Annotated in this window: 46 protein-coding genes (1 of these 46 running past the window's edge); 21 read left to right on the top strand and 25 right to left on the bottom strand. The window is 52.2% G+C overall.

Features of this window, described 5'->3' with window-relative positions:
* The first annotated feature begins 183 nt into the window (after nt 1-183).
* Nucleotides 184-789 carry a bifunctional transcriptional activator/DNA repair enzyme AdaA gene (locus NWF35_RS01530; RefSeq protein WP_301237334.1) on the top strand — a complete coding sequence of 202 codons (606 nt, stop codon included), beginning with the start codon at nt 184-186 and terminating at the stop codon, nt 787-789.
* A gap of 149 nt (nt 790-938) precedes the next feature.
* On the opposite strand, the gene NWF35_RS01525 is transcribed toward NWF35_RS01530, so the two are convergent.
* A complete protein-coding gene (locus NWF35_RS01525) occupies nt 939-1,460 on the bottom strand; it encodes a GNAT family N-acetyltransferase (RefSeq protein ID WP_301237333.1) in 522 nt (173 codons plus the stop codon).
* A gap of 225 nt (nt 1,461-1,685) precedes the next feature.
* Between NWF35_RS01525 and NWF35_RS01520 the strand changes: the two genes are divergently transcribed.
* The 5 genes from NWF35_RS01520 (at nt 1,686) to NWF35_RS01500 (ending at nt 4,813) form a co-directional block, all read left to right on the top strand.
* Complete coding sequence (locus NWF35_RS01520) at nt 1,686-1,859, top strand: hypothetical protein (RefSeq protein WP_301237332.1); 174 nt, start codon at nt 1,686-1,688, stop codon at nt 1,857-1,859.
* A gap of 153 nt (nt 1,860-2,012) precedes the next feature.
* Nucleotides 2,013-2,771, top strand: coding sequence for a class I SAM-dependent methyltransferase (locus tag NWF35_RS01515; RefSeq protein WP_301237331.1), 759 nt, complete (start codon nt 2,013-2,015; stop codon nt 2,769-2,771).
* Nucleotides 2,772-3,283: 512 nt separating this feature from the next.
* On the top strand, nt 3,284-3,547 hold the full coding sequence (locus NWF35_RS01510) for a hypothetical protein (RefSeq protein WP_301237330.1): 264 nt from the start codon (nt 3,284-3,286) through the stop codon (nt 3,545-3,547).
* 205 nt (nt 3,548-3,752) lie between these two features.
* A complete protein-coding gene (locus NWF35_RS01505; protein WP_301237329.1) occupies nt 3,753-4,133 on the top strand; it encodes a CidA/LrgA family protein in 381 nt (126 codons plus the stop codon).
* Complete coding sequence (locus NWF35_RS01500) at nt 4,130-4,813, top strand: LrgB family protein (RefSeq protein WP_301237328.1); 684 nt, start codon at nt 4,130-4,132, stop codon at nt 4,811-4,813. Before NWF35_RS01505 ends, NWF35_RS01500 begins: the two co-directional genes overlap by 4 nt.
* Nucleotides 4,814-4,876: 63 nt before the next feature.
* Here the strand turns inward: NWF35_RS01500 and NWF35_RS01495 are convergent, their stop codons facing one another.
* Both NWF35_RS01495 and NWF35_RS01490 read right to left on the bottom strand, forming a co-directional pair.
* A complete protein-coding gene (locus tag NWF35_RS01495) occupies nt 4,877-6,208 on the bottom strand; it encodes a (Fe-S)-binding protein (RefSeq protein WP_301237327.1) in 1,332 nt (443 codons plus the stop codon).
* Nucleotides 6,205-7,614, bottom strand: coding sequence for an FAD-linked oxidase C-terminal domain-containing protein (locus NWF35_RS01490; protein ID WP_301237326.1), 1,410 nt, complete (start codon nt 7,612-7,614; stop codon nt 6,205-6,207). Before NWF35_RS01490 ends, NWF35_RS01495 begins: the two co-directional genes overlap by 4 nt.
* A 212-nt stretch (nt 7,615-7,826) precedes the next feature.
* Between NWF35_RS01490 and NWF35_RS01485 the strand changes: the two genes are divergently transcribed.
* Both NWF35_RS01485 and NWF35_RS01480 read left to right on the top strand, forming a co-directional pair.
* Nucleotides 7,827-8,756: a DUF6612 family protein gene (locus NWF35_RS01485; RefSeq protein ID WP_301237325.1), complete on the top strand. Its 930-nt coding sequence runs from the start codon at nt 7,827-7,829 to the stop codon at nt 8,754-8,756.
* A 117-nt stretch (nt 8,757-8,873) separates the two neighbouring features.
* Nucleotides 8,874-9,260 carry a VOC family protein gene (locus NWF35_RS01480; protein WP_301237324.1) on the top strand — a complete coding sequence of 129 codons (387 nt, stop codon included), beginning with the start codon at nt 8,874-8,876 and terminating at the stop codon, nt 9,258-9,260.
* Nucleotides 9,261-9,318: 58 nt separating this feature from the next.
* On the opposite strand, the gene NWF35_RS01475 is transcribed toward NWF35_RS01480, so the two are convergent.
* The gene (locus NWF35_RS01475) at nt 9,319-10,950 is read right to left on the bottom strand and encodes a peptide ABC transporter substrate-binding protein (protein ID WP_301237323.1); all 1,632 of its coding nucleotides are present in this window, start codon (nt 10,948-10,950) and stop codon (nt 9,319-9,321) included.
* Between the two features lie 450 nt (nt 10,951-11,400).
* Between NWF35_RS01475 and NWF35_RS01470 the strand changes: the two genes are divergently transcribed.
* Nucleotides 11,401-11,718: a hypothetical protein gene (locus NWF35_RS01470; RefSeq protein WP_301237322.1), complete on the top strand. Its 318-nt coding sequence runs from the start codon at nt 11,401-11,403 to the stop codon at nt 11,716-11,718.
* 163 nt (nt 11,719-11,881) lie between these two features.
* On the opposite strand, the gene argS is transcribed toward NWF35_RS01470, so the two are convergent.
* The 4 genes from argS to speE form a co-directional block, all read right to left on the bottom strand.
* Nucleotides 11,882-13,549 carry an arginine--tRNA ligase gene (gene argS, locus NWF35_RS01465; protein WP_301237321.1) on the bottom strand — a complete coding sequence of 556 codons (1,668 nt, stop codon included), beginning with the start codon at nt 13,547-13,549 and terminating at the stop codon, nt 11,882-11,884.
* Entirely contained in the window at nt 13,546-13,974 is a 429-nt protein-coding gene (locus tag NWF35_RS01460) for a YwiB family protein (RefSeq protein WP_301237320.1), read from the bottom strand. Before NWF35_RS01460 ends, argS begins: the two co-directional genes overlap by 4 nt.
* Nucleotides 13,975-14,101: 127 nt before the next feature.
* The gene (speB, locus tag NWF35_RS01455; RefSeq protein WP_301237319.1) at nt 14,102-14,974 is read right to left on the bottom strand and encodes an agmatinase; all 873 of its coding nucleotides are present in this window, start codon (nt 14,972-14,974) and stop codon (nt 14,102-14,104) included.
* Nucleotides 14,975-14,986: 12 nt separating this feature from the next.
* Nucleotides 14,987-15,832 carry a polyamine aminopropyltransferase gene (speE, locus tag NWF35_RS01450; RefSeq protein WP_301237318.1) on the bottom strand — a complete coding sequence of 282 codons (846 nt, stop codon included), beginning with the start codon at nt 15,830-15,832 and terminating at the stop codon, nt 14,987-14,989.
* 327 nt (nt 15,833-16,159) lie between these two features.
* On the opposite strand from speE, the gene NWF35_RS01445 reads away from it, so the two are divergent.
* A complete protein-coding gene (locus NWF35_RS01445; RefSeq protein WP_301237317.1) occupies nt 16,160-18,133 on the top strand; it encodes a transglycosylase domain-containing protein in 1,974 nt (657 codons plus the stop codon).
* Between the two features lie 339 nt (nt 18,134-18,472).
* Here the strand turns inward: NWF35_RS01445 and NWF35_RS01440 are convergent, their stop codons facing one another.
* The 3 genes from NWF35_RS01440 to NWF35_RS01430 form a co-directional block, all read right to left on the bottom strand.
* On the bottom strand, nt 18,473-18,703 hold the full coding sequence (locus NWF35_RS01440) for a hypothetical protein (protein ID WP_301237316.1): 231 nt from the start codon (nt 18,701-18,703) through the stop codon (nt 18,473-18,475).
* A gap of 218 nt (nt 18,704-18,921) precedes the next feature.
* Nucleotides 18,922-19,422 carry a YwhD family protein gene (locus tag NWF35_RS01435; RefSeq protein ID WP_301237315.1) on the bottom strand — a complete coding sequence of 167 codons (501 nt, stop codon included), beginning with the start codon at nt 19,420-19,422 and terminating at the stop codon, nt 18,922-18,924.
* 27 nt (nt 19,423-19,449) lie between these two features.
* Nucleotides 19,450-21,246 (bottom strand): sensor histidine kinase, encoded by a 1,797-nt coding sequence (locus tag NWF35_RS01430; RefSeq protein ID WP_301237314.1) that lies wholly within the window; start codon nt 21,244-21,246, stop codon nt 19,450-19,452.
* A gap of 338 nt (nt 21,247-21,584) precedes the next feature.
* Here NWF35_RS01430 and NWF35_RS01425 point away from each other — a divergent pair, with 338 nt between their 5' ends.
* Entirely contained in the window at nt 21,585-22,976 is a 1,392-nt protein-coding gene (locus NWF35_RS01425) for a PTS transporter subunit EIIC (RefSeq protein WP_301237313.1), read from the top strand.
* A gap of 120 nt (nt 22,977-23,096) precedes the next feature.
* Nucleotides 23,097-24,023: an N-acetylmuramic acid 6-phosphate etherase gene (murQ, locus tag NWF35_RS01420; RefSeq protein WP_435873798.1), complete on the top strand. Its 927-nt coding sequence runs from the start codon at nt 23,097-23,099 to the stop codon at nt 24,021-24,023.
* 186 nt (nt 24,024-24,209) lie between these two features.
* Here the strand turns inward: murQ and NWF35_RS01415 are convergent, their stop codons facing one another.
* Both NWF35_RS01415 and NWF35_RS01410 read right to left on the bottom strand, forming a co-directional pair.
* Nucleotides 24,210-24,926: a hypothetical protein gene (locus NWF35_RS01415; protein ID WP_301237311.1), complete on the bottom strand. Its 717-nt coding sequence runs from the start codon at nt 24,924-24,926 to the stop codon at nt 24,210-24,212.
* A 275-nt stretch (nt 24,927-25,201) separates the two neighbouring features.
* Entirely contained in the window at nt 25,202-25,966 is a 765-nt protein-coding gene (locus tag NWF35_RS01410) for a YheC/YheD family protein (protein WP_301237310.1), read from the bottom strand.
* A 181-nt stretch (nt 25,967-26,147) separates the two neighbouring features.
* Here NWF35_RS01410 and NWF35_RS01405 point away from each other — a divergent pair, with 181 nt between their 5' ends.
* The 6 genes from NWF35_RS01405 (at nt 26,148) to NWF35_RS01380 (ending at nt 32,674) form a co-directional block, all read left to right on the top strand.
* Nucleotides 26,148-27,005: a peptidase MA family metallohydrolase gene (locus tag NWF35_RS01405; protein ID WP_301237309.1), complete on the top strand. Its 858-nt coding sequence runs from the start codon at nt 26,148-26,150 to the stop codon at nt 27,003-27,005.
* 22 nt (nt 27,006-27,027) lie between these two features.
* A complete protein-coding gene (yycF, locus tag NWF35_RS01400) occupies nt 27,028-27,741 on the top strand; it encodes a response regulator YycF (protein WP_301237308.1) in 714 nt (237 codons plus the stop codon).
* Nucleotides 27,742-27,745: 4 nt separating this feature from the next.
* Nucleotides 27,746-29,560 carry an ATP-binding protein gene (locus NWF35_RS01395; protein WP_301237307.1) on the top strand — a complete coding sequence of 605 codons (1,815 nt, stop codon included), beginning with the start codon at nt 27,746-27,748 and terminating at the stop codon, nt 29,558-29,560.
* Complete coding sequence (locus tag NWF35_RS01390) at nt 29,557-30,921, top strand: YycH family regulatory protein (protein ID WP_301237306.1); 1,365 nt, start codon at nt 29,557-29,559, stop codon at nt 30,919-30,921. Before NWF35_RS01395 ends, NWF35_RS01390 begins: the two co-directional genes overlap by 4 nt.
* 6 nt (nt 30,922-30,927) lie before the next feature.
* Nucleotides 30,928-31,665: a two-component system regulatory protein YycI gene (gene yycI / locus NWF35_RS01385; protein ID WP_301237305.1), complete on the top strand. Its 738-nt coding sequence runs from the start codon at nt 30,928-30,930 to the stop codon at nt 31,663-31,665.
* A 205-nt stretch (nt 31,666-31,870) separates the two neighbouring features.
* Nucleotides 31,871-32,674 carry an MBL fold metallo-hydrolase gene (locus tag NWF35_RS01380; RefSeq protein ID WP_301237304.1) on the top strand — a complete coding sequence of 268 codons (804 nt, stop codon included), beginning with the start codon at nt 31,871-31,873 and terminating at the stop codon, nt 32,672-32,674.
* Between the two features lie 10 nt (nt 32,675-32,684).
* Here NWF35_RS01380 and NWF35_RS01375 read toward each other — a convergent pair whose 3' ends face one another.
* The gene (locus tag NWF35_RS01375) at nt 32,685-32,921 is read right to left on the bottom strand and encodes a hypothetical protein (protein WP_301237303.1); all 237 of its coding nucleotides are present in this window, start codon (nt 32,919-32,921) and stop codon (nt 32,685-32,687) included.
* Between the two features lie 317 nt (nt 32,922-33,238).
* Between NWF35_RS01375 and NWF35_RS01370 the strand changes: the two genes are divergently transcribed.
* The 3 genes from NWF35_RS01370 (at nt 33,239) to rlmH (ending at nt 35,429) form a co-directional block, all read left to right on the top strand.
* The gene (locus NWF35_RS01370) at nt 33,239-34,582 is read left to right on the top strand and encodes a S1C family serine protease (protein ID WP_301237302.1); all 1,344 of its coding nucleotides are present in this window, start codon (nt 33,239-33,241) and stop codon (nt 34,580-34,582) included.
* 119 nt (nt 34,583-34,701) lie between these two features.
* Nucleotides 34,702-34,911, top strand: coding sequence for a CxxH/CxxC protein (locus NWF35_RS01365; RefSeq protein ID WP_301237301.1), 210 nt, complete (start codon nt 34,702-34,704; stop codon nt 34,909-34,911).
* A gap of 38 nt (nt 34,912-34,949) precedes the next feature.
* Nucleotides 34,950-35,429 (top strand): 23S rRNA (pseudouridine(1915)-N(3))-methyltransferase RlmH, encoded by a 480-nt coding sequence (gene rlmH, locus NWF35_RS01360; protein ID WP_301237300.1) that lies wholly within the window; start codon nt 34,950-34,952, stop codon nt 35,427-35,429.
* 21 nt (nt 35,430-35,450) lie between these two features.
* Here rlmH and NWF35_RS01355 read toward each other — a convergent pair whose 3' ends face one another.
* The 11 genes from NWF35_RS01355 to NWF35_RS01305 form a co-directional block, all read right to left on the bottom strand.
* Complete coding sequence (locus NWF35_RS01355) at nt 35,451-36,737, bottom strand: adenylosuccinate synthase (protein WP_301237299.1); 1,287 nt, start codon at nt 36,735-36,737, stop codon at nt 35,451-35,453.
* 216 nt (nt 36,738-36,953) lie between these two features.
* Nucleotides 36,954-38,300, bottom strand: coding sequence for a replicative DNA helicase (gene dnaB, locus NWF35_RS01350; RefSeq protein WP_301237298.1), 1,347 nt, complete (start codon nt 38,298-38,300; stop codon nt 36,954-36,956).
* Between the two features lie 70 nt (nt 38,301-38,370).
* Nucleotides 38,371-38,817, bottom strand: coding sequence for a 50S ribosomal protein L9 (rplI, locus tag NWF35_RS01345; RefSeq protein WP_301237296.1), 447 nt, complete (start codon nt 38,815-38,817; stop codon nt 38,371-38,373).
* Nucleotides 38,814-40,787 (bottom strand): DHH family phosphoesterase, encoded by a 1,974-nt coding sequence (locus NWF35_RS01340; protein WP_301237295.1) that lies wholly within the window; start codon nt 40,785-40,787, stop codon nt 38,814-38,816. The genes rplI and NWF35_RS01340 overlap by 4 nt, the downstream gene beginning before the upstream one ends.
* 329 nt (nt 40,788-41,116) lie before the next feature.
* A complete protein-coding gene (locus tag NWF35_RS01335) occupies nt 41,117-42,016 on the bottom strand; it encodes a DUF2232 domain-containing protein (protein ID WP_301237294.1) in 900 nt (299 codons plus the stop codon).
* 7 nt (nt 42,017-42,023) lie between these two features.
* Nucleotides 42,024-42,404, bottom strand: a complete 381-nt coding sequence (locus NWF35_RS01330; protein ID WP_301237293.1) for a MazG-like family protein — start codon at nt 42,402-42,404, stop codon at nt 42,024-42,026.
* A 52-nt stretch (nt 42,405-42,456) separates the two neighbouring features.
* Nucleotides 42,457-42,684, bottom strand: a complete 228-nt coding sequence (gene rpsR, locus NWF35_RS01325; RefSeq protein ID WP_205492314.1) for a 30S ribosomal protein S18 — start codon at nt 42,682-42,684, stop codon at nt 42,457-42,459.
* 36 nt (nt 42,685-42,720) lie between these two features.
* Nucleotides 42,721-43,173, bottom strand: coding sequence for a single-stranded DNA-binding protein (ssb, locus tag NWF35_RS01320; RefSeq protein WP_205492315.1), 453 nt, complete (start codon nt 43,171-43,173; stop codon nt 42,721-42,723).
* A gap of 48 nt (nt 43,174-43,221) precedes the next feature.
* Nucleotides 43,222-43,512: a 30S ribosomal protein S6 gene (gene rpsF / locus NWF35_RS01315; protein ID WP_205492316.1), complete on the bottom strand. Its 291-nt coding sequence runs from the start codon at nt 43,510-43,512 to the stop codon at nt 43,222-43,224.
* A gap of 131 nt (nt 43,513-43,643) precedes the next feature.
* A complete protein-coding gene (gene ychF, locus NWF35_RS01310; protein WP_301237292.1) occupies nt 43,644-44,747 on the bottom strand; it encodes a redox-regulated ATPase YchF in 1,104 nt (367 codons plus the stop codon).
* 80 nt (nt 44,748-44,827) lie between these two features.
* Nucleotides 44,828-44,839, bottom strand: partial view of a DUF951 domain-containing protein gene (locus NWF35_RS01305; protein ID WP_301237338.1) — the final stretch only. The gene runs 201 nt beyond the window's last position; 12 of the gene's 213 nt are visible here — the last part of the coding sequence; its start codon lies off the right edge, out of view — the gene reads right to left on this strand; its stop codon occupies nt 44,828-44,830.

Raw genomic sequence — 44,839 nt, 5'->3', positions numbered from 1 at the left:
GACCAGGCCGTACACAGGAACAAACCCACTACCAGTGGGATGAGCACCGCTCGTACGTTCGATTATAAAGCAAATTGGTTGCCCTTACCATCCCCAAAAGGAGATGCCGAGCAACGCCGCCTTTCATCCCACGATTGAAACCGTGGGCTTTCAGGCTGCTTTTTCTGTAAAAGGGGTAAAACGATGCATGATGAGCAGTGGAAAGCCATTGTGAATTGTGATCCCTCTTATGACGGTGAGTTCTATTATGGAGTCTCAACAACCGGGATCTTTTGCCGACCATCATGTAAATCAAAAACGCCAAAACGAGAAAACGTTCGTATTTTCCCTAGCATTGATGAAGCAGTCAAGGCGAAGTTCCGCCCTTGCAAACGTTGTCGTCCTGATCAGGAGCGCCGGCCTGATGAAGACTTAGCACATCAAACGGCCCGCTCCATCGAACAGCACTATACTGTGGCGCTCACACTAGAGACAATTGCAAAAGGAGTCCATGTAAGCCCATACCACTTACATCACGTTTTCAAACGTATTATGAACATGACACCGGTAGATTACTTGCTTGCAAAGCGCCTTGAAGAGGCCAAACGGTGGCTTTCAGAATCGAACAGGAGTGTAACTGAAATTGCGGTATCGGTCGGGTTTACAAATATAGGACATTTTTCTACCATGTTTCATAAAAAAACAGGTATGAGCCCTACGATGTATCGTTCAAGTCATTTCAAACAGATTTCCAATGATGAGGCTATGATGGATGGTAGAAACGATGTATTGGGGAGTATGTCAATATAATACCTGGGCATTGTAACTGACAACTAGCGACTGTACTATGTAAGATGACAATTCCTTGCGGTCGACCCAAACAGCAAATTGACAAACTGAGGCCCGTAGTCTAACCGAATAGGGCTGTTACCAAGGGCGAAGTATATGGTAAAAGAATCTCAACGATTTTGTTGCCACGTATCACGGGATATGGCATATACATCAATGGATTTATTCCATTTGATTATGCTTTCGGATAGCTTCATTCCCAGTCTTTGAGCAACTCGTACTGAAGGTGTATTGGAAGGATCAATGAGTGAGATAAATCGTGGTGAATCTAAATGTTTGAAGCCCCAGTCGCGACATCCTATCGCCGCTTCAGTAGCAAATCCTTGCCCCCAATAGTCCCTTACGAATAAATATCCGATTTCGATCTCAGGTCGTCCGTTTACTTCTTGGGGAACTAAACCACATTGGCCGACAAATATACCGTCGTTTTTACGCTCAACAATCCAAAGCCCGAATCCAAACTTCTCATAGTTGGATTGGGTCCATTTGATCCACTTAATAGTTTCATCGAAAGTTTTCGTGCTCGGATAAAAAGCCATGGCTATTGGATCTGAAAAAATTTTTAGTAAGTTTTTAGCGTCATCCATAGTCATCTTACGTAATCTAAGTCTTTCTGTCTCCAAGATGTTCATTATCTTCCCTCCCCAGGACTATCTATATGTTTTAATTTTGTGAAAATATTTGTTATTATGAAAGGGAAATAGACAGCCCCATCACAATCATCAACCAGAAAGGGAGAGATTACGATGGAATCGGAGGCCACACGTAAAAAACAACCATTTGGGACCGAAAGTGAACGTGTTTACCAAGAACCTATTGACCCACTGATGCGTGAGAGAGGTTGCAAAATGTAAGCCATGATCATCAACGAATCCGGTGGTAGGGATCGATTGCAGTTGGCCGAAGTACCCATACCCAACATACGTGATGATGAAGTGCTGGTCAAGATCCATGCTACATCTGTCAATCCGGTGGACTGGAGAGCGGGGAGGAGATGTTGCGAGGGCATTTTCCGTTTAGATTCCCGCTGATCTTAGGATGGGGCCTCTCAAGCGTCTTAGTAGAAACGGGTCAGAAGGTGAACGAATGGAAAATGGGAGACGACCCGAAAAGGGCGCCGGGAGCGGGAGCAAATAGAATTGGCCAAAGTCTTTTTCGGGAAGCGAAAAGCGAGGTGAATACAAGTGAAAGTTACAGATTATTCCCGGATTGCGGACCGATATGATCAAAATCCATACCGTCGGCAAATTGAACCAGATGAGGTCTTGAAGTGGTATTTTGCCCAACATTCTGATCGAGAATTTCGCGTGCTGGACTTGGCATGTGGTACGGGGTTATATCTGCAAAAACAATTACATGCCTTTGCATCGATGTCGGTTGAATGGTACGGGTTAGATGCATCGCAAGCCATGTTGGATCAAGCGGAAAGGAGGGTACCAAACGTCCGGCTGATTCAAGGATTGGCCGAAGAAATGCCATACGAACCGGAGAGCTTTGATGTGATAGTGAACCATTATGCTTTTCATCATTTCACCGAAAAGTCGAGGGTGCTGGATGAGGTCACTCGTGTATTGAAGAAAAACGGCATGTTCAAAATGCATAACATCGCCATCCATGAAATGCGGCAATGGTGGGTGTATCAATACTTTCCTTCGGCGTATTTTGAGGATTTGAAGAGATTTTGGCCAAAAGACCTCATTTATCGTGAATTATCTGTCAGAGGTTTTCAGGTTGAACTGGACATCCGTTATAGAATGACTCCTAAGCGGCTGGCCGAATGCATACAGTATGCTCGCAATAGGGATATTTCCGTATTGACATTGATAGATGAAAAAGACTATCAAGCAGGGGTAGAGAGATTGGAAACGGAGTTCAACCGCGATCCCGAAGCCAGCATCGTACAAGATTTCGCAGAAATGCACTTAATTGCTTTAAAAAAATAACAATACTTTATTTGGGAAACCGGATCGATCCGGGTAAACTGTACGCTAAGTAGAAACAGCTGTGAATCTCCTGTATATTTTCTTTTATTCACGTTGGCATCCGTGTCAGCGCTATACGCTTTACTGCGGAACAACACTCTCGGCGGATTTCTCATAGAAGTTTTCCCCTGCGATCCTTCCCCGTGAATATAAAAAACCTCAATAAGAGGAGAGTTTGAAGTAACGAGGAAAATTTATGTCCACTAAGATGGTTTCCCGGAAAAAGCAGGGGCATCCGCCACTAAACATAAAGGCGAACCCTGCTTGGGTAACGAGAAACATGAGCACATCAAAACCTGAATTCACAAGTGGTCCGCACCCCTCATCACCCAATGGAATTGTTCAAAAATTGTACAAATCATTTTCCTTTTCAACGAAAGAAAATCTATTATAATGAGAGTGTAATATTACCGTAATGTTTTTGTCACCCAAGCGAAATGAGACCGAATTTTTCATAAAGGAGGGGAGTCGCCATGGCAAGCTATCGCGGAAAATATGTGATGGGAGGAGCCAAAACCGGCCAACCGATGGATTGGCTTCAACCCGGAGATGAACTCTCCCTTGTAACCGCCGGTAAAAACATCAAACTGTCCGTGAAAGACACCTACCGTTACGAAAATCGTCGGGTATACGTCACAGACCGTTTCGGTCTGATTTTCGCCGATGAATTGGTAGCGTATACCATGCCGGTATGGAACAAAAAAGCGTCCGTCTTCCGGAAGTCTGAAGCGATCTGAGTATCATATCCAGTCCATACATCAGATGATCAGTTGTTTCTTTCGTAAGTTCCTATATGACTGTATGGCTGTCTATATCCTATCACGCTCGATAAGAGTATACCGATTTGTCCATTCGCCTGCCACGGAAACCACGAGCCGATTCCGCCGCCGATTCGGGAGTCGGCTTTTTCATTTTGGTTTGGAGACGAGGAGGTTGACAGAGGTGAAAGTACTCCGTATTGCGGCACAAGTATTATTGATTCATGCATTTTTTCTGATGGGGGAAGGATTCGTCCATTTGTCCGGGCTGCCGATCCCCGGTAATTTAGCAGGATTGGGATTCCTTTTTGCGGGGCTTTGTTTGGGGTGGATCAAAATCTCATGGGTTGAGGAGGGCGCCCGTTGGCTGTTGGCGGAACTGCTTCTTTTCTTTATCCCTTCCGCCGTCGGAATCGTGCAATATCCGCAGGTGATGAGCATCCACGGTTTGCCCGTCTGGCTTACGATTGCGGTCGGCACCGTTTTCGTAATGGCTTGCACCGGCTTGCTGGCCGACCGGCTAAACCGGCTAAATCAGCAAAACCGGGAGGTGACGGAATCGTGATCGGATGGACAACGGCGGCTGGCCTGCTGGGCACTATTGCCCTTTATGCCGTTTGCAAATGGGTGTATCGCCGCAAGCCGATCATCTGGCTGTCACCGGTGGTGGTGACACCGATCATCCTGATCGTATGGCTGAAAGGGTGGGGAATCCCCTACGCACAATATCATCAGGGGGCGAAATGGCTGACCGACCTGTTGCAACCGGCCACCGTCGCCTTTGCCGTTCCCATGTACAGATATCTCCCCATATTAAAAAAGCATGGAAGGGTGATCGTCACCAGTGTGGGGGTTGGATCGTTCGTCGCCATCATTTCCACCCTGATCCTGTCCGCCGTCGTTGGGATCAACCGGCTGATCACCTTGAGCCTGATCCCCCGGTCCGTCACCACCCCCATCGCAATGGAAACAGCCAAAATCGAGGGAGGCGTACCCTCTCTCACTGCGGCCTTCGTCATCGCCACAGGCGTCATCGGCTATGTCAGTGCCCCATTTCTCATCCGCTTGCTGCGCATCCGAAACCCGATCGCCAAAGGGGTGATGATCGGTACAGCCGCGCACGGCATCGGTACATCCAAGGCGTTTGAGCTGGATGAGCAAGTGGGCACCGTCTCCAGTCTGTCGCTGATCGTAGCTGGTTTGGTGACGGTGGCCATGGTGCAGATGGGCAAAGGGTGGTTTTGAACAGCGGAAGTTTCCAAAGCAGAAAGACACTGGGTTTCCCGCACGCGCTGTATATTTCTCATTTCATTCCACCGCCTCCATGAGCAAATCCACCAAATGGACAGCGCGCATGCGGTGTTCCAGACCCGCCCTGCGGATTCCCCATTTCATTTGCAGGAGGCATCCTGGATTGGAGGTGACGAGGATATCAGCCTCCGTGTTTTTGACATGGGTCATTTTTTCGTCCAAGATTTGTTTTGACATCTCCGGCTGGGTGAGGTTGTAAATACCGGCCGACCCGCAACAGCGGTCCGATTCGAACAATTCCACAACCGTCACCCCTGGCATCTGACGCAATATATTACGCGGTTGGTTGACGCGCATGCCGTTTCGCAAGTGGCAAGAATCCTGATAGGTCACCCGGCGTTCCAATCGCTTCAACGGGAGATCATCGATTACATCCGCGATAAGTTGGCTGATGTCACGTACCCGGTCGGAGAACCATCGGGCATCCTCCTCCATCCGCACGTCTCCTTTGAAATGATGGGCGTATTCCACCAGCATGGCCCCGCAGCCGCCTGCATTGGAGACGATCCAATCCACTTGCGCATCGCGAAAGGCCTCAATGTTTTCGCGAGCCAATCGTTTGGCCGTATCCTCTTCCCCGGCATGGGCATGCAACGCGCCGCAACACCGCTGCGCATCAGGGATGACCACTTCGTAGCCCGCCTTGACCAGCAACCGAGCCGTATTACAGTTGGTTTCCGTAAAGAGCACATCCATGATGCAGCCGCGGAACAGCCCGACTCTCCCCCTCGGTGTCCCTTCGGGCCGGAGGATTTCTCCCAACCGCTCGCGAACCCCCATGGAAGACGCAGGCGGCATCACGGCCTCCATCTCCCGAAGGTGCTCCGGGAACAGACGCATCAACCCGCTTCGCTGCACCAACCACCGCAATCCCGAACGCTGGTAGAGGGTCAACCACCAACCGAGCGTGCGCAGTCGGTGCTGATGGGGAAAGAGGTGCTTGAAAAACAGCTTCCGCAATCCCCGGACGATCCGGGACGACGGCTCGCGAAGAGCGATGCCGGCCCGTGTCTGTTCCAAAACGCGCCCGTACTGCACACCCGCGGGGCACGCGGTCTCACAAGCCCGGCAACCCAGACACAAATTCATCTGGTCGGCAAATGCCGCATCCGGTTCGATCATCCCATCTGCCACCGCCTTCATCAAGGCAAGGCGGCCGCGTGGAGAAGCCTGTTCCAATCCCGTTTCCCGATATGTCGGACAGGCCGGCAGGCAAAATCCGCAGCGCATACAATGGGTCAACTCGTCCTGATCCAATGTCTTGCGCAAATATTCGCCCACTCGTGCCCACTCTTCCCGATCGATCGGTTTCTCCTCCACCGGTTTCACGTGATCACCACCCTTCTCCGCGTCTCTTTGGCAAACATTTTTCCCGGGTTGAGCAGTCCGTCGGGGTCAAACGCCCGTTTGATCCCTTTCATTACTTCTATACCGGATTTCCCCACTTTCCACTCCAAAAACGGCGCCTTGGCCAGTCCCACCCCGTGTTCGCCGGTGATCGTCCCGCCCAGGCGGATCGCCGCATCAAAAATCTCCTCAAACGCTTGTTCCACCCGTTCGATTTCTTCCCGGTCCCGTGCATCGGTCATACAGGTAGGATGGAGGTTGCCGTCACCAGCATGGCCGAATGTGCAGATCTGCAATCCGTATTTTTCCTTGATCCGGTTGATCTGTTCCACCATCGGCGCAATCGCGGCCCGCGGAACGGTGGCGTCCTCCAGGATGGTGGTTGGACGCAAGCGGGCGAGCGCAGACAGGGCACTCCTTCGCGCCGACATCAACTGCACCTCTTCTTCCCGCGACTGCGCCACCTGTACATGGGCCGCCCCAGTTTGACGGCAAATCTCCGCAATCCGCTCTATATCCCGTTCCACAACCGATGTAGGGCCGTCCTGTTCGATCAGCAGGATGGCGGCCATATCAGCCGGAAGCCCAATCTTGGCGTAATCTTCGATAACGCGAATGGTGCCTTGGTCCAAAAATTCCAGCGTACACGGAATGATGCGTTCAGCGATGATTTGCGATACTGTTCGCGCAGCCGCGTACAAATCGGTGAAATGCGCCACCATCACGCGACGGTCTTCGGGAAGGGGCAGCAATTTCACCGTAGCCTCGGTGATGATCGCCAATGTGCCCTCGGAACCCACCAACAATTTGGTCAGATCGTAACCAGCCACATCCTTGGTCAACTTTCCGCCGGTTCGCAGAATCTCCCCCGACGCCAATACCGCTTCCAGGCCGATCACGTAGTCCTTGGTCGTACCGTACTTTAACCCACGCAAGCCACCGGCACATTCCGCGATATTGCCGCCAAGCGTGGATACGTGCATACTACCGGGATCGGGTGGATAAAACAGTCCGATTCGCTCCACCGCTTCATGCAACTGTTTGGTGATCAATCCAGGCTGAAAGGTGGCAGTCAAGTTGTCTTGGTCGATTTCGATGAGTCGATTCATTTTGGTCATCACCATGACCAATCCGCCTTCCACCGGCACGGTTCCCGCACTCAGATTGCTGCCCGAACCGCGACCGACGATGGGGATGCGGTGACGGGAGGCAATTTTCATGATCGCCTGCACTTCTTCGGTACTTTCCGGAAATACCACCCCGTCCGGCATCGATTGGTACATCGGCGTGGCGTCATAGGAATAGGCCAGACGGGACTCGGGATCATCCCGTACATCATCCGGCCCCACCACCGCCTGCAACTCTCTTTTCACATCGCTCGACAGCATCTCTTCTCTCCTCTTCACCGTGTAAGTAAACAATTCTATAGATAACCAATAGACTGTTACCTATATTTTAATATATCTGATCATTTGATCACCATCCTGTCCGTTCAGTCATCCTTTCAAGAGTGACTTTTCTTTTAATTTTCACTGGTTATAGTTGAGAGAAAAATAGTATCATAGATAAGTAGCATTTATCCATAGAAAGGAGCAAACGGATGTACTCCAAGTGGCGCACACTATTGTCGCTCACACTGGTTGTCGTTCTGCTCACGGGATGCAGCACCATCGTCAACAATCTCACCCAAGTCGCCGCCGTGAAACAGCAACCGAAAAAGCTGACGATAGAAGAAGTGCTGTCCAAAGCGGAACAGCATTTGAATCAAAACGGTGCCCGTTATCAAGTCTCTACCTACTTCAATATGCATTTGAAAGGGCCGAAAGCCTTACATGAGGAAAAGGGAGAGTTCGCCGGCACACTCAAATTTCAGGGCAACACCGACATGAGCAATAATCCTCGGGATTTTTACTCGGAAGGGACACTTTACACCAAAAGTATCGAAGGGTTTAAAGAAGAAAAAGACGAACTGCCCACCAAATTGTATCATGATGGGCAGCGCGTCTATGGCAGTGATGACGGGGATGATTGGCAATCAATGGACGCTTCCAACAACCCGATCCAGGGAGTATTCCCTCATCCCGCTTTTCCGCTTCACAAACTGGATGATTTGTCCGGGCAATTGGCTGCATGGAAAAAAAGCAAAACGATCCAAATGACCGAAACCGATCAGGCCTACGTCATCGAACTGAAATTGGACGAAAATGCGGATATAACTGCACAAGATACATATCTGAGTGACTTGAAGCCGTATATCGACAAAATGAAGGAGGAAATTGGAGAAGACGCAAAAGAGCACCGCTTCAAAAGTTTGACCCAAACAATTACCATCGACAAAAACGCATTCGCACCCAAGGAAATGACGTACGAACTGCAAGCCGTTTTGCCGGTGGAAGCGGACAACGGAGTCCGTGCCAAAGTAAACTTCGTTCACCGGTTTGAAGCCACCTGGAAAGGAAAACACCCCGGAAAAATCCAGGTACCAGAAGACGTGAAAAACCACGCGAAAGAAGTATCCAATATCTGGTGATGAGTGGTACGGTCGTGAGGGCGTGTCTGACTCATGCACAACAACACTGCGGGTGTGCCTTTTCAGCGAACAGGATAAGGCCACCCGGATCAATCGTCATAGAAAAGGGTGATTTCAATGGCGGTACGCAAAATCGAACACGTGGGTATCATGGTGAAGGATCTGGAGAAATCCATTGCATTTTACCGTGAAGTGATCGGGTTGGAACTCGTTTCGACCTTGACACATACGAAAGAATCCTTGAAACTGGCTTTCCTGAGTTTCCCCGGAGCGAAGGAAACTCAGGTGGAACTGATTCAAGGCTACAATGACCGACTGCCGCAAGAGGGAAAAGTCCACCATCTCGCATTTACGGTAGACGATATTCAAAAGGAATGGGACAGACTGAAACAGTTGGACATTTCCTTCATTGATGACGAGATCGTCTCGTTGCCCAACGGCAGCAAATATTTCTTCTTTCATGGGCCGGACGGTGAATGGATCGAATTCTTTGAGCCCGCCTGATCGAATGACCAGACACGCCCTTGCAATGGTTGCTTGTCGGATCGGCCCACTCCTTTCTTCACTTTTTCCCTTCAATAAAAGCTTCCTTCAGCGTCAAATCAGCACCAAATGGGTGTCGGACCATATTTTTCACCCATCTTCGCTGAATGAAAGCTTCTGACTGAAAATCGAGCGGACTGATGGCGGCATCCTCCAATAATTTTTTCTCCGCTTTCAAGTAGAGACCGATCCGCTTCTCTTCATCCGCTGTGCTTGCAGCTTGTTCCAACCATCGATCATATTCCAAAGCGGACCATTTGCCAGGATTACACGGTCCCTCTGAAGAGAAAGCCACCAGTACTCCACCCGGGTCTCGGTAGCTAGCGCGCCATTCGTTGATCGCGATATCAAATTCTCCGCGATCCAACTGCTGGGGATAACGGCGAAGCGGCTTGGGATCGATTTTGACTTCCACCCCCAGGTTGTGGAGAAACTGATTCTGCAAAAACAACGCCACTTGTTTGTCTGTATCCGGCACCGTCATCACCACTTCTTCAGGAAAACTCTTGAGGTTCAGTTCATCCATGCCTTTTTTCAACCACGCTTGGGCTTGCTGGGGATCGAATCGATGGAATTCCGGCCGCTTTTCTACAATTTCTCCGGATCGTTCGTTGATGGGCAAAATGGCGGGGGGAATGACGGAGCCGGCCGGCATTGAACCATCCTTCAGCAGGTCATCGGTTAATGCCTCCCGGTCGATCGCATAGCTGAATGCTTTTCGGATGTAGGGATTACGAAATAGTGTCTTTTGCAAGTTAAACTGGAGGAATTGTACGCTGGCAGTGGGTTGCTCCTTCCAGTCGGAACTCTTTTTGTACAGATCGGCATAGATTTGATCCACCTGGGCCGCATCGGTTTGATATGTATGGTAGAGCTGAATCCCTTCGGCCGTGTCACGGACGACGGCAGTCCTGACCGTCTCCAAAAACACTTCTCCCTTGTCCCAGTACTGCTCGTTCCGGGTGAGTATGATATTTTTTCCCTGCTCCCAGCCGGAAATACGGAATGGGCCGTCATACACTATTTCTGCCGCATTTTTTCCGTAACTTTCTCCCAACCGCTCCACGATGTCCGCCCGTTGTGGCAAATAGGCGGATGTCGTTGTCAGCTCCAAAAAATACGGGATCGGACGGGTCAGCGTAACACGAAGTGTTTGCTCGTCGACCACCCGAATACCCACCTGGTTCCAACCAGTCCGACCGTGGTGGTAATCTTGTGCCCCTTGGATAGGAAAAAACAGATACGCTGACCGAGAGCGGGTTTGGGGTTGTAGTACCCGCTTCCACGCGTAGGCGAAATCCTCGGCTCGCACCGACTCGCCGTCACTCCAACGTGCTTCTCTGAGATGAAATGTGTACACGCGCTTGTCCGAACTCACATCCACCTGCTGGGCGATGGCGGGTTCCGGTTTGTTATCTTTGCCCAGTCGCATCAACCCCTCCATCACATTGTTGAGCAAGTTGACGGAATGCGGATCGATCGCGACGGCACTGTCCAATGTCGCGGGCTCTTCGCTGACAGTCAGATTCAACACCTGTTTTTCCAGATGAATCCGATTCTGCGAGGAAACCTGGGGCAGAAGGCTGTCACAAGCACTCAACACCAAACTGATCGTGATCAACATCGCAGCCATGCACAAGGGCTTCCTCATTTCATTCCTCCCTGGTGTAATCCGTTCTCTTATTTCATTTCCTTAATTTTGCTTCTGTTTTGTACCTGATTTTTCCTTCCGCTTCTTTCGACGAATCCGGTCGAAAACAAAAACAAATTTGGGCAAAATCCCGCTTGTTTTTACATAGGTACCTTTGTTTATCGGTCGATCCATACGCTCTCATCTATAAAGAGGGCTATCTTTGTAAGGGATATTAGAGAGGGTGGAGCGAATGTTCAATAATGACCCCGACACTCATTAAGGCCCGGGATAGGCTATGACGAAAAATTGTAAAGGAGGAAGCATTCTGTGTTGGAGCTGCTGTTCATTCTTACACAACTTCTCATTCTGATCATCCTCTTGATTCATGATTGGGTTCCGCTTGGAAGGCTGAATGATCTGGAGGGATTAAGCAAGTAGGTCTCTTTCCAACAAAACCTGACCATAACGATGGTCAACAGCTTCCCCACACTGATCGCATTGATTTTTTCCATGATCTATTATCATCGACCTTATCCGTTTAGCGTCGGTGTCTATCTCATTTTGTTTTATTTCGTTATGCTCATGGGAGAAATTCGCGCCTGGTGGATTCCCTACTTTTTTGGAACCACTCCGGAACGTGTTAAACGATATGCCGACATGTTTGGGAACACCCATTCCTTTTTACCGGAACGAAACGGCATCATCCCCAATACGCTTCATGTCATTCTTCATGCTTTGACATTCGTCACCCTGATGTTATCCGTCTTCGTTGTGACTGTCCGGTAAATACCTGTTGTACGATGGGTTCCGCTATTGGGGGATTGCTATGCTAGCTTGATTGACACCTACCAACTTCCGTTTGTCGGACAAAGATGAGTTTGTCTATCATCTCCCTACAACAAAAAAACACGGGCGAAACAGTCGTTTCACCCGCGCCTGTCATCCGAATTTACATTTTTTCCGGTGCTTCCACACCCACCAAGGCCAACCCGTTGCGAATCACCTGAGCCACGCCGGCAAACAGCGCCAGCCGTGCCCGCGTCAGCTCCGGGTCGTCGCCGATGACGCGCTCAGCGTTGTAGTAGCTGTGGAACTGGGTGGCCAATTCGTACAGGTAGCGTACCACGCGGTTGGGCGCCAGCTGCTCGGCCGCCGTCACGATTTCTGACGGGAAGTCGGCCAGCTTTTGCAGCAGGTCGAACTCCCGGTCATCCTGCAATCGTTTCAGGGAATCGCGGTCCAGTTCCAACGGGATGCCCCGTTCCTTGGCCTGGCGGAACACGCTGTTGATTCGGGCGTGCGCATACTGCACGTAGTAGACCGGGTTGTCCGTCGACTGGGAAACGGCCAGATCCATGTCGAAGTCCATATGCGTGTCGGGGCTTCGCATGCCGAAGAAGTACCGCGCCGCGTCTACACCGACTTCATCCATCAGTTCGGCCATGGTGACGGCTTTCCCGGTTCGCTTGGACATCTTGACCAACTCGCCGCCTTGGTACAGCTTCACCATCTGGGTGACCACGACGGTCAACTTATCCGGATCGAGCCCAAGCGCTGCCATCGCCGCTTTCATCCGCGGGATATAGCCGTGGTGATCCGCCCCCCAGATGTTGATCACTTTGTCGGCTCGCGCGTATTTGTTGCGGTGATAGGCGATGTCCGGCGTCAAGTAAGTATAGGAGCCGTCCTGTTTGATCAGCACACGGTCCTTGTCGTCGCCAAATGCGGTCGATTTCAGCCACAAGGCGCCGTCTTTTTCATAGGTATATCCTTTCTCTTTCAATTCGGCCAGGGTTTCCTCCACTGCTCCGGATTCGTACAGGGAGGTTTCGCTGAACCAGACATCCATTCGGACGCGGAAACGCTCCAAATCCTCCCGGATGCGGTCCAACAGCCGTTTCAACCCGTATTCGCGGAAAAACGCCAACCGTTCTTCGCGCTCCATTGAGACGTACCGTTCCCCGTCCCGCTCCACCAATTCCTTGGCGATGTCGATAATGTCTTGTCCCCGGTATCCATCTTCGGGGATCTCCGCTTCATGCCCCAAAGCCTGCAGGTAACGGGCTTCCAAAGACAATGCCAACATGCGGATCTGGTTGCCGGCATCGTTGATGTAGTATTCTCGCGTCACCTCATACCCGGCAGCATCCAGGATATTGCACAGGGAATCGCCGACCGCAGCCCCCCGCGCATGTCCCAGGTGCAGGCTCCCCGTCGGATTGGCGCTAACAAACTCCACATTGACGCGTTGTCCCTGCCCCGCGTCGGTACGGCCGTAGGCTTCCTTGGCCTCGTCAATTTCGACAAGCACCTGAGCCAAATAGGAGCGATTGATGAAAAAGTTGATGAAACCGGGTCCGGCCACTTGGATGTCGCGAATATGCGCTTTTTCCCGGTTGATGTGGTTGACGATTTGCGCTGCGATCTCGCGTGGGTTTTTCTTGGCCACCCGCGCCAATTGCATGGCGATGTTGGTTGCCAAATCCCCATGTGAACGGTCGCGCGGCACTTCCAGCATCACTTCAGGAATCTGTTCGGCCTGCGCGATACCCGCACCGATCACTGCTTGGCGAATCTCCTCTTTCAGCGTTTCCTTCATGCGTTGAAAGACATTCATGGTCGCTCCGTACCCTCCGTCCACTCAATCTGGAGTTGATATTGTCCCATCTCTTCCTCTCCCATATGCAACCGGAAAGAGAAGAAAATCACCCCGCCGTTTTCTCGCCTGTCACGCCGATAATCCAGCGTCCTCACTCGCATTTCGCTTTCCCCAGCCGGAGTGTGGATGAGGCTGCCCGTCTCGTGTCCGGGGCGATAGGTTTGACGGTAAGCGATGGCTCCTTGGCGAATGACGGTTACTTCGTTTTCTCCCGCCTTCACCACAGTACGAACTTCCTCCGCGGTCCCCTTGTTTTCCCAGTATCGCAATACCCACTGCCCGTCTCGATCCTCAAATTCTCCCACTTCGTTCTGCTCAATCGCGTCATCCCATTCGTTTTTCGACTGAATGGCGGATCGAATGTGCAAGTGAACAGGGATCACGGCTTACGCCCCTTTCCCGATTGTTTGTATCTTACCACTAGAAATGGGAAATGCCAAACGGGTCCAAACCATATGGAACAAAGCTTCCTCCGTTGGGAAGGAAGCTTGGACGTTCGAGAAATGTGGATTATTTGACAAAACCGATCAACATCTCGCGCAACACTTTGGCCGCTGCCACTGGTGTCTGCTCCGTCGGATCGTAAGCAGGCGCCACCTCGACAATATCCGCTCCGACGACGCGCACATCCGATCGAGCGATCAAGTGGATGGCTTCCAACAATTCGCGCGAGGTGATCCCGCCCGGCTCCGGCGTGCCCGTTCCCGGCGCAAATGCGGGATCCAATACGTCGATGTCCACGGTGACGTACACCGGGCGCCCTTTCAATCCGGGCAGTTCGTTTCGGAGCGGTTCCACCACGTCAAACGGATGAAAGTGAATACCGGATCGCTCCGCATACTCGAACTCTTCCTTGGTTCCGGATCGAATCCCAAACTGATACACATTTTGTGGCCCGATCAACTCGGCGATTTTGCGCAGGGGCGTGGCATGCGACAACGCTTCCCCCTCATAGTCGGTCCGCAAATCCGCATGGGCATCCAAGTGAATCACGGCCAAATCGGGGTAATGCCGGTATACCTCCCGCACCACAGGCCAAGTGACGAGATGTTCCCCGCCCAGCCCAAACGGAATTTTGCCGTGGGAGAGCACCTCATCCACAAACGCGCCGATCTTTGCGACACTTTTCTCCGGATTGCCGAATGGCAACGGGATGTCCCCCGCATCGTAATACTTCACTTCCGCCATCTCGTGACGAAGATACGGACTGTACTCCTCCAGCACCAATGACACTTCGCGCACCCGCGCCGGGCCGAACCGGGAACCCGGACGGAAGCTGACAGTCCAATCCATTGGCATACCATAGATAACGGCCTGTGCAGCATCCCAATCCTGTGTCGCACCGATGAACACATTGCCCGAGTAGGCTTCGTCAAACCGCATACCGATTCACCCTCACTTTTCGATCAATTCTTGGACAAATTGCGGCAGTTGGAAAAGGGCTTTGTGCATCTCCGGGCGATAATAACGGGTTTCGAGGCGCGGCAGCTTGCTTTCGTCGATCTCTACCGGATCGAACTTTTTCGAACCGATGGTGAAACTCCACAATCCGCTCGGGTAGGTGGGGATGCTGGCCGTATACAGCCGCGTGATCGGGAAAATGTCCGAGATGTCGCGGAACACTTGGCGGATCAAATCGCGGTTGAACCACGGGGATTCCGTCTGGGCCACCATGATGCCGTCTTCACGCAACGCATCATAAATCCCCTGATAAAACGGTTTTTGGAACAACCCTACCGCCGGACCGATCGGTTCGGTGGAATCCACCAAAATAACGTCGTACACGTTACGATGCTCCCGGATGTGCTGGATGCCGTCTTCCACGCGGACCTGCACACGCGGATCGTCCAGACGGCCAGCGATTTCCGGGAAGAATTGCTTGGACACCTCGATCACGCGCCCGTCGATCTCCACCAATGTGGCCGTCTCTACTGTCGAGTGCTTCAGAATTTCGCGGATCGCACCACCATCACCACCACCCACTACCAATACGTTTTTGGGTTCCGGATGGGTGTTCATGGCGACATGGGTAATCATCTCATGATAGACAAACTCATCTTTGTCCGTCGTCATTACCATACCGTCAAGCACCAGCATGTTGCCAAACTGACGCGTTTCCATCACATCGATCGACTGATACTCGGATTTTTCGTGATGCAACGTCCGGTTGATCCGGGTGGTAATCCCGTGATTGGGTGTTTGTTTCTCGGTATACCAGAGTTCCGTTTCAAATTGATCCATGGTCGTCCCCTTCCATCTGAATCGTACTGTAACTGATTTCGTGCCGTTCTGTCTCACAAAGGTCCATCATAAGAATAATCGAAGTGAGGCAAGCACACAACGATTTTCCTGACTACTTCTCATTAATCCTTTCAGGTGTTTTCTTCCCAAACCTCATCCTCCCAGAGCACATACGAATAACTGATCACACCCTGACCCTCAGGTATATTCTTCCTGATCCATTCCCATACTGATACGGACAATTCTTCTATTCTTTTTATTTTAAAAAGAGAAGGTGCATGGGGCTGATCCGCGTCCCATGACCAACAATCTTGGCGGTGGATGGGAATGCTGTTACGCGTCTTTCGCTGGTTCGGCCTGCTTCTCATAACAGGATCGGCACTTTTGCTGTTTACCATACTGTACCTCAAATCCAAACCGCTCCCGCCACCGGAAATTCCGATGACGACCAAAATCGTCGACGAAAACGGCCGGGTGATCGATCAGCTGGATGACGGGGAACATCGGGATCCCATACGGTTGTCCCACATCCCGCGCTCTTTGGTGGCGGCCACACTGGCGGCGGAGGATCAATCGTTTTACCATCATTGGGGTTTCTCACTCAAAGGGATCGCCCGTGCCGCCTGGATCAATCTGAAGGAACACCGGCTGGCACAGGGGGCCAGCACCATCACACAACAGCTGGCCCGCAATCTGTATCTGACCCAGGACCGGACATGGTCGCGCAAACTGAAGGAGGCCGCCTTGACCGCCCAGTTGGAACTGCATTATTCCAAAAATGAGATTCTGGAGATGTATCTCAACAAAATTTATTATGGCCATGGTGCTTACGGCATCCAGCGAGCGGCGAAAATTTATTTCGGCAAACCGGTGGAGCAATTGACGTTGGCGGAAAGTGCAATGTTGGCGGGGATTCCCCGCGGCCCAGCCTATTACTCCCCGTTTGAACATCCCGAACGCGCCAAACGGCGACAACGGGCAATTCTAGACACCATGGAAAAAAGAGGATTTGTTCAGCGGGCGGAGGCGGAAGAAGCCAAACGGGAACCGATCGTCCTGGCTGGCAACCCCCCTTCTGAAAATGCCGCATCGGCTCCATATTTCCGCGATTATATAGTCAAAACGGCCATCACACAGTTGGGGTTGGACGAAGAACTGGTGCGTCACGGCGGACTGACCATCACCACGACGCTCAATCTGAAGATGCAAAAAGCGGCAGAGCAAGCAGTTAAACAATTTGTGGGCAACAAAAAAGGTCTTCAAGCGGCTTTGATCTCCATCGAGCCGAAAACGGGGTACATCCGTGCGATGGTCGGGGGAAAAAGCTACCGTGAATCCCAGTACAACCGCGTGTTTGCCAAACGGCAACCCGGTTCGTCGTTCAAGCCAATCCTGTATCTGGCGGCACTTCAAAACGGATACACGCCGCTGACGCGAATCGAGAGCCGTCCGACCACTTTCACCTACCAGGGAAAAACGTATGCACCGCAAAATTTTGGCGGTTCCTATGCCAACCGGCCCATCACATTGCGGGAAGCGATTGCCCGCTCAGACAACATCTATGCGGTCACCACCCATTTCCGCATCGGTCTGGATCAATTGGTGCAAACCGCTCACCGCCTGGGTGTGCGCACTCCGCTCAGACCCGTTCCTTCCCTTGCGTTGGGTACCTACGCCGTTTCCCCGTTTGAGATGGGACAGGTGTACGCCACGCTGGCCAACGGCGGCATGCGCAACCCGCCTACCGGCATCCTGAAGATTGTGGATGCCAACGGTCAGGTGTTATATCAGCATCAACCCCGGTCGTCGCAAGCGGTTCCGGCGGCACCAACCTTTGTGCTGACGCATCTATTGGAGAGCGTGTTCGATTCCGGTGGTACTGCCCACCGCGTGAAACAAATGTTGTCCCGCCCGATGGCCGGTAAAACGGGCAGCACCGATTGGGACGGATGGCTATCCGGTTACACCCCCGAGTTGGCCACCACGGTATGGGTGGGATATGACCGGCAACGTCCGTTACCCCACCGCGATGGACGCCTGTCTCAATACATCTGGGGCACCTATATGCACGATGTACTGAAAAACCGGCCACTCGTCCTGTTCCGCCCACCGGACGGCGTCAAAGGCGTCTACATCGACCCGGAAACAGGCGGATTAGCGACGGATAACTGTCCGCATCGTGTATTTGAGTATTTTGTGGCCGGGACGGAACCGAAAGAACCTTGTCCTGTCCATCCTTCGACATCGTCGGAAGAACAGTCCCCATCCATTTTGGATCGGATTTTGCAGTGGTTTCAATAATCAGGGAACACAAAACCCCCGCTTAAACAAGCGGGGGTGAGACTGCTGACAAAATAGTTGAGGACGTGTCTGTCCATTCATCAGGCGGCTATGTTTCCCCGGCGAGCAACTTTACCAAGCCCAAACCGAGCTTCGATTCGGAAAGGTGCAGGAATAGCATCGCGGGCGATTTCCATTCGAGCGAAGGGTACTTTGCCCGCGTCCTGCGCCCCGGTTGAATCGGCCATGACCAGCTTCCTTGCATGGCGCAGGTGGAGCGAGCACGGGAAAATCACGCACGCGATATGGATCATTTACCTACTGAAGCTCCGAGCGAACTGGGGCGTGTTTGGTCTTCACTCAGCACTCGTCGCTTCCGCCGATCTGTCCTTCACCGTCAGTCCAGACGCCGTCGTTGTACAACGAGATCAAACCGGCCTGATTCAGTTCCTGCAATACCTCAAACAGACTGTCCCGTTTCCCGGCTGGCAATTGCCGTACAAAACGGTTGATCTCTTCGGTCGAAGCGTGTGTAGCGAAGTGTACACCGCCGTGACGTGCGAAATGATCGTTGTCATGAGTGTGGGTCATGGGGTTCGTCCTCCTCCTTTTCCCCTATGATGCGCATTGACGGCAGGGAATATCAGGGGAAAGGATAGGGATGGGTGAAAACGCTTAACAAAACCGAAACAGCGGGGTATTCCCCGCTGTTTCGGCGTCCTAGCAACTTTGGTTCCGTTACCTTATTTATTAGTGTATCCTTGCAAAAAAGGCGCGGCAATAAGCCCCGCTCAATGTTCACACAGCGTTCAATTTTCCGTGGTGGCCAACGCCTGTTTCAGTTCGTCACCGGAATTGTTCCACATCTCTTCATTATGGCTGATCAGCAAATCGCGCAGCGCTTTTTTCTCCACATCATTTAGCCCAGCCAGTTTGATCCGCCGCTTCAGGGCATCATCCATCCGGTTGACGTGCTCAGGGAGAATCTTCCATCCAATCCGCGCTTCCCGGTCGATTACCATCGAGCACGCGGTCACACCGGCATAATGCGGTCCCTTTTCATTTCGATCCACCGCTACCCAAACGACCCAGTACTTTTTGCCGTTGGGCACCTGTTCAAGATCCGTCGCCCATTTGATTCCCCGCTCCACTGCGCTTTTGGCATGGATCAGACCCAAATCGATTTTGGCTTGATCCCCGTCAATCAGAACAGAAGAGAGATTGCTCAAATTGAGCGTACCCGTAGCATATCCACCGTGAGTGGTGGAATCGTTTCGAATGATATTGAAACCGGACTTGTTTTTTTTCATCCCACTTCGCCCCCTGTCGATCCTATTTTAGCGCAGGAGTTTGGAGGGATGCAAAGCAAGTCGTCTCCGCGAGAGAGGAAACGGGGATTCCTCCAAGTGTTCGGCTTCGCTTCTTGTCCCCTGTTGGGAAGTACCGGAACTATCCTGATTGTCAGTGGACGACCTCTGTTTCTCTGTGGAAACCTGACAGATGGGCAGGTGGACGTTGAAGGTGGTCCCCCTGCCCGGCTGACTGGTCACGTGGATTTGCCCACCATGATCGGAAATGATACGGTGGCAAATGGACAGCCCCATGCCGGTACCGTCCTTCTTGGTGGTAAAGAACGGATCGAAAATACGTGACATGTGTTCCGGCTTGATACCGCTGCCGTTATCCTCCACCCGAATGAGGATGCGATCCCGCATTTCCTTCCACCGAACGGTGACCTTTCCACCGTCCCCCAAGGATTCCAATCCGTTTTGGATCAGGTTGATCAACACTTGTTTCAATTGCTCGGCATCTGCCTCGATCACAACCGGAGTAACGGGGGGTTGAACGATCAACTGATGTCCCATCAACATCGTTTTGGGTTGAAGCAGGCGGAGTACGTCCTCCATCAGCTGATCCAGATTGAACACTGTGAACCGGGCGGGTCGCGATTCGCTCAAATGGAGAAATTGTTTCAGCAAATCATTGATCCTATCGATCTCCGGTAATATGATGGATTCCCATTTTTTTACCTGTTCCGATTCCCTGGCGGAAATTTGGATAAACCCGCGGATCGATGTCAGCGGGTTGCGAATCTCGTGCGCCAGTCCCGCTGCCAGTTGACCCAGTGCGGACAGTTTCTCCAGATGGCGGTGGCGTTCCTCCTCCTGATGCCGTAGTCGCCGCTGCTCAATGGAAAGACGATACTCGGCGATGCGGATCAACTCCGAAGCATTGGTCGCTTCCTGCGGATACGAAGCCGTTCCCAGACAAAAGTTGAGCAATGTGCTCTCCGCCCGCAACCCACTGATCACCTCTTCGATCGTCTCCAGGCTTTGGCGCAACACCTGTTCATCCCCCATCACTCCCACCGCGAACTGATCCCCGTCGTAGCGGGCCACCTGTGCATAGGGAGGAAGTTTTCGCTTCAGTTGCCGGGCTAACATGACCAGCATCTGATCGCCTGCATCGATGCCCTGCTTCATGTTCACCTGTTGAAAATCCACCAAATCCACACAGATGACATGATAAGACTGCCCCGCTCCACACCGGGCCAAACTGCGGGTCACCTGTTCCTGAAACCCGCTGAAGTTGTACAATCCTGTCAAATAATCACGACGCGACGTCTCTTCCAGCTCCAGAATGTATTCATGCAGACGCCGATTCGCTTCCTCCACTTTGACCAACAAACGTCGGTTCTCTTGTTTGACCTGCGAGGCCTCCCAACGGGCTTTTTGCAGCATCGAGCTCATCCATCCGATTATACCGAAAGCCAGAGCCTGATAGATCAATAACCACCACGGTTGCGACCGCCATCCGTTCAACCCAGAAATCATCAAATAGGAAAGGAGAAACGATAAGGTCGTCCATCCCATCTTCTCACCGGACAGTCGTACGGAGACAATCCCCTGGCACAACAAATACAGCCATATGTTGTTCCCATCTCCCGTCAACGCATCCAGCGCCACCAAACAGGCAGTCACCACCATGATATAAGCGGGGGTTGGGCATCGCTCGATCCACTGCTGCTTCATGAACAACAAAACGATCAGAACGACAGAGACCAACAGAATCCCCGCAATAGAACCAAACGTCTGAAAAGGCTCCGCAGTCGGTTCTCCGATCCAAAAGAACATTCTTTGCCCCACCGCGTGCAGCAATTCCATACTACCACCTCGAGGTTGGTGCGTGTCCGGTTCTTTTTCGCATTCTGATTGACAAGATCAGATAGAAGCTTCTCTTTTTAGACATTTATGTTTCCCTTCATTTCCCCCATTTCCTTCCCGATTTCTCTCATTCGACAAAAGATCTCAACAATCGACACTTCTTTTCGTCGAAACGAATTTCGCCTGCGAACATGAAGGAAATATTGTAAATTGGATGAATGTAATGAAAGGGGTGTCTTTTCTGCGAGCATGTTTTTGCTGCTCGGCCAGTACAATGTAGCAAAAACGACAGAAAGGGGATCGACGAAATGGTATCCAAGGAACAGGCGTTGGCCCAAGCGATTTTGGAACACTTGGGTGGTGCCGACAATGTTTCGTCGCTCAGCCACTGCATGACCCGTTTGCGTGTTACGCCTAAAGAAACGGAATCGGTACGTCTGGAAGAGATTCGTTCACTGGAGGGCGTGCTGGGGGTTGTCACATCGACCGATCAACTTCAGATCATTCTAGGGCCCGGAACCGTCACCAAAGTAGCGGCGCAACTGTCCGAAATGACTGGCATCCCATCGGGGGAGGTACGCGATTTCCGAGCTGCTCTCCAAGATCAAAATCGTACATCATTCAAACTTTTTCTCCGCCGGCTGGCCAACATTTTCGTTCCTTTGATCCCAGCCATCGTTGCCGGTGGGATGATCATGGGACTGAACAATGTGATGATCTACAGTCTACATCTGGACGAGAAAAGTGCTCTGGTTACAATGCTGAACGCGATCAGCAAAGTGATTTTCGCGTATCTTGCCGTCTTCGTCGGGATCAACACTGCACGCGAATTTGGGGGCACACCGGCCTTGGGCGGTGTCGCGGGTGGTCTTATCATTTTGCAGGATATCGAGAAAATCCCCCCTTTGTTCGGAGAGCCTCTCGTTCCCGGTCGCGGCGGGTTGATTGGCGCTTTGCTCGCCGCCTGGTTCATCAGTGTATTGGAAAAGCGTATCCGACGCTGGGTCCCATCCTCCGTCGATATCATCGTCACACCGACGCTGGCATTGCTGGTGACGGGGGTAGCCACGTATTGGTTCCTGCAACCACTGGGAGGCCGGATCTCCGATGGGATCACACTGGGATTGACCTCCTTGCTCCATCACGGCGGAATCGTGGCCGGAGCTGTGTTGGCGGGTACGTTCCTCCCGCTGGTGATGACCGGGTTGCATCAAGGATTGACGCCGATTCATATGGAGTTGTTGAACAAAACCGGACTGGACCCGCTGTTGCCGATCCTGGCCATGGCCGGAGCGGGACAAGTGGGTGCCGCTTTCGCCATCTATCTGAAAACGAAAAATCGTACGCTGAAAAACGTCATCAAAGGCGGATTGCCCGTGGGTATCCTCGGGATCGGGGAACCGCTCATCTTTGGGGTCACCCTGCCATTGGGACGCCCGTTTGTAACCGCTTGCATCGGTGCGGCCGTCGGCGGAGCGTTTCAAGCGGTGATGGGCGTGTCCTCTGTCGCGATCGGGGTATCGGGATTGCCTTTGGCCTTGTTGATCCAGCACGGTCAAATCGCCTCCTATCTGATAGGGATCATCATCTCTTACGTAGCGGGGTTTGCCATCACCTATCTCTTCGGTTACAAGGAAGAGATGGACCAACATTATCAGTCTGCCACCACCACATCAGGCCGAACGACATTGACGACCTGACGGCAATCAGTCGTTCTTCTGTATGGGTACAAACTCAAGGTTGCTCGCGGGGAAAATGGTAACCCTCTCGGTGCACTGTGAAGATGGCCGTGCTTCGCGTCAACAGGGTAAGGAGGAACGATGATGGAACCGGATTTGTCCAGACTGATTACCGAACAGATCAACGAGCGTACTCGGGATTTGGATCAAATGTCTGCCCTCGAAATCGTGCGTGTGATGAATGAAGAAGACCGGCGCGTTCCACTCGCTGTAGGGGAGGTCCTCCCTCAGGTGGCGCAAGCGGTGGAAGCGATGGTAGATACATTGAAACAAGGAGGACACATTTTTTACATCGGTGCGGGCACCAGCGGTCGGTTGGGCGTGTTGGACGCATCCGAATGCCCGCCCACCTTCAGTGCGGACCCTTCATGGTTTCAAGGGATCATCGCGGGCGGCGACACCGCTTTGCGCCATGCAGTGGAGGGCGCCGAAGATGATCCCCTGCAAGCGGCGACGGATTTAGAAGAACACGGGTTTTGCTCTCGGGATTTGCTTGTCGGATTGGCCACCAGTGGCAGAACACCGTATGTGATCGGTGCTGTAAAGTATGCCAAGCAGACGGGCGCGCGGACGGTGGCTATCACTTGCAACCCGGGATCAGTGTTGGGGAAATTGGCGGACATTCCGATCGAGGTCAATGTGGGTCCGGAAGTGTTGGTCGGATCCACTCGTTTGAAATCCGGAACTGCACAAAAAATGATTCTCAACATGCTGAGTACAGCGACGATGGTGCGAATGGGGAAAGTGTATCAAAACCTGATGGTGGACCTTCAGCCCTCCAATCAAAAGCTGGAGGACCGGGCACGTCGCATCATTCGACAAATCACAGGGGTTACACCCGAGGAAGCAGAGGCTGCATGGCTCCGATGTGACAAGGAAGTGAAGACGGCGATCATATCGCTGCTGACGGACCAAACACCAGAGCGCGCACGGCAATTGTTGCGCCAAGCGGAAGGACAGGTGCGGAAAGCATTGCAGCTTGCGAAAAAACATCTCAGTGATCAGTAGGACTGCGTTGGATGTGCCTGATCATCTCGGGACATGTTTTTCAGAACCGAAAAAGCGCAGGACGCGGGCAAAGGAAAATTGCCCGCGTCCTGCGCCCCCGTACAATCAACCTTACGCTTCTTCCATATTTTTTCAAGCAAAAAACCCAGTTCCCGATGGAGCTGGGCAGGATGGTCGATAATATGACTAACCCAATCGATTCACCAAACGATGAAATTCTTGCTCCGCCTGATCCCGTTCCATCTGGGTTTCCTCTCTATCTCTCCGATTGCGTGAGGTCAGCGTGTTATAAATCTCATCCCAGGAATCATAGGGATCTTCCATTTCCGGCCGATCTTTTTTCAGGGATTGGAGCGGCATGTTATGGATATATCCGCCGGGCGCCGGTGAAACGGCATGATACGTACGCGGATACGCAGAGACGTTTCCCGGTTTGGAAGAGGTGTTCGCCTTTGGTACAACCATATCGCCATGGGCATGCATCGTTGGATATATCCCTTGTTCCCTGTGATTTCCCTGCAGGGTCGACGATGCAGAAGGGTGGGCTACCGGATGAAACGTGTCTGATTCAACCAAGGTATGTAGGATGGTTTGTTTCAAAATGTTCTTAATTTCTTCGCTGCGATAACCGCTCATCAACTGATCCACCCATTCGTACACCGGACCGTCTTCCTCTGTAAACGTGACATTGCGCTGTGTCGGCGGCAAATCCTTTCGTCCCAAAATTTGCTCTTTTAACAATTCACGATCACACACCGTCGCCAGCGGAAAGTACGTACCGCGCAAGAAAGTTTGGATGCAGTACTTCACCAAGATCGGGAACTGACCACGCGGGAGAATTTCATACCAATACCGAATGAGCCGGTCCTTCTTACCAATATAAACTCCTACCGTAATCGCCATTGTCCCGGCACCTCCGCTCGAAAATTATAAGCGTATGCTAACTGATTTTCCGACGGTCGTTTTTTTCATCCTGTTAAACCTTCTATTACCATTGAGTTTAACAGTCGCATTGGTATATGGCAACAGGAGGATTTGTCGAAAAAAGGGGAAAAGGAAAAAAAGACCTTTCTTTTATTTTTGGTTTAGGGATAAAATATTCCTCTGCAAAGAAAAACAGGGCGATGATCGCCCTATTTTACTGTATAGAGTATTCTTTAGGTCACCACCGATTTCCTTCACACGATCTTGCGATGAAACTGCATGATTTTACGGTACATACTCCGATCCCCAATTTTCTTGAACATCCGGAATTGCGGACGCGTATTCACCTCAAAGATCCAGAATCGTCCGTTTCGATCCAATCCCACGTCGATTCCCAACTCCCGCAATCCGGTAAATTGGACATGCAAAGCGTCAGCCGTTTTGATTCCAAGCCAAACCAACACTTTTACCCAACGCTTTACGGTTTTCGGTTCACCACCCGCCGCCGTCAACAGTGCCTTGGCGGCATCCACAGGCTTCCCGCCTTTGCAATGGTTGGTGACAATGCGGCCAGGTGCGGCTGATTTGGCAACAATCCCAGTCAGTTTCCAATCCTTGTTGGGTCGCTGCAACAGCAGGCGTAAGTCGAATGGCCGATCATCAATTGTCGCCAGCTCGATCCCCTGTTGGACCAAATAACGTTTTCCCGCGAAGAAACAGGATCGCAACTGGTCATCCAATTGACTCCAGGTAGTGGTTTTGGTATGTGTGCGAAAGCGGACTTCATACTTGTCATTCTCCTGTTTCCGCACACGCAGGATCCCGCCACCGCCCCCACCCTTGTCCGGCTTAATATAGACGATCGGATATCGTTTTAACATCAGCTTCAATGCATCCGTCGAATATCTCCGTGTTTCCGGCAAAAACGGGCGAAGTGATTCCGTCTTTTCCAACACGCGCGTTTTTAGGAGTTTGCTCGCAATTTGTTGATAATGACGAATCTGTCTTTTTCGTTCCATGTCAAGTCCTCCTCTGCCACCCAATATATTCACCCCTATCTGCCCAGCACATCGTTCATTCGCCCAAATTTCCCATCAACTCACTAACCTTCTATCAACAAAAATGTGTTAAACTGGTAGAAATCAAACGGGTGTTACTCTGCCGAGTCCCCCATTGTTTCAAGGAAAGGAATGTGCGAAAATGAAAACAACCGCACGATGGATTCGTTTCCTTCTTTGGGTGGCGGTTTTCTTATTTTTCAGCAGACAGAGCATCTCATGGGCACAACCCGTCATATATGAGGGAAACCAACTGCTGGATGAGTTTCGTTTTCATCAGTGGGCTACTATCCGCAAACCGTCTATTATATTGACCTATCCGCCTAAGTTGGCTGAACAGGCGACCGTCATTGCCGACGAAGCAGAGAAGACAGTACATGATTTTCAAACATCCTGGGGATGGCAAATCGAACAGCCGGTTCACATCTATTTGTTTCCGGATAGAGCATCATTACGGGAACGGTTCGGATGGGAACCGGGGGTCTCTGCATCCGGCGTCTACTATGCAGGCGCCATCTATCTGCTCAATCCCGACTGCTGGATGAACCAAACGGCTTCTCTCAAGGAAAACCCGTGGAAGTGGCGGCAGATTTTCCACTTCCAGGGTCCGTTGTACCATGAGTTCGCCCATTTGTACTTGGACCAGTTAACGAGGGGCAATTACCCCAGATGGTACACCGAAGCGTTCGCCCAGTGGGTGGAATACCGGGCACTCGGTTATGAGTGGAAAACGAAAGCCAACGATTTGCGTACTCATCAGTCGTATTCTTATCGTAATTTGGACCGGTTGTTTGATCGGCTGCCCAATCAGGCATTGGCTTACCGAGAAAGCTTTTTGTTTTTCCGATATATGGTGCAAACGAAAGGATTCAAGCGGATCGACCACTTTCACCGCATGTTGGCCGAGGGCATCCCTTTTGCTGATGCATGGCGGCAATGTTTCGGCCGACCGGTCGAGCAATCATTTGATCAGTGGTTGAATCAAACATTAAGCGGATAAGGACGATCGGGAGGTTTTGCGTTTGTGTGCGAAAATCTTAGTCGTGGAAGATGAACGTCCCATCGCCGACATTTTGCAGTTTAATCTGAGCAAAGAAGGATACGAAGTCGAATGCGTATACGACGGGGACAGCGCACTGAAGCGGGTGTTTGCCTCCCCTCCGGACCTGATGTTGCTTGATTTGATGCTTCCTGGAACAGACGGGATCGAAGTGTGCCGTCAGGTTCGGCAAAAATACCAGTTTCCGATCATTATGCTGACTGCCAAGGATTCGGAAGTGGACAAAGTGCTGGGTTTGGAAATCGGCGCAGACGACTATGTAACCAAACCGTTTAGCAACCGGGAACTGCTGGCCCGGATCAAAGCCAATTTGCGCAGATTTCAGCAAAACAAGGCCGAGCAGAAGCAGGATGATGAGGATTCCCGTATACGGATCGGGGACTTGACGATCGATCCCGTTAGTTACTCGGTGACCAAGCATGCCAAGCCGATCGACCTGACGCATCGGGAATTCGAGCTGCTTCTGTATATGGCCAAACATGTCAACCAGGTGCTCACTCGCGAACACCTGCTGCAATCGGTGTGGGGTTACGACTATTTTGGCGACGTGCGCACCGTGGACGTCACCATCCGTCGGCTGAGGGAAAAGGTGGAGGATGATCCCAGCCAGCCGAAATACATCATCACGCGTCGGGGCATCGGATACACGATGCGTGATCCCTCCGTGGAGCGGTGAGGCTATGAAGCACTGGTTTCGCATGTTTCAAAGCATCCAATGGAAACTAGTCGTCATCTATCTCTCACTGACCCTCATCGCGATGCAATTAACCGGCGTCTACTTGTTTCGGTCATTGGAAAAATATTATTACACCGAATTCAACAAGACGCTGGAAAACCAAATCCGTGTGCTGACCACGCCGTCCGATTTGTCCGATCTGCTCAGCAAGGGTGTGGACAACCAAACGGAAATCGAAGAGCTCAATCAGCTCATCCAAAAGTTGTTCACCTACAACAAGCAACAGGCCACCCTCCAAGTGGTGGACAAAGACGGCATCGTGATCAGCACGACTGGGGACAACAAAAGTGTGATCGGTCAAAAGAACATCAAAGCGACACAAGCGCTGGAAAGAGGGAAATATGAAGGAGTCCGCATCGATCCCGCCTCGGGATTCCGAATGAAGGTGGTCGCCGTTCCCATTCAGAAGAACGGAAGGATCGTGGGGGCCGTCTACCTTGAAGTCTCCATGGAGGAAATGTACGACACGATCAACAGGATCAGCATCAAGCTGATCAAAATTCCGCTTGCCGCGATGGCGATAACCTCGTTGTTGTGGATTATCATCGCCCGCACCATCACCAGTCCGGTGAAGGCGATCACTCAACAAGCCACCGCCATGGCCGAGGGGGATTTCAACCGTCAGGTGGAGGTCAAAAGCAACGATGAGATCGGACAGCTGGCCACCGCCTTTAACCATCTGGCTCAACATCTGCGTGATGCATTGTCTGAAAACGAGGAAGAAAAAAAGAAACTGGAATCCGTACTGGCCAACATGAGTGACGGCGTGTTGGCTTTTGACCGTGAAGGCAAAACGATCGTCTCCAACCAACCTGCCGAGGAAATGCTCGGCAAACCAATCCCGTTGGGACAGCCGATCAACGATGTGTTACCTCTGTCCGACCCGATCACTTTGCCGCTGGAAGAGGAACGGGTCACTTATCTGGAGATGAACGCTGGCGATACGGAAGAATTGCAGATCATCAAGATCACTTTGACACCTATCCAACGTTCCGGGCAAAAAATGGTTGGGTTGATCGCCGTTTTGCAGGATGTGACCGAAGAGGAGAAACTGGATCGTAGGCGCAAAGAATTCGTCGCCAACGTGTCGCATGAATTGCGCACACCGCTCACTACCATCAAGAGTTATCTGGAAGCTCTGGACGAGGGTGCGATCAACGAACCGGAACTGGCCAAACGCTTTCTCTCCGTCACCCTGCAGGAAGCAGATCGAATGGCACGTCTGATCCAAGATCTATTGCATCTGTCCCGACTGGATGCGAAACAGACCCGGTTCAACAAAAAACCGACCGATTTGCGCCGCATGCTGGAAAAGGTGGTCGAGCGTTTCTCCGTCCCATGCCAACAAAAAGAGATCAACCTCAAGCTCCATGTAATCGAACCGTTGCCACGGGTTTACGTAGACCGGGACCAAATGGATCAAGTGATGGACAACCTGCTGTCCAATGCCGTGAAGTACACGCCGGAAGGCGGGACCATCACGGTTCGTGCACGACGGCGCTCAGATGGTTCGGCGGAAGTGTCGGTATCGGATACCGGGATCGGCATCCCCAAAAAGGATCTCGCCCGGATTTTCGAACGTTTCTACCGAGTGGACAAAGCCCGCTCGCGCAGTATGGGCGGTACCGGTTTAGGTTTGTCCATCGCCAAGGAAATCGTGCAAGCACACGGCGGGCAAATCGGGATTGACAGCGAATACCAGCGCGGAACCACCGTTTACTTTTCTCTCCCGCCCTGCGAACCCGAGGTGGTGCGATGAAAGAGCATATGAAATCGGCGTTGTTGACTTTCCTCATTCTGCTTAGCTTTATACAGACAGGGTTGCTGTGGTACAGCTCCCCCTCCTATGAGGGCAACAAACAGCTGTATGTCACCCGCCCGCAGATTGGAAGTGAGAAATACAACAAAAAGCAGATGTATGAACTGGTCGCCCCCCATCAGATCATCTGGCACCACAGCGGTGCCACGGCATGGATTCCAATGGAGGTAAACGGCAAGGGCAATCCTAGCTACGACAATCTGATCAAAAGCCTGCACGCCGGTAAGCTGGAAAACCTGCACCTCATCACTCCTACTGCCGAACAGTGGAATCAACTGTATCAGCAGGAAACAGGAGTGGAACTGCGCTATTTCCGCGATGTGCCGTCGAAAGTGATCAGCGCCTTTTACCTGGATGACATCGATCTGTCCCAGCTGAAATGGGTCAGCCGGATCTGGGTGTTCATCCAAAACAAGCAGATTATCACTTGGTTCATTTCCGACAGCGAACAAAAAGTGATCCAGGCACAGACTACCATCCCACGCTTTCAAAGTGTATTGGGTGAAATTGCTCGACAGCCGACCGAACCAGTCGACCCTTTTTATACGACCGGAAAGTTCCCGTTGGACACCAACTCTCCGGTTCCCAAGTTTCCGCATGCCTTTTATCTGCCGAAAAAACCACCAAAGGCAACGGAAAGTGTGTTTGGATTGAAAAAGATTCAAATCGATGCCATGAAGAATTGGCTGTTCAACGATCCCACGCTCGTTAACCGCTTGACAATAACGAACCGTTTGCTCTATACAGACAGCGTGCGTCTTTTGCAATACGACGACCGAAATCAGGAGATGATCTACACCTCTTCTGCCAAGGCAACGGTACCTGTACCCCCGTCACAGGAACTGGATCGGATCAACCGTTTTGTGAAAAAACACAGCGGATGGACCGGTAATTACTTGCTGGATCGTATCACACAAAACACGGACAGTGACGCCAATCAATACCACTTCCGGCTGATCGTCGACGGTTTGCCGGTATACTGGCCAACTGCAATCCAGAAAAAAAACCCGGATCTCGACCCGTTTGGAATCGAGTTGGAAAGCACCGAAGAAGAAGTGTCGATGTATCAGCGTTCGTTGTTGTACCTGTCTTCCGATCCGCAGAAAAGAAAAGCGGTCCAACTCCCCAACAAAGACGACGTGCTCGCATTGCTGAAGCGAGCCCACATCGAGCCAGCCAACGTACGTGACCTCTTCTTGGGTTACCAAACGGAAGACATGAAAGACGAGCACGTCAAATTGAAACCGGTGTGGATTGTCATGCCAGCCAACAACGATCCACGCATCTTGTCAACGGGGTGACGCTTCATGGATTGGAACCGAGCCAAAACAGTGCTGATACTCGCCTTTCTATGTCTGAACGCCTTTTTGGCCGTTCAGTTGTTGGAAATCCAGCAAGAACGAAGCCAATTGCTGAACGTGGCGCAATCCACGATGAATGACCTGAAGCAATTGTTGGCCAACAAGAAGATTCAACTTCGGCGGTCCATCCCTGAAGAACAGCCCACCATCCCGCTGTTGGAAGCCCACTTGGCGCAGCCGGGGGACGGATGGGAACGGCAGGACGGGGTTTATATCAAACAGTTTTTTCCGTCGGCATCCCGACCTTCCGATTTGAACCAACTGCTCGGACGGGAGATCGAAAACTTTTCAACCTATCGCACGGACATGGTGTTGCCGCAATCGGGTAATCGCGTTTATTATCAAACGTGGGAAGGATACCCCCTGTTTGAGGGAAAGGTGGAAGCCAACCTGGAAAACGGCCGGTTGAAAGAGATTCAATGGACACCGTTGTCCATCCGTGCGGAAGACACCCGACAACGGGTGACACCGGCCTATATCGCCTTGCTCAATCTGATCGAAAGTGGAAAGGTGTCCGCGGAATCCCGGATCCCCATCATTGAGTTGGGATACCACGGGCAACAATACGATGCGGAATCGATGGTGCTGTACCCCGTATGGCGTGTGGTGGTTCAGGACAAAAACAACCAACCCCACACCTACTATGTCAACGCGATGACGGGGGCTGTCGAATCGCCCGACTAGGGATCATTTGGTAATCCGATCAGACTGCAACGTTTTTCTCAGATGAGAAAGACCCAAGCCCGACTGCGTATCGATCCGGAAAGCGCAGGAATCCCATCACGAGCGATTTTCTGCTCGTGCCTGCGCTCCCCGGTTTCTAGCAACCTTGCTCTGCTTCATGCAGGGCGAAGGTGGAGCGATTGAAACAACGTAAAGGGGAATACATATGCGGTTTAGCATACTGGCCAGTGGGAGCACCGGCAACGCCGTGTATGTGGAGACGGATGAAATCCGAGTGCTGGTAGATGCGGGGCTCAGCGGAAAACAACTGGAACAACATCTGAAAACCATCGGTGTAGACCCCGCTTCCATCCAAGCCCTGCTTGTCTCACATGAACACATCGACCATGTGAAAGGGCTGGGTGTGTTTTCCCGTCGATACAACATACCGGTATATATGAACGAAGCCACTTGGCAAGCCCTGCCTTCCAGCGTGGGGTCAATTGACGAACGTAACCGTCGCGTATTCGATACCGGCACCACATGGGGAATCGGCAACCTGACCATCCACAGCTTCCCCGTATCCCATGATGCCGCCGAACCGGTCGGCTTCCGTTTTGAGCATGCCGGTCACTTATTGGCCCTGGTGACGGATACGGGGTATGTCAACCAGCGCATCAAAGACGTCGTATCTGGTGCAGACGTCCTGATCTTCGAAAGCAATCACGACGTGGAAATGCTGCGGATGGGCGCTTATCCGTGGAATGTGAAACGCCGGATATTAAGCGACGTCGGCCATCTGTCCAACGAAGACGCGGGCGAAGCGTTGGCGGACATTTTGACGGGGAACGGAGAGGACGTATATCTGGCGCATTTGAGCCGGGACAACAATTTGACGGAATTGGCCCATATGACAGTGAAGCAAATGCTGGAGGAAGCCGAATTTACCGTCGGGCGTCATGTACGGTTGTGGGAAACCCGTCACGATCAACCCACTCCGCTCCGCCCTGTGTTGAAAAAACGGTCTTGATCTCCCCGGTTCATCTTCCCTCATTCTGTTGCCGGGGAGATAACAACTCCCGATCCAGACGGCAAGCGCGTTCAACCAGTTCTTCCCGGGTAATCACCCTTTTGTCGATCAGTTCCTCGATCAATGCCGTGATCAATAGAGAATCATGATAGATCATCTGTTTGACATCAGCCAGCTCCGCACCTATACTCCATTCCGCCCACCGCTGATTTTCCGGCGTAAACGGCGGTCGTTTCTCATGAGACACCTGTCGTTTTCCTCCTTTGCTTCATGCGTTACCACCCATGCCAGATACGACACACGTTCTGCCGGTGGACGCTTCTTCACAAAAACAGGCCAAGCTGCTGACAAATCGGATGTCGGCCTCTTTTGCCTGTAGTTTCATCATTTTTTCAGTTTATACCTTCGACAATATGGTATAAACTCAATATGACAAAAAAAGCAAAATCTCGTCACCCCCCGTGCGAGCGCTTCCTGACGCAAGTTCCCAATTAGTATAATATGATTGCACCATTCGCATAATGAAAACGATCGCGAGAAATCAGTGAGGAGGCGGGGATTTCGTTGGACTTTCGACAATATTCACAGGATCCAGGTCAGTCGAATGATCCAGGAACATCGTTTCGTCCGCAGTTTTCGTTTAATCCCCCACCCCAAGGCGGGAACGGATCGTCTGGGCCGATGCACCACGGTGGCGGGCCGCAACCGCCGGGACCACCACCCCCTTCCGGAAACGGCGGTTCAGGGGAACGGGGGAATGAACCGCGACGTGCATCCGTTTGGCTGATCGCCCTTGTGTCCGGGTTGATCGGCGGTTTGCTGGTGTTGTTGCTGATGCCAGCTCTGGTGCAAAGCGGCTGGCTGTCCCCGTATGCTGCCAATGATCCGCAATTGCAAAACGCACCGGGGGCACAGAAAAATGTCAGCGTTCGCGTCAATTCAGACATCATCAATGCCGCCAAAAAAGTGCGCCCGGCAGTGGTGGGTGTGGTCAACCTGCAAGAAACCGGTGATCCATTCAACCCGGGAACCGTGCAAAAAGGAACGGGATCGGGGATCATCTTCGAAAAAGTTGGCGACAAAGTGCGCATTATCACCAACAACCATGTGATTGAAGGCGCGCAAAAAGTGCAGGTGGTTTTGCCCAAGGACAACGGCGGTGCCAAATTGACGGCCAAGATACTGGGGGCTGATCCGGTCACGGATCTGGCGGTGTTGGAAATTCCGGCACGCGGAGTCAAAACCATTGCGACGCTGGGCAATTCCGACACGTTACAACCCGGAGAACCGGCCATCGCCATTGGCAACCCCTTGGGACTCGACTTTTCCCAGTCGGTCACCGCAGGTGTCATCAGCTCCACCAAACGCTCGATTCAAGTGAGTGATACGACGGCGATCGACGTCATTCAAACCGACGCTGCCATCAACCCCGGCAACAGCGGCGGCGCCCTCGTCAACGTAGCGGGACAGGTGATCGGTATCAACACACTGAAAATCGCGGAACAGGGTGTGGAGGGACTCGGTTTCGCCATTCCGATCAATGAAGCCAAACCGATCATTCAAGATCTGATCCAACACGGTCGGGTGATTCGTCCCTACCTGGGGACCAGCATCATGGATTTGGATGCCTTGCCCGAGGAATATTGGGCGGAACTGCAACTGCCCGACGACGTGAAATCGGGCATTCTCATCCGGGACGTGCAATCGGGGACTCCGGCTGAACAGGCAGGATTGGAACCACACGATGTCATCGTTGCCGTAGATGGCAAACCGGTGCGTACCGCCGCGGCATTCCGCAAATACCTCTACACCAACAAAAAAGTGGGCGACACGATCACAGTCACGTACTACCGCGGCAGCAGCAAACAGTCGGCTACGATCCGTTTGACAGAACAACCTGCACCGTAAGGTCAAACAACCCCTGTCAACCTCTGAATGGCGGCAGGGGTTTTGCTTTGTGGATGCTGTGGATAATGTGGATAACTTCTGGATAACTTGTGGATAAGTATGTCTTGGAGGTGAAATACTTGCCGGAATCCTCATATCGATTTGCCTGCGAAGCACATGTGGATGTGGTGATCGACGGAATCGTCGATGATTTCGCCGTCGCTCCCACCATATTGCCTTGGCCGGATCAAACTGTCCGTGCGGAATCCCCCGCTGTGTGCCACTGGTGTGGTAAATCAGCCGATTATGTTCTGACTTGGACTACAGATTCGCAAACACCCTCATCATAAGGGAGAAAGGAAATTCTCGCAGGAGAGGAGATATATCGGTGAACATTCAAATCATCGCCGTGGGGAAACTGAAAGAACGTTACCTCAAACAAGGAATCGACGAGTATGCAAAACGCCTGTCCGCCTACGCCAAACTGGACATGGTGGAGGTGGCGGAGGAACAAGCCCGCGATCCGGTCAGTGAAGCGGAAGCGGAAATGATTAAAAACAGAGAAGGAGAGCGCATCCTGAAACGAATTCATCCCGATGCCTATGTGATTGCGCTGGCCATCGAAGGGAAATCGATGTCCTCCGAGCAATTGTCCAACCATCTCGACCGGTTGGCTACCTACGGAACGAATCGAATCTCCTTCCTCATCGGCGGCTCTTACGGGTTGTCCGAGGAGGTGCTACAGCGCGCCGACCTGCTCCTTTCCTTCTCCAATATGACCTTTCCCCACCAACTCATGCGCTTGATATTGTTGGAGCAAATTTACCGCGCGTTCAAAATCAGTCGGGGAGAGACGTATCACAAATAAAAAAAGAACGCCCGAAGGCGTTCACGCATATACAGGTCGCATCTGAATTGTCTGATCCCGGTCCGGTCCCACCGAGAAGATGGCCAGTGGAATCCCGGTCAATTGGGTAATCCGTTCCACGTAGTGTTGAGCAGCCAGCGGCAGTTCATGGTAACTGCGCACTTTGGTGATATCCTCTTTCCAGCCGGGCAATTCCTCATAGACCGGTTCGCAATCCTTCAATACTTCCAGATTGGCCGGATAATTTTCGATGATTTGCCCTTTGTACCGATAGGCCTTACAGATTTTCACCGTTTCCAAACCGGTAAGCACGTCGATCGAATTGAGCGACAGTCCGGTAATGCCGCTGACGCGACGCGCATGACGAACCACAACGCTGTCAAACCAGCCCACCCGACGCGGGCGCCCGGTGGTGGTCCCATATTCGCGCCCGATCTCCCGGATGCGATCGCCGATTTCATCGTGCAGTTCCGTCGGGAACGGGCCGTCACCCACCCGGGTGGTATACGCCTTGGCTACCCCGATCACCTGATGGATCTTGGTCGGACCCACTCCGGAGCCGATGCAAACACCGCCGGCCACAGGGTTGGACGAGGTGACAAAAGGATACGTCCCTTGGTCGATATCCAGCATGACACCCTGTGCTCCTTCAAACAGCACACGACGCCCCTGATCGATCGCATCATTCAATACCACCGAGGTATCTGTCACATACGGACGAATCCGATCCGCACAGGCGAGATACCGTTGGTACACCTCATCGAAATCAAAACCGGTCATATCATAGAACCGCTCCAGCAAGCGGTTTTTCTCTTCCAAATTCCGTTTCAGCTTTTCGGCAAAAATGTCCTTGTCCAACAGATCGGCTACGCGAATGCCGATCCGGGCCGCTTTGTCCATGTAAGCGGGACCAATCCCTTTGCCGGTAGTGCCGATTTTACCCGCGCCTTTCCGCGTTTCCTCGGCTTTATCCAATTTGAGATGATACGGCAAAATCACGTGCGCACGATCGGAGATGCGTAAATTGTCCGTAGACACGCCATTTTGATGCAGATAATTCAGCTCTTCCACCAACGCTTCGGGATTGAGCACCATTCCGTTACCTAGTACACAAATTTTGTCCGAGTAAAAAATGCCGGAAGGGATCAAATGCAGTTTGTAACGTTTTCCTCCAAATACAATGGTGTGTCCCGCATTGTTACCGCCTTGGTATCGTGCCACGACTTCGGCTTTCTCAGCGAGGAAATCGGTGATTTTTCCTTTCCCTTCATCTCCCCACTGCGTGCCGACCACGACCACCGTCGACATGGGTCATTCCTCCTTCGCGGCGGTTTCCACCAGTTTTCCGAACACAATACATAGTCTATCCCAATACAAGCTAGAGTGTCAATGTCAAAACCGAACATTCAAATTGCAATTAAAGTAATATATTCGGAGAAATGCGTTTTCCTATCCATCGTTTATTAGCAATGTTTTGCAAGCGAGTGAAACAGGGTAATTTCTCTATGGCGGATGAGCCACGTCCTAGATCGACGGTTCGCCGTGACGCAGATCCAAGCTGAGAAATTTGTTGTAGTTTTTGAGGAACAGCAATTCCACCTTACCGACGGGGCCGTTCCGTTGCTTGCCGATAATGACTTCCAAGATGTTTTTCTTCTCGGAGTCCTCGTTGTAATAATCATCCCGGTACAAAAACGCTACCACGTCGGCATCCTGCTCGATTGAACCGGATTCCCTGAGGTCCGACAGCATCGGTCGCTTGTCCTGACGTTGTTCCACCGCACGCGACAACTGGGAAAGTGCAATGACCGGCACATTCAATTCCCGTGCCATCAACTTGAGAGAGCGGGAGATTTCGGAGATTTCCTGTTGCCGGCTTTCCCCGCCGCGACCGGAGATCAACTGCAAATAGTCGATCAGCACCAGACCCAGTCCATGTTCCGCCTGCAATCGGCGCAGTTTGGAACGGATATCAAACACCGTTACTCCAGGCGTATCGTCAATGAAGATGGGTGCTTCCGATAACGTGCTGATCGCCATCGTCAGCTTTTCCCAATCCTCTTCTGTCAGATTGCCCGTCCGGAATGCCTGGGCGTCGATATTGCCCTCCGCTGCCAGCATCCGCATCACCAATTGGGGGGCTGACATCTCCAGGTTGAAAATCGCGACGGGCAGTTTGGAGCGGATGGCCACATTTTGTGCAAGGTTGAGGGCAAACGCTGTCTTTCCCATACTGGGTCGGGCTGCGATGATGATCAGATCGGACGGTTGCAAACCGGACGTCATCCGGTCTAAATCAGTATATCCAGTGGGAATCCCGGTCAATTCCCCTTTTTTGTAATGCAATTTCTCAATGTGTTCGTACGTCTCAATTAGGATGTCGCGGATCGGCACGAATCCGTTGCGGTGGCGCCTTTGGGAGATGTCCAGGATCTGTTTTTCCGCCTCATCGAGAATCTCAGCCACTTCCGCACCACCGGAATACCCTGCGGAAGCGATTTGCGTCGCTGTCCGAATCAGCCGGCGCAAAATCGCTTTTTCCTCCACAATGCGCGCATAATATTCCACGTTGGCAGATGTGGGCACGACTTCGGCCAGCTCGGCTAGATAGCTGACCCCCCCTACCTCTTCCAACAGCTTCCGGTCCTGCAGCTCGGATGTGATCGTCACCAGATCGAGCGGTTCTCCCCGTTCCGACAGCTCAATCATCACCTGAAACAGTCGCTGATGCCCCTGTCGGTAAAAATCCTCGGGTCGAAGCCGCTCAGTCACCGTCACCAACGAGGATGGATCGATCAAAATGGCACCCAGAACAGCCTGTTCCGCCTCAAGATTGTGAGGAGGGAGACGGTCTGCAAACAACTCACTCATGTTCCATCATCCTCCAGCCGCTGCCATAAAAAAACGCCCCACCCGCGCGTGGAGCGCTGATCGGCACGGTTCATTCTTCCACCACATGGACGGCCACGGTCGCCGTCACTTCCGGATGCAGTTTCACCGGTACCCGTGTGACGCCGAGCGAACGAATTGGTTCTTCCAACAGGATCTTTTTCTTATCGACTTTCAGCCCGTGTGCCTGTTTCAATTGTTCACTGATTTGCTTGGAAGTCACGGCACCGAACAACCGGCCGCCTTCCCCCGCTTTGGCGCGGATGGTAACTTGGATGTCTTTTAATTTTTCAGCCAACGCTTGGGCTTGTTGCCGTTCTTGTTGTTGTCGGGCTTCTTCCCGCCGTTTTTGATCTTTCCAGGCTTTCAGATTACCCTCGGTCGCTTCCACGGCCAGCTTCCGTGGAAACAGGAAATTGCGCGCATATCCTTCGGAGACTTCCTTGATCTCCCCTTTTTTTCCTTGCCCTTTAACATCTTGCTGGAATATGACTTTCATTCAGCGTCGCTCCCTTCTTCGTGCACCTTTTCCAAGATCTTGAGCAAACGCTCGCGCGCTTCCGATATCGTCACGTTTTCCAGTTGAACGGCGGCATTGGTCAAGTGACCACCGCCACCCATCTCTTCCATGACCACCTGCACATTGATATCTCCCTGTGATCGGGCGCTGATAGACACTTTGCCATCATCCCGTTCGCATACGACGAACGCGGCACGAATCCCGTGCATGTTGAGCAGAGTGTCGGCCGACTGGGCGATCAGAATCTGGTCGTACCGTTCACCTTCCTCGCCCGTTGCAATCGCAATTTTATCGTATACCACTTCCGTATTTTTGACAATCTCCGCCCGTTTGACAAAGCGGTCCAAGTCTTCCTTGAGCAAGGTCTGCACCATTGCCAGGTCCGCTCCATGCTGCCGGAGGAATGAAGCGGCCTCAAACGTGCGTGAACCGGAGCGGAATGCGAAGCTTTTGGTGTCGACGACGATACCGGCGAACAGCGCTGTCGCTTCCAGCGTGTCCATGACGGTCCGGTCTTTCTGGTACTGCAAGAGCTCTGTCACCAACTCACAAGTGGAGGACGCATACGGTTCTAAGTAAACCAATACCGGATCGCGTACGAACTCTTCCCCGCGCCGGTGGTGATCGATCACCACCACCCGCTCCGCTTTGTCCAACAATCGCGGTTCGATTGCGAGTGAGGGTTTGTGGGTGTCCACCAATATGACGAGCGTGGTATCGTTCACCATTTGCAACGCCCTCTCAGGTGTGACGATCCGTTCACGCAGATACTCGTGTTGCTCAATCGCTTCCAACAAGCGTTCGATCCCTGGATTATGATCGTCCTCATCCAATACGATGTAACCGGGGCGGTCATTCTGCCGAACCGCGCGCAAGACGCCAATCGCTGCCCCCAAGGCGTCCATGTCCGGCTCGGTATGTCCCATGATCAATACCCGTTCGCTGTCGCGGATCAAATTGCCAAGCGCATGCGAAATCACCCGCGCACGGACTCGGGTCCGTTTTTCCACGGCATTGGTCTTGCCACCGAAAAAGACGATGCGTTCACCATTGTGCACGGCCGCTTGGTCGCCTCCGCGCGCCAATGCGATATCGAGCGCGGCTTGGGCGTTTTGCGTTCGTTCAATCATTGTGTCGCCCGTGACGGCCAGCCCGATGCTGAGCGTGATGGGGATCTTATTATGCCGCGTCTTCTCCCGCACTTCATCCAAAATATCAAACCGGCTTTTCATCAGCCGATCTAATCCGCGCTGTTCCAAGATGAGCAAAAACCGGTCGGTATCATAACGGCGTAAACTGATATCGTACTTGAGCGCCCATCGGGAAATGGCTCCTGTCACTTCCGTCAAAAGCAGGGTCCGCTCCTGATCGTTCATACCCTGACCCGCTTCATCGAAGTTGTCCAAGTGCATCAACCCGATGACGACTCGTTCCTGTTCATATCGTTCCTGCAGTTTTGCCAACCGTGTCACGTCACGAAAATAATAGAGTCTCTCTTTCCGTTGGTGGATGACCTCGAACGACCGACCGCCGATCTCGACGGTGAAAGGCCCCCCTTCTTTTTTTTCAGCCAACTTCAGCACAGGCAGTAATTCATCCAATGACGTCCCGATCAATTCCTCTTTTTGGATCATGTCCCGCACAAACGGATTGTGCCACTCAATGCGACGTTCGCGGTCATACAGCAAAATGCCCACCGGCAAATGATCGATCGCTTCCTGGGTGGCTCCCTTCACCCGTTTCGACAACGTCAACACATACTGTGAAAACTCTTGGCGGAACACACGTTCCGCCCGCACCAACATCAGCGCGATGAAAAAAAAGAGAGTAAGCCCCATTACGCCGTATTCCCAACGGTAGATGGAGAGAAGCGCGATCAACATCAGGCTGAAACACATGGACATCACCATGTGTAACCCGTGCCAGCGCTGAGTGATAAATTTCGGCATCGTCACATCCCCTCGACCCGCTCTTCCTGTATGTTCTAAACCTTATTCCGCGCAGTTTGGTTCTATTGTACCAAAAGCGCTGGAAAAGCAAAAAACGGTTTACAAGAAACCCCCAGAACAAACCGGGCGCAGAACGTGGGCAAAGTACACTTTGTTTTGCTTATCAGGATGGCTGGTGAACACTGTCCACATTGCTTTCCCGGCTCGCTCCTCCTGCGCCCTGCGGGGAAGCAGATGATGACCGCTCCGACCTGGTCAGCGCAGGAAGTGGGAAAGCACGCTTCACTTTGAGAAAATTGCCCACGATTCGCTCCTCGCGCTTTTCTGGTTCAGTCGCCGTTAGCCTTCATTTTTCCACGTAAATCAAATCCCATATCCATCATGCCGATCAGGTGAACCCCCATCAACAGGAGCGGGAACGGAAATGAAAGGACAGCAATAGCAACCACCCACCCCCGATTCCATCCGCGACGACGAAAGATAAATGCCAAGAAGCTGAAGCCCTGGATCAGGAGGAGCAGTGTAAAGACGGGCAATGCCGGAGCCAAGTCACCAACGCCATCCTTGTTCAACAGGGTGAGCAGGATCAGCCCCAGATAGACTACAAAGAAAGACCGGGGAAACCGCCACCGATCAAAAGACGGAAGAAATTTACCAGGCAATCCCCACTTGATTATCCACCTTCTACCGATGAGGAAACTGACTGACACAACACCGAACGACACAGTACCCAAGGTTACTGGCAGGAAGAGCGAAAGTGGCAGTTTCGGCATCACGTAGTTGATATCGTATCCCTGCATCATTCGCTCGGTTTCCATCAGTTGTTTTTGCCACTCGGACTGGAACGTTTCTATGATATGGAATGATTGTTCCGCGATTACCAATGTCAACAGCAGGAGCAATACAGACACGATCCAGCCACCCAGCACGACGTCCACAGCACGCATGCGGGGCCGTCGGTACAGCTCACCCATCACGATCCCCGTAGCCATACCGAACAGCGCCAGCGAAAGCACAACCGGATGAAAGAACAGTAAAAGGAGCAATCCCAACACGGACGCAAATCCAACTGCGAAATTCCACGAGCGTTTGGCGGTGTGAATGAAAAATGGAAGGGGAAAAAGCCAGATGGTGAAAAGGGAGAACGGGGTAAAGAGCGAGGCGAACAGCGGGATGAATGCCGCGCACAACCAAAACCCGTCCCGTACCCGATCAGTTGGTCCCGTCAAAACCGCGTCACCTCTTGTTGATGTAGTCGTCCAGTGCGGAGAGATCCCCGTACCATTCTTCCAATTGATGTCCTTCACGAATGTGCTCGCGCAATTTATGTCTGACGACCTGATCAATTTCCCTGTATGAGTAGCCCAAACGGCGCGCCATGACATACGTCGCCATAACCAAACTGGCCAGACTGTCAAGAATCATGTGCTGATTGGCATGATGCAACCCTTTGAACAGATTGGCCTGTTGATCCAGCATCTCCGTCTTCAACCAATCGACCACTTTCACACTTTTGGCAATCTGTACATGTTGCTCCGGCCGGCTCATGGCAAACACTCCTTTGGGAACTTTGAGGAGTGATTTCAACATTTCACGCGCCTTTTCCTGCTTTTCCATCCTTCTCCACCGTCTGATGCAAAAAAACAGGGGCTGTTGCGCCCCTGTCGCATTAGTCGGTCGTGTACGGCAACAACGCCATTTGGCGGGCCCGTTTGATCGCACGGGTCAATTGCCGTTGGTATTTGGAAGAAGTTCCGGTTACCCGACGCGGCAGGATTTTCCCGCGCTCGCTGATGAACTTCTTCAGCAGGTCCACGTCTTTATAATCGATGTAATCGATTTTGTTCACCGTAAAGTAGCACACTTTGCGGCGTTTGTGTCCACGACGGCGAGCCATGTTCCATCCTCCTTTCGTTCAATGAGCGATTCCGTATCAGAAGGGCAGATCGTCGTCAGAGATGTCGATCGGCTTTCCATCATCCGCAAACGGGTCGTCGAAATCGTTGTTGCTCTTCGGCGAGAAGCGCTGGGAATCCCCCTCCATGCCGGGATTCCGGGATGCACCTCCCGCCGGTTCGAGGAAGCGGACATCTTCAGCCACCACTTCCGTCACCCAAACCCTGCGTCCTTCATTGTTTTCGTAACTGCGGACCTGCAAACGACCGTCCACCCCGACCAGGCGGCCTTTTTTCAGGTAGTTGGCGCAGTTCTCCGCCAACTGGCGCCATGTAACAATCGGGATGAAGTCAGTCTCCCGTTCCCCTTGCTGATTGGTGAACCGACGGTCCACAGCGATGGTGAAGGAAGCCACAGCGACACCGCTCGGCGTGTAACGGAGTTCGGGATCCCGGGTCAACCGACCGATCAGAACCACCCGATTCAGCATGTAACAACTCTCCTTTTTTCGCCGATTCCTCTCTCAAACGACCTACCCTTATTTTTCTTCCAGGTTGATGATCATATGGCGGATCACGTTGTCATTGATCTTGATGGTGCGATCCAGTTCATTGACGACTTCCGGGGTGGCGTTGAACGTCACCACGGTGTACACGCCGTCACGGAACTTCTTGATCTCATAGGCAAGACGACGTTTGCCCATTTCGTTCACTTCGATGATTTCACCGCCGTTGTTGGTGATCACCGAATGCACCTTTTCCCGCGTTGCGCGAAGGTTCTCATCGTCCAGATCCGGACGCACGATGTACATCAGCTCGTATTTCCGCATCCTTTACACCTCCTTTTGGACTTTAACGGTCCCTGCCCGTCGGCAGGAACAAGGAGTGGATATACACAAAACCACAATTCTACATTCTAACAGAATTCATAGACGGTGGCAAGAAGTCCTGTTCAAACGCTTTATACATTAAACCGGAAGTGCATTATATCACCATCACGCACGACGTATTCCTTGCCTTCCAGTCGCAACAACCCTTTTTCCCGAGCCGCCGCGAGTGAACCTGCCGCCATGAGGTCCTCATAGCCGATCACCTCGGCGCGGATGAAGCCCCGTTCAAAATCGCTATGGATGACACCGGCAGCCTGCGGTGCTTTGGTTCCCCGGCGAATCGTCCAGGCCCGCACCTCTTTTTCCCCTGCGGTGAAATAGGTGATCAGCCCCAACAATTGATACGCGGCCGCCACCAACCGATCCAGTCCAGATTGCTCCAAACCCAAATCCGCAAGGAATTGCCGCCGTTCCTCCCCTTCCAACTCGGCAATCTCCGCTTCCAGCTGGGCACTGATCGGGACCACCTCGGCCCCTTCTTCGTCTGCGATCCGCTTCACTTCCTGCACATACGGATTGGACCACGGATCAGCCGCATCGTCTTCCCCCACATTGGCGGCATACAGCACTTTTTTCGCCGTCAACAAATTGAGCGTTCCCTTGATCGCCTCACGCTCCTCATCGGACAGCTCCACCCGTCGGGCCGGCATTCCCTCCGTCAGGGCCTCCTTCAGCTTGATCAGTGCCGCATGCTGCAACGTCGCCATCTTGTCTCCGCTTTTTTTCTGCCGGCTGACACGCTCCAAGCGGCGCTCCACCGACTCCAGATCGGCGAGGATCAATTCCAGATTAATCGTTTCGATATCGCTGGCCGGATCCACTTTACCCGCCACATGAGTGATGTTTTCATCCTCAAAACAGCGGACAACGTGAATGATCGCGTCCACTTCACGAATGTGGGACAAAAACTGGTTTCCCAATCCTTCACCCTTGCTGGCGCCCTTTACCAAACCAGCGATGTCTGTAAACTGAAAGTGTGTCGGTACCACCCTCTGGGGCTTTACCATCTCGGCCAGACGGTCCAGCCGTTCGTCCGGCACATCCACTACACCCACATTGGGATCGATTGTACAAAACGGGTAGTTGGCCGATTCAGCCCCCGCCCGTGTGATGGCATTAAACAGCGTCGATTTTCCCACATTGGGCAATCCTACAATGCCCGTCGTCAATGGCATACTGTCATCTCCCCCCGACCGGGATCAAATCGCTCCCAACTTTTGTTCACACGAAAATCCGCCTTTTTCAGGCGGAACGTTCATTCCTTACT

The sequence above is a fragment of the Polycladomyces subterraneus genome (assembly GCF_030433435.1).
Lineage (GTDB): Bacteria > Bacillota > Bacilli > Thermoactinomycetales > JIR-001 > Polycladomyces > Polycladomyces subterraneus.
Note: the sequence above shows the minus strand (reverse complement) of the source record. Positions and strands in the feature narration are given on the sequence as shown.

Coding starts and splice junctions, on each gene's coding strand:
- NWF35_RS01530 (WP_301237334.1), top strand. CDS start 184: ATGCATGATGAGCAGTGGAAAGCCATTGTGAATTGTGATCCCTCTTAT.
- NWF35_RS01525 (WP_301237333.1), bottom strand. CDS start 1,460: ATGAACATCTTGGAGACAGAAAGACTTAGATTACGTAAGATGACTATG.
- NWF35_RS01520 (WP_301237332.1), top strand. CDS start 1,686: ATGATCATCAACGAATCCGGTGGTAGGGATCGATTGCAGTTGGCCGAA.
- NWF35_RS01510 (WP_301237330.1), top strand. CDS start 3,284: ATGGCAAGCTATCGCGGAAAATATGTGATGGGAGGAGCCAAAACCGGC.
- NWF35_RS01490 (WP_301237326.1), bottom strand. CDS start 7,614: ATGCTGTCGAGCGATGTGAAAAGAGAGTTGCAGGCGGTGGTGGGGCCG.
- NWF35_RS01485 (WP_301237325.1), top strand. CDS start 7,827: ATGTACTCCAAGTGGCGCACACTATTGTCGCTCACACTGGTTGTCGTT.
- NWF35_RS01480 (WP_301237324.1), top strand. CDS start 8,874: ATGGCGGTACGCAAAATCGAACACGTGGGTATCATGGTGAAGGATCTG.
- NWF35_RS01475 (WP_301237323.1), bottom strand. CDS start 10,950: ATGAGGAAGCCCTTGTGCATGGCTGCGATGTTGATCACGATCAGTTTG.
- NWF35_RS01470 (WP_301237322.1), top strand. CDS start 11,401: ATGGTCAACAGCTTCCCCACACTGATCGCATTGATTTTTTCCATGATC.
- argS (WP_301237321.1), bottom strand. CDS start 13,549: ATGAATGTCTTTCAACGCATGAAGGAAACGCTGAAAGAGGAGATTCGC.
- speB (WP_301237319.1), bottom strand. CDS start 14,974: ATGCGGTTTGACGAAGCCTACTCGGGCAATGTGTTCATCGGTGCGACA.
- speE (WP_301237318.1), bottom strand. CDS start 15,832: ATGGATCAATTTGAAACGGAACTCTGGTATACCGAGAAACAAACACCC.
- NWF35_RS01445 (WP_301237317.1), top strand. CDS start 16,160: ATGCTGTTACGCGTCTTTCGCTGGTTCGGCCTGCTTCTCATAACAGGA.
- NWF35_RS01440 (WP_301237316.1), bottom strand. CDS start 18,703: ATGACCCACACTCATGACAACGATCATTTCGCACGTCACGGCGGTGTA.
- NWF35_RS01435 (WP_301237315.1), bottom strand. CDS start 19,422: ATGAAAAAAAACAAGTCCGGTTTCAATATCATTCGAAACGATTCCACC.
- NWF35_RS01430 (WP_301237314.1), bottom strand. CDS start 21,246: ATGTTCTTTTGGATCGGAGAACCGACTGCGGAGCCTTTTCAGACGTTT.
- NWF35_RS01425 (WP_301237313.1), top strand. CDS start 21,585: ATGGTATCCAAGGAACAGGCGTTGGCCCAAGCGATTTTGGAACACTTG.
- murQ (WP_435873798.1), top strand. CDS start 23,097: ATGATGGAACCGGATTTGTCCAGACTGATTACCGAACAGATCAACGAG.
- NWF35_RS01415 (WP_301237311.1), bottom strand. CDS start 24,926: ATGGCGATTACGGTAGGAGTTTATATTGGTAAGAAGGACCGGCTCATT.
- NWF35_RS01410 (WP_301237310.1), bottom strand. CDS start 25,966: ATGGAACGAAAAAGACAGATTCGTCATTATCAACAAATTGCGAGCAAA.
- NWF35_RS01405 (WP_301237309.1), top strand. CDS start 26,148: ATGAAAACAACCGCACGATGGATTCGTTTCCTTCTTTGGGTGGCGGTT.
- NWF35_RS01395 (WP_301237307.1), top strand. CDS start 27,746: ATGAAGCACTGGTTTCGCATGTTTCAAAGCATCCAATGGAAACTAGTC.
- NWF35_RS01390 (WP_301237306.1), top strand. CDS start 29,557: ATGAAAGAGCATATGAAATCGGCGTTGTTGACTTTCCTCATTCTGCTT.
- yycI (WP_301237305.1), top strand. CDS start 30,928: ATGGATTGGAACCGAGCCAAAACAGTGCTGATACTCGCCTTTCTATGT.
- NWF35_RS01380 (WP_301237304.1), top strand. CDS start 31,871: ATGCGGTTTAGCATACTGGCCAGTGGGAGCACCGGCAACGCCGTGTAT.
- NWF35_RS01355 (WP_301237299.1), bottom strand. CDS start 36,737: ATGTCGACGGTGGTCGTGGTCGGCACGCAGTGGGGAGATGAAGGGAAA.
- dnaB (WP_301237298.1), bottom strand. CDS start 38,300: ATGAGTGAGTTGTTTGCAGACCGTCTCCCTCCTCACAATCTTGAGGCG.
- rplI (WP_301237296.1), bottom strand. CDS start 38,817: ATGAAAGTCATATTCCAGCAAGATGTTAAAGGGCAAGGAAAAAAAGGG.
- NWF35_RS01340 (WP_301237295.1), bottom strand. CDS start 40,787: ATGCCGAAATTTATCACTCAGCGCTGGCACGGGTTACACATGGTGATG.
- NWF35_RS01330 (WP_301237293.1), bottom strand. CDS start 42,404: ATGGAAAAGCAGGAAAAGGCGCGTGAAATGTTGAAATCACTCCTCAAA.
- rpsR (WP_205492314.1), bottom strand. CDS start 42,684: ATGGCTCGCCGTCGTGGACACAAACGCCGCAAAGTGTGCTACTTTACG.
- ssb (WP_205492315.1), bottom strand. CDS start 43,173: ATGCTGAATCGGGTGGTTCTGATCGGTCGGTTGACCCGGGATCCCGAA.
- rpsF (WP_205492316.1), bottom strand. CDS start 43,512: ATGCGGAAATACGAGCTGATGTACATCGTGCGTCCGGATCTGGACGAT.
- ychF (WP_301237292.1), bottom strand. CDS start 44,747: ATGCCATTGACGACGGGCATTGTAGGATTGCCCAATGTGGGAAAATCG.